Genomic DNA, 56,710 nt, shown 5'->3' on the forward strand with positions numbered 1-56,710 from the left:
CCCGCGCATTCGCCCTTTCCCCCGCCGCCAGCGCCTTCGCCGCCGAAGTGCGCGCGGGTTTGACGCGCTCGCCGCAAAAGGAACTGCCGTCGAAGTATCTGTATGACGAAGTCGGCTCGGCCCTCTTCGAGGTCATTACCGTCCTGCCAGAATACGGCGTCACGCGCAGCGAGGAGCGCCTGCTCACGCGCTACGCGTCCGAGATCGTCGAGGCGCTGCCCTCCGACGTGAAGGTCGCCGAACTCGGCAGCGGCAGCGGCCGCAAGACGCGCCGCATTCTCGAAGCGCTGTGCCGCAAGCGTCCCACGTCGTACTGCCCGATCGAGATTTCCCGCACCGCGCTGCAGTTGTGCCGGCGCGAGCTGGCCGATATCGAGCGCATTTCGATCGTCGGCTACGAGCGCGACTATCTCGCGGGGCTTTCCGAAGTGAGCCGCCAGCGCAAAGAGGGTGAACAACTGCTCGTGCTCTTTCTCGGCAGCACGATTGGCAACTTCGCGCGCCTTGCCGCCACGCGCTTCCTGCGTGACATCCGCGCGATGCTGCGTCCCGGCGACACGCTGCTGCTCGGCACCGACCTCGTGAAACCTGTCGATACGCTGATCGCCGCCTATGACGACGCCATCGGCGCCACGGCCGCGTTCAACCTGAACCTGCTTTCGCGCATCAACCGCGAGCTGGACGGCGACTTCGACCTGCACGACTTCGAGCACGTCGCGCGCTTCAATCCCGATGTGCGCAGCATCGAGATGCATCTGCGGGCGAGGCGCGACGTGCACGCCGAGGTGCACTCGGCGAATCTCACTGTGGAGATCGGTGCGGGCGAGACGATCTGGACCGAGAGCAGCCACAAGTACCACGCCGACGAAATCCCGGCGATCGCCGCCGACGCGGGCTTCGAGTGCACGCGTCAGTGGGTCGAGAAGGATTGGGGATTCGCGGAGAGCCTGCTTGCCGTGAAGTAAGCGGTGTCTGAAACGAAAAAGCGGTGCGCCTGAAAGTGGCGCACCGCTTTTTTTAATCGGGCGTTGTCAGTGCTGCTCGAAGCGCTCGTAACGTTTTTCGCTCAAGCGCTCCTCGCTTTCCACCGAACTGACACGCGCGGCCGGCGGCCCATGACGCAGCCACGAAAGCATGCGGTCCACCTGATTCGCCGTGCCCTGGATCACGGCTTCGACCGAGCCGTCCTCCATGTTCGCGACGTAGCCGCGAATGCGCAGCGCGTGCGCCTGACGCACCGTCGCATGACGAAAACCCACGCCCTGCACCGTCCCGCGCACGCGCACGTAGTACGTTTCGAGGCGCGTATCCAGATCCGGTTCGCTCATTGTTCGCTTCTCCATGCATGCTTTACGGTCGGCATTGTAGACGCCAACGCGCACACGCGCCGGGCCAGCGCCACGTACAATCCGTGCCACGCCGCGCACGCGGCGCCGATACCGACGCTGTTACCCGAACATGGAAGCGACCCTGTAATGACCGACATCTCCCGAGCCAACCGCGATCTCGTCCTGATCACCGGAGCGTCCGGCTTCGTCGGCTCGGCCGTCGCCCGCATCGCGCAGGAAAAGGGTTATGCCGTGCGTCTGCTGGTGCGCGCGACGAGCCCGCGCAAGAACCTCGAAGCGCTCGACGCCGAAATCGTCACCGGTGACATGCGCGACGCCGCGTCCATGCGAAAGGCACTCGACGGTGTGCGCTATCTCTTCCACGTGGCCGCCGACTACCGCCTGTGGGCGCCCGATCCGCACGAAATCGAGCGCGCCAATCTCGAAGGCGCCCAGGCCACCATGCGCGCGGCGCTCGACGCGGGCGTGGAGCGCATCGTCTACACAAGCAGCGTGGCCACGCTCAAGGTCACGAGTTCGGGCAACTCCGCCGACGAAACCTCGCCGCTCACTCCCGAGCAGGCGATTGGCGTGTACAAGCGCAGCAAGGTGCTTTCCGAGCGCGCCGTGGAGCGCATGATCGAGCGCGATGGCCTGCCTGCCGTGATCGTCAATCCGTCCACGCCGATCGGCCCGCGCGACGTGAAGCCCACGCCCACGGGCCGCATCATCGTCGAAGCGGCCACGGGCAAGATTCCCGCCTTCGTCGACACGGGCCTGAACCTCGCGCACGTGGACGACGTGGCGAACGGCCACTTTCTCGCGCTGGAGCGCGGGCGCATTGGCGAGCGCTATATCCTCGGCGGCGAAAATCTGCCGCTGCAACAGATGCTCGCCGACATCGCCGGGATGGTGGGCCGCAAGGCGCCCACGATCGCGCTGCCGCGCTGGCCGCTTTATCCGCTCGCGATGGGCGCGGAAGCCGTGGCGCGCTTTACGAAGCGCGAGCCGTTCGTGACCGTCGACGCGCTGAAGATGTCGAAAAACAAGATGTATTTCACGTCGGCGAAGGCGGAGCGCGAGCTCGGTTATCGCGCGCGGCCGTATCAAGAGGGCTTGAAGGATGCGCTCGCGTGGTTCCGCGAGGCGGGGTATCTGAACGTCAAATGAGCGCCAAACAAGCGCCCAAAAAGCGCGAACCAGGCGGCGCTGAGGAAACTGTTACAACTTTTCTTGCGACATGCGTACAACGCCTGAAGGGCAATGCGCGCGAGCTACGGTTAAAATCGCGGGTCTTACCTGAGAAGCTCGCATGAATCTTCAAGACCAGATTGGCGTGCTCGAAGTGGGCGTCGATCAGCTCCTTCAGGCCGCCGCCGCCGCGCAAGCACCGCGCGCCGATGAACGCGCCGCCGCAGTTCCCCAGCAGGACACTCCCGTTGCACAGCGCGATGCGGAGCGTGCCATCGCTGAGCCGCCGCAAACCGTTGCCGTCGATACGGCCGCGGACACTGCCGATGCCGTCGCGGCCGCAGAACCCGTTGAAGCCGTTGAAGCCGCAAACGCATCCGTGACCGAAACCGCCGAAGCCATCGAACCTGCTGCCGAGGCGGCGAACGCTGCGCATGCGCAGCCCGAATTGCACGTGGCGCGCCCGTCGCAAAACGAAATCACGCTGACGATCGGCGGCCAGACGGTGACGCTCAATGCGCTGCAAGTCGGCCAGATGATCGAGGAGCTCTCGAACGCGCGCGCCTCGATGCAGCCCGAACCGCCGCCCGGCATTCCGCAAGGCTGGCGTTTCGCATCGACGAAGAATCCGATGATGGCCGTGCAGAAACAATCCAACGGCGACCGCCTGCTGGTGCTGCGACATACGGGCCACGGCTGGGTGCCGTTCACGTTCACGCCCGACATCGTCGCGCAGATGTACATGATGCTCACGCAGCGATAACGCGCTCGGACACCGTCAAAACGAAAAAGCCGTCGAAACCGACGGCTTTTTTCATTGGCTGCTCCCGACAACGAGCGCCTCAACGTCCCTGCACCGGCGCCTGCACACGCGCCTTCCACTGCCCGCCCTTGCCGCGCCAGAAGCGCCAGGCCGAAGCGAACGTCGCGCCCACGTAGAACAGCGCCACGAGCGGCAGGAACGGCGCCCACAGGGGCGAGCGCCGGTAGTAGGCCAGCATCGGCGAGTACGCGCAGCACATCAGCGCCCAGGCGATCCACGCGGGCCAGCCCTTCGGCCCGAGCACGAGCGCGACCACGGGCGGCGCGAGATAGATGATCGCCATGCCGAGTAGCGTGCCCGCGAGCTGCCACGCCGAGTAATGCAGCTGCGTGAACGCCGTGCGGGCGATCATGTTCCAGATGTCCTTCCACGAATCGTACGGACGCAGCGACACGCTCTTCGCGGCAACGTCGAGCCGGATCGGATGATGTCCCTCGCCGCGATGCTTGATGCGCGCCGCGAGGCTGCAGTCGTCGATCAGCTCGGCGCGGATCGATTCGATACCGCCCGCCTCTTCGAGCGCCTGGCGGCGCACCAGCATGCAGCCGCCAGCGGCAGCGGCCGTACGGTTCTTCGGATTGTTGACCCACGAGAACGGGTAGAGCTTCGCGAAGAAGAATACGAACGCCGGAATCAACGCCTTTTCCCAGAAGGAATCGCAGCGCAGCCGCACCATCAGCGAGACGAGGTCGCGGCCTTCGGCCTGCGCGCGCACCACGAGCTGCGCGAGCGCGTCGGGCGGATGGCCGATGTCGGCGTCGGTGAGCAGCAGGTAGTCGGCGGGCAGTTTGAGTGTGCGTACCGCCTCGATGCCTTGCGACTGCGCCCACACCTTGCCTGACCAACCCGCTGGCAGCGGCTTCGCCGTAATCACGCTGAGCTTTTCCGGGCATTGCAGCGCGAGCGCGGCCGCGCGGGCGGCTTCGGCGGTGCCGTCGGTGCTGTGGTCGTCGATCACGATCACGTGAAACTCGCCGCCGTAGTCCTGCTGGAGCAGCGAGCTGACAGCCTCGCCGATCGCATCGGCCTCGTTGCGCGCCGGCACCACGGCGCACGCCGCGGGCCAGCCGGCCGCGGGCTCGACAAGCGGCAGCGGCGCGGCCGGGCGCGCGCGCCAGAAACCGCCGCGCCCGAACAGCAGCACGAGCCAGATCAGCAGCGAGAGACAGGAGACGGCAAACAGAATGGTCGTAGTCATGCGTTGTTACTCTCGATCGAAGGTGCGCGCACGCCCACGCGGCGCGACAGCCACATGGCCGCCGTGCGCAGGAGCACCACGGCCCAGTCGGGGGCGCGCAGCGCTGGCCGCGCGCGGAACACATCGTAGCCGCCGCGCTCGATGACTTCGAGCATGCGCAGTGCGCCATGGACGACGCTGCACAGTTCGAGGCCGAAGCGCCCTGGCACGCGCAGCGCCAGCGGCGCGCCGCTCACCATCAGCGCCCGCGCGCGCGCCACCTCGTGCGCCATCAGCGCGCGCCAGGCGTCGTCCACGCGACCGGCGGCAATCTGCGCCTCGGTTACGCCAAAGCGCTCGCGGTCGGCGAGCGGCAGGTAAATGCGGCCGCGCGCCCAGTCGGCGCTCACGTCCTGCAAGAAGGTAACGAGCTGCAAGGCGGTGCAGATCGCATCGGAATCGGCGAGATTCTCAGGCGTCGCTTCGTGGATCAGGTGGAGCATCAAGTGGCCAACCGGGTTCGCCGAGCGCCGGCAGAAGTCCAGCAGCTCGAAACGGTCGGCATAGCGCGTCGTGTCGATATCCTGATCGAACGCCGCGACGAGATCGTAAAACGGCGCGAGTGGCAGGCGGCACTCGCGCACGACGTCGGCGAGCTTCGCGAACAGCATGGGGTGCACGCGCGCCGGGCGGCCTTCGGCCACGGCGTTCAGGCCTTCGCGAAAATCGGCGAGGCGCGTGTGGCGCTCCTCGGGGCTCCAGTCACCTTCGTCCGCGATGTCGTCGAGCGTGCGCGCGACGTGGTAGATCACGCCGACAGGCACGCGCAGCGCCTTCGGCAGCAATACGCGCGCTACCGGAAAATCGTCGTAGTGGTCGGGTTCCATCAAGGCGTCCAGAATGGGGTCGTATCCTCGGGCGCCATCCAGGCGACCCGCAGGACGCGATATTTTAAGGGTTCCCGGGGTATGTTGCACCGCGCAACGCCAGGTCGCCGGCTCCGGGTGCCGTCCCGGGCGGCCTGCGCGACGTGCTTTGCGCAGGCCGCATCGCATGCCGCGGAAGCAGCACACAGCAGGCTTTTCGGGAAAAATGGAACGCTGCGCGGCCGTCGCCGTCGCGCGCACGCCTCACCCGCGAGTGCTCCACACAGCAAACGAAAGGCGTAGGGGGTAAAATGCGCGTCTAGTTTTTACTCCGTCACCCTTTGGCGGATTTTTTGCATCCTTAATAAATAGACAGCCGCCGGCGATCAGGTCATTTTTACCGACTCGCTCGCCTCATGCGGCAGTCGGAGTTCGCCACCAATATGCGAGTGATCCTTGCCCAACCCCGCGGCTTTTGCGCGGGGGTTGTCCGCGCTATCGAAATCGTCGATCGCGCATTGCAGAAGCACGGCGCGCCGGTCTACGTGCGCCATGAAATCGTCCACAACCGTCATGTGGTCGAAAACCTGCGCAACAAGGGCGCGCGTTTCGTGGAAGAACTCGACGAAGTGCCGGAAGGCGCCGTGGCGATTTTCAGTGCCCACGGCGTGGCCAAGACCGTGGAGCGCGCCGCCGAGGAACGCGACCTCGACGTGCTCGACGCCACCTGCCCGCTCGTCACGAAGGTTCACGTGCAGGGCCGTCAGTACGTCGCGGCGGGCCGCACGCTGATCCTGATCGGCCATGCCGGTCACCCTGAAGTGGAAGGCACGATCGGCCAGATTCCCGGCACCGTGCTGCTCGTGCAGAGCGAAGCCGATGTTTCGAAGCTCGATCTGCCGCTCGATGCACCGCTCGCGTACGTGACGCAAACCACCCTTTCGGTGGACGACACGCGCGGCATCATCGACGCGCTGCTCGCGCGGTTCTCCGACATCGTCGGGCCGGACACGCGTGACATCTGCTACGCAACGCAGAACCGCCAGGCCGCGGTGCGCGAACTGTCTGACCAGGTGGAGGTTCTGCTCGTCGTGGGCGCAACGAACAGCTCGAACTCGAATCGTCTGCGCGAAATCGGCAGCGAAACCGGTGTGCCGAGCTACCTCGTCGCCGACGGCTCGGAAGTGAAGGCCGAGTGGTTCGCCAATGTGCAAACGGTCGGTATCACGGCCGGCGCATCGGCGCCTGAAGAAATGGTTGAGAACGTGATTGACGCGCTGCGCGCGTTGGGGCCTGTCGAGGTGTCGACGATGGCGGGCCGTGAAGAAAAAGTCGAATTCAAGCTGCCGTCGAAGCTCTTGCAACCGCTCGTCGCGCGCGAAGTTTAAGGAGGACACGCTTTGTCTATTCCGCTGCTACAAAAAGTCCGCGTTGGCTCGTACATCTTCCGCCAGCATTTCAGCGGCAACAAGCGCTACCCGCTCGCGCTCATGCTCGAGCCGCTGTTCCGCTGCAATCTCGCCTGCAATGGCTGCGGCAAGATCGACTATCCGGATCCCATCCTGAACCAGCGTCTGTCGCTGCAGGAATGCCTCGAAGCCGTCGATGAGTGCGGCGCGCCGGTCGTTTCCATCGCAGGCGGCGAGCCGCTGCTGCACAAGGAAATGCCGCAGATCGTCAAGGGCATCATGGCGCGCAAGAAGTTCGTGTATCTCTGCACGAACGCGTTGCTCATGGAAAAGAAGATGGACGACTACGAGCCGAACCCGTATTTCGTCTGGTCGGTGCACCTCGACGGCGACCGCGAAGCGCACGACCACTCGGTCTCGCAGGAAGGCGTGTACGACAAGGCCGTCGCGGCCATCAAGGAAGCCAAGCGCCGCGGCTTCCGTGTGAACATCAACTGCACGCTGTTCAACGACGCCGTGCCCGATCGCGTGGCGAAGTTCTTCGACACGGTCGGCGAGATCGGCGTCGACGGTATCACGGTGTCGCCGGGCTATGCCTATGAGCGCGCGCCGGACCAGCAGCACTTCCTGAACCGCGACAAGACGAAGAACCTGTTCCGCGAAATCTTCAAGCGCGGCAACAACGGCAAGAATTGGTCGTTCAGCCAGTCGAGCCTGTTCCTCGACTTCCTCGCGGGCAACCAGACCTACCAGTGCACGCCGTGGGGCAACCCGGCGCGTACGGTGTTCGGCTGGCAAAAGCCCTGCTATCTGGTCGGCGAAGGTTACGTGAAGACCTTCAAGGAACTGATGGAAACGACGGACTGGGACAAGTACGGCACCGGCAAGTATGAGAAGTGCGCGGACTGCATGGTCCACTGCGGCTTCGAGGCGACGGCCGTGATGGACACGGTTGCGCATCCGCTGAAGGCCGCGCGCGTTGCCCTTACGGGCGCACGCACCAAGGGCGCGTTCGCGAAGGACATCCCGCTCGAAGGCGCGCGTCCGGCTGAGTACGTGTTCTCGCGTCACGTCGAGATCAAGCTCGAAGAAATCAAGAGCGCGGCCAAGACGAAGAAGCCGGTGACGGTCGCGGCTAGCTAAGTCGCCTTCCGCCACTGGCGGATGAAACGCCAGAAGGGCGCAACGGTCATGCCGTTGCGCCCTTTGTCTTTTTGCGGCGCAGCCTGGTGCGCCGCGCGCGCTTCAATGCCCTGCCGACTGCCGCGCCATCGCGACGATGTCGCTTTCCTTGATGGTGCGAATCACCTTTTCTTCCGCGCGCAGATCGAGCGAGCGGCTCAGCACGTAGTAGCTCGCGCCCGCCACGATCAGTCCAACCAGCCACGCGAGATCGATGCCATCCATCAGGTGTGCGAAGTAGCCGACAAAGATCTCCTTGCCCGATTCGTTGTCGACGATGGCGAAGAACGGCACCATCGCGGCGAAGCCGATCAGATACGCGGCAATCCCGCGCGCCTGCCACGCGCCGTAGATGCCATGGGGCGTGAAGAAGTGCGAGATCGCGTAACGCCCCTTGCGCACGAAGAAATAATCGACGAGATTCACCGCGGTCCACGGCACGAGGAAGTACAGCATCAGCACGAGGAACGTGTTGAGCAGCGCCACGCCGTTACCCTTGATCGACAGCGTGCACGCCATGACCATCGCGCAGATCGTCATCACCGCGCCAATGCGCGCACGGCGCGTGGGCTTGATCTTGCGGAACGAATCGACGCCCGTGAGCAGCGTGAGCATCGCGCTGTAGGTATTGAGCGCGATGATCGGCAGAAAGCCCGCCACGGATACGACGACGAGCAGGCTGCCGCAGCCCGGAAACAGCGACGAGCCCACCTGATTGAGCGCGACGAGCGCATCCGATGCCTTCAGCTGCTGAGCGAGCCACGCGCCGAGACCGATCATCCACGCCCCCGAAAGCGAGGCGCCGAGGAAGATGGCCGGAATCAGCTTCGCGCGGCTCGTGTGCTTCGGCAAATAGCGCGAGTAGTCCGAAACATAGGGCGCATACGAGATGTTGTAGCTCGCGCCGATGGCAAACTGCGTGAGGAATGCGACCCAGTTGAAGCCGAGGTGCGCCCCCGCGCCTGACGCCACGGCAGGAACGGCCGGAACAGCAACGCCCTTGCTTGCGCCGAACGCAAGCGCAATCGTGACCAACGCGTAGAGCGGCAGCGTCGCGATCAGCGCCCACTTGAACGCCTTGTGCATGAGGTCGTGGCCGTAGATCGCGAGCACGCCGCCCGCGAGCGACGCCACGATCGCCACCACCGAGGGATTCACACCGAACACGTTCTTCAAGCCGTCCATGATCAACGAGATGTTCACGACGTTGAAGCCCACGAACACGAAGAGCGTAGCGAGCAGCGCGAGTGCGACGCCGCGATAGCCGAACTGCGCACGCGACTGGATCATCTGCGGCAAGCCCATCTCCGGGCCCTGCGAGCCGTGGAACGCCATGAAGATCGTGCCGAACATGATGCCGAGCGCGCCGCCCAGCGTGGTCCAGCCGGCGGAGAGGCCCATGCTCGGGCCGACGAAGCCGATCGAGATGGTGAAGAAGTGGAAGTTGCCGAGGAACCAGAACGGGCCTTGGCTGCTGAGCTTCGCGTGACGCTCGCGCTCGGGGATGTAGTCGATCGAGCGGCTCTCGATTTCGAGACCGGCCGTCTCGACCGCGAGGCCGGCGTTTTCGTGGGCATTCATGCTGCTTGTCTCCAGATTTTCGTAGTGTGTTCGCGCGGCGGCGCAGGTGCACGGCCGCTCAGTCGCGGCGCTTCACGCCCGGCAGCACGCAGAGCATTTCGAACGCGAGATTGGCGCCGAGCAGCGCCGTGGTGCCGAACGGGTCGTACGGCGGCGCCACTTCCACGAGGTCCGCGCCGACGATATCGAGCCCCCACGAGCCGCGAATGATCTCGAGCGCCTGCGGCACGGTCAGCCCGGCGATCTCCGGCGTGCCGGTGCCCGGCGCATAGGCGGGATCGATGCCGTCGATGTCGAAGCTCAGGTAGACCGGTCCGCCCTGCACGCGCGCGCGCACTTCTTCCATCAGCGGCGCGAGCGAACGGTTCCAGCATTCTTCGGCCTGCACGACCTTGAAGCCTTGCTGGCGGCACCAGTCGAAGTCCTCGGCCTCGTAGCCGGTGCCGCGCAAACCGATCTGCACGACGCGATCGCAATCGAGCAGCCCTTCCTCCACAGCGCGGCGAAACGGCGTGCCGTGCGCGATCTTCTCGCCGAACATCGTGTCGTTCACGTCGGCGTGCGCGTCCACGTGGATGAGGCCCACGCGGCCATGCTTGCGATGGATCGCGCGCAGGATCGGCAGCGTGATCGTGTGATCGCCGCCCAGCGAGATCGGGCGGCAGTCGTGTTCGAGAATTGCGTCGTAGGCGGCTTCGATGCGCGTGATCGAATCGGCGAGATTGTAGGGATTCGTCGCGACGTCGCCGATATCGGCCACGCGCAGCGAATCGAACGGCGCCGCGCGCGTCGCCATGTTGTACGGGCGCAGCAGCACGGATTCCGCGCGCACCTGGCGCGGGCCGAAGCGCGCGCCGGTACGGTTCGAGGTACCGAGGTCGAACGGCACGCCCACGAAGCAGGCATCGAGGCTCGACGCATCCTCGACTTGCGGCAGACGCATCATCGTCGCGATCCCGCCGCAGCGGGGCATGGCATTGCCGCTGAGCGGCTGGAAGTATTGGTCAGACATTACGGATCTCCACTTTCATTTACCGTGACGTATCATTCGAAACGGCCATAGCCGCAGTTGTAAGCGCGTATCAGCGAAAGATGAATAACGATTCTGTCGTTGTTCACATAGATTCGAGTCTATGTATCGATGTTTTCCCCGGAGAATCCATGCTCGGCAGCCTGACCGATCTCGATTTGCGCCTGCTGCGCGTCTTCGTTGCCGTGGCGGACGCCGGCGGCGTGAGCATCGCGCAGACCACGCTGAACGTGAGCCAGCCCACGATCAGCGCCCAACTCTCGACGCTCGAAACGAGGCTCGGCTACCGGCTTTGCGAGCGCGGGCGCAGCGGCTTCAAGCTGACGGAAAAAGGGGAGCGGCTCTACGATCTGGCGACCACGCTGCTCGCCGCCGCCGAAGAGTTCACGCTCAAAGCGCGCCACCTGGACCGCAAGCTCGTGGGGACATTGAGCATCGGCCTGATCGGCCATACGCCGACCAGCCAGAACGCGCGCATCAGCGAGGCGATCGCAACGTTTCGGCAACGCGACGAAGCGGTGCGTTTCTCGATTTCGGTGAAGTCGCCCGGCGAACTGGAGGAGCAGTTGCTCAACGGCGAGACCCAGATTGCGGTGGGCTATTTCTGGCATCGCGTGCCGACGCTCGAATACACGCCGCTGTTCATCGAGCGGCAGATCGCGTATTGCGGACGCGGGCATCCGCTGTTCGAACGCGCCGGGCAGATCGACCCGCTGGAAGCCGCGGAATACGAATGGGTATGGCGCACGTATCCCACGCCGGAGGCCCAGCACTCGACGACCCAAAGCAAGGTCACCGCGCAGGCCGACAACATGGAGGCCGTTTCGTTACTGATTCTTTCCGGCCACCATCTCGGCTACCTGCCTCAACAGTTTGCGGCGCCGCATGTGCGGCGTGGCTTGCTCGCCGCGCTCAATCCGAAGCAGCTCGGCTACGAGGTCACGTTTCATGTGGTCACGCAAAAGCGCAATCGGCATAGCCCGATCGTTCGAGCGTTCCTGGAGGACCTGAAGAACGCGCATCTGCACGAGGCAGAAGACGATGCGCAATGAAAGCGCGGCGCGACAGACTCGATACCTGTCGCGCTCTTCATGCGTCACTTCGCGCTGAATGGCGATACCGTTGCATTCGCCGTGGTCGCGGCCGCCGCAGCCGGCGTCCAGCGATACACCACAGCGCTCGCGGCGTTGTAGTTGTCCTTCGTCACGACATACTCGCCAGTCGAGCGCAGATACGCGCGAAGGCCGTACATCGAGTCCACGTCGTTGCCCACGTACACCGCGTTCGGATTGCTGTTGATGAGCGTCGTGTCGATTGCGCCCGTGGTGAGATTGAAGGCATCGATGTTCGGCACGGTGTGCACGTAGCCCACGAACAGGTAGTTTCCGGCGGCCGCAATCGATTTCGGATTCGCACTCGTGAGCGTGATCACCGGGTTCGGCGCGCTCGTATTGCCCGCGAGCCAGCCGTGATACACCTCCACGCGCGTGCCGACCGCGGTCCAGTCGGTAATGCTGGCGTCCTCTCCCGTGAGGATCATCGTGTCGCTTTCCGGCAGATAGACGATGCGCGTGAGCCTCGAGATCGTGGCGGGAATCGGCGTGGTGAGCGCCGCGCCCCAGAGCGGCTTGCCGGTCGTGTCGAAGCCGGTCAGCGGGTAGTGGGAAATGACGTTGGTCTTGTCGAGTCCAACCCACAGGTCGCCCTTGCTGTCGAGGCAAAATCCGTTACGCACCGGCGCTGTCGTATTGAACGCCGACCCAGGCAGCGTGTAGTCGGGAATAGCGATATAGCCGCTTGCCGCGTTGAAGTGGAAGAAATAGAACGTATCGGGGTTCTGACCGGCGGCCACGAGAATGCGGTGGCCACTCACGCTCGCCACCTGCGCGAAATGCTCGCCGCGCGCGATGTCCGCGAGATTGATGCGCGGATCGGAGGGATACGTAATTGGGTCGATGGTGTTGGCAACGAAGGTGCCGCCAGCCGTGCCCGAATAGACATTCATACCGCCGTAGAACAGCGCGCCGTCGGTGCCCGGGTCCGGCGCCGCATTGCCTTCGAAATTGAGCGACTGGAGCTTCCAGCGCAGCGTGCCGGTGCCATCGTATGCCTGCAGATCGGTGCCGCCGTTGCGGCCGAGGTCCCACGAACCGCCCCACGGATTGTTCAGCACGTACAGCGTGCCCGCGGAATCCTTGCCGATGCCCACCACGCGCGTGAAGCGCTTGTCGCCCACCTGCCCCTTGGTGCCCGTGGTCGTTTCGAGATAGCCGCCCTGAATACCGAACGTGCCGGTTTGGGAAGGCGTGCCCGCGACGCTGTAGTTCTTGATGTTCATGTCGGGACCCGAGTCGCCGATCATCAACTGTGAGGTCTGCGAATCGAAGTACAGCGACGAGGGGCGCGCCGTAGACGCGAGTTGGATGGTGTTCAGGAGCTGACCGCCGGCGCTGAATTCGAGCACGGCGCCCGCGCTTTTCTGCGCGACCCAGAGGTTGCCGCTCGCGTCGAGCGTCAGCGCGCCCGGCCCCGCCATGCCGATATCGCGTTGCCAGACGCCATCCGTGGTGTACACGCGCACGCGGTTGCCGGGGAAGTCACTGGCGTAGAGCAGCGAGCCGGAGGTCGCGAGTCCGGTGATCACATCGGCGAGCTTTTCGGTCGTATCGGCGCTCACGGCAATGAGCAGGTCGCGCCCGCCGCTCGTGCGGTTGTACCGCCCGACGTTGCCGCTGCCATACGTGGCGTTGTACTGCATCGCGACGAACAGCGAAGTCGCATTGCCCGTGATCGCCCCGCCCTGGAAGTCGCCGTGCCCGCCGATCGAGCCGAGGCTCTGGCCGTTCTGGTAGATCGCCACGCCGCCTTCGTTTTCGTCCCACATCGACGACGTGTAGATCACGCCTTCGGGCGCGACCCACATCGAGCGGGCCACGTTGCCCACGTGCGTCGCGTTGGCGCCGTAGGTGTTCGCAATCCAGTCGGTGGTGTATTGCGCTTCGCAAACGGGCGTAACCGTTGCGGTAAGGGCAGCCGCAAACAACGCTGCGCCAATTCGATGCAAGATCATGAAAGATTCTTTGATTCGTACACCTTACGGTGCAGGTGTTGAAGGTGCAGTGATGCCGACGCGGCAAACGCGCAGCCCGATTCCCGACGATTCGAATCCGTGCGCGCCGCCGCACGCGGCGTCATGCGTCGAATTGGTGTGGAGCTTCGTAAAAGTTAACGGCAGCCGCGCTGCGAGAATTGAGCGCTTTTTGATCGAACCCCGAGCCGCGCTGATTACAGGCGTAAAAAAAGGCGCGACGGCCTTCGCCATCGCGCCTTTTGCTGAGCGTATCCGCTCAGGCGGGAGTCAGCAGCACTTCCCTGCGCCTGCTCCATAGCGGGCGTTTTGCCGCTCGCGGAAAAACTCCTCGTACGTCATCACCGGGCGGTCGGGGTGCGTCGCGCGCATATGCGCGACGTAGCCCTCGTAGTCCGGCAAACCGACCATCAAACGCATGGCCTGGCCGAGATAGCGCCCGGCCGTTTGCACGTTGTCGCGAAGTCCCGAGAACATGGTGCGCTCCGTTCAATGCACGCGATTCGTCACGACGGCCGCGCCGCCAGCCGGCATCGCCTGATACGGCGTTTCCTGCACGGTCGGGCGGTCGATGCGGCGTGCGCGCGCAATCGCGATCAGGCCATACACGACGATGCTCACCACCACGAAGATGAACAGGCCCGAAAGCGCGGCATCCACGTAGTCGTTGAAGACCATGCGCTGCATCTGCTCGATCGACTTGGCGGGCGCGACGACCTTGCCTTCCGCAATCGCCGCCGAAAGCTTCTGCGCGTGCGCGACGAAGCTCACCTTCGGGTTGTTGTCGAAAATCTTCTGCCAGCCTGCCGTGAGCGTACAGATGAGCAGCCACAGCGTGGGCACCGCGGTCACCCATGCGAACTTCTCGCGCTTCATCTTGAAGAGCACGACGGTGGCGAGCATCAGCGCGATACCGGCGAGCATCTGGTTCGAGATGCCGAAGAGCGGCCACAGCGTGTTGATGCCGCCGAGCGGATCGACCACGCCTTGATAGAGGAAGTAGCCCCACGCGGCCACGCATAGCGCCGTGGCGATCAGGTTGGCCGGCAGCGATTCCGTGCGCTTGAGCGACGGATGGAACGTGCCGAGCAAATCTTGCAGCATGAAGCGGCCCGCACGCGTGCCCGCGTCCACAGCGGTCAGGATGAAGAGCGCTTCGAACAGGATGGCGAAGTGATACCAGAATGCCATCATCGCTTCGCCGCCCACCACCTGGTGCAGGATCTGCGCCATGCCGACGGCCAGCGTCGGTGCGCCGCCCGCGCGCGCGACGATGGTCGTCTCACCCACGGCCTGCGCGGTGTGCGTGAGCATTTCCGGCGTGAGCACGAAGCCCCAATGGCCCACGGTTTGCGCGACGGCGTCCGGCGTCGTGCCGAGCACGGCGAGCGGGGCGTTCATCGCGAAGTACACGCCCGGCTCGATCACCGATGCAGCCACGAGCGCCATGATCGCCACGAACGATTCCATCAGCATCGCGCCATAACCGATGAAGCGCGCGTTGGTTTCGTTATCGAGCAGCTTGGGCGTCGTGCCCGAGGAGATCAGCGCATGGAAGCCCGAGACCGAACCGCACGCGATCGTGATGAAGAGGAACGGGAACAGGTTGCCCGACCAGACCGGGCCCGTGCCGTCGATGAACTTCGTGAAGGCCGGCATCTTCAGTTCCGGCGCGACGATCAGAATGCCGATCGCGAGCGCGAGAATCGTGCCGATCTTGAGGAACGTCGAGAGATAGTCGCGCGGCGCGAGCAGCAGCCACACCGGCAGCACCGAAGCGACGAAGCCGTAGCCGATCAGGATCCACGTGAGTTGCGTGCCCGTGAACGTGAACCAGGCGGCGAGGGTGGGTGAATCATGCACGTGCTGGCCGAAGGCGATGGACGCCATCAGCAGCACGAAGCCAATGATCGAGATCTCGCCGATCTTGCCCGGGCGGATGTAGCGCACATAGAGGCCCATGAAGATCGCAATGGGAATCGTCGCGGCCACCGTGAACGTGCCCCACGGCGAGTTCGTGAGCGCCTTCACCACGATCAGCGCGAGCACCGCGAGAATGATGATCATGATGAGGAAGGTGCCGAAGAGGGCGATTACGCCGGGCACTGGGCCCAGTTCCATCTTCACGAGGTCGCCGAGCGAGCGGCCGTCGCGGCGCGTGGAGAGGAACAGCACCACGAAGTCCTGCACGGCGCCCGCGAACACCACGCCCGCGAGAATCCAGAGCATGCCGGGCATGTAGCCCATCTGCGCGGCCAGCACCGGGCCCACGAGCGGGCCCGCGCCCGCGATCGCCGCGAAGTGGTGGCCGAACAGCACGAACTTGTTGGTGGGCACGTAGTCGAGCCCGTCGTTGTGGCGCACGGCCGGCGTCATACGCAGGCCGTCCAGTTGCAGGACGGTGCTCGCGATGAAGCGGCTATAGAAGCGATACGCGATCAGATAAACGCACACGGCGCAGATCACGATCCACAGCGCGCTGATTCGCTCGCCATGCGCGAGCGCGATGGTGCCGAACGCGAACGCGCCAAGCAGCGCGACCAACGTCCAGACGACAAAACTGGATGTCCGACTCATGCGGTGTCTCCATTGTGGTTTTTTTGTGCCCGGAATCGAGTTCGGGCCCTGACGCGCCGATTGATACCGACGCATGCATGACGCATTGCGCCATGTCGTGGGCGGTAGTATTCGCTTTCGCACCGTCAGCCACAACCGGACAACTACGTAAGTGCGCTACGTAGAACTACGTAGGGAAACCAACAGTTCGTTGCGTGCTCAACGACAGTCGTACCCGCTGCGTAAATTACCGGCTCCGTCGCGCGCCCGGTTATCCTTGCAGACTCAGCTTCCGAACACCGTCATGCCCGCCCCATTTTTCTTCGCCGACCGCCGCCTGAAGACGAAAATCTTCCTGCTCGCGGTCGTGCCATTCCTTGCCGCCATTGCCGGCATTGGGATCGGCGTGCGCCAGCAGGCCACGCAACTCGCGCAAACGCAGCACGCGACCATGCAGAGCGCCTATCTGTCGAGCAAGGAGATCGAGCTGCGCCACTACGTGGAGCTGGCCACGAGTGCCATCGCGCCGCTCTATGCGCCGGAGGAAAACGCCAGCGCCGCGTTGCCAGCGCCCGAGAACGAAGCCGACCGCCAGCTAGCCGCGCTGGCCGTGCTGCAGAAGATGGACTTCGGCCCCGACGGCTATTTCTTTGTCTACGACATGCACGGGCGCTCGCTCATGCATCCGCGCGAGCCTGCGCTAGTCGGCCAGGATCTCTGGAACCTGCGCGACCCGCAAGGCGCGCTCACGATCCAGCAACTGATTGCCGCGGCCCAGCGCGGCGGCGGCTACGTGCGCTATATGTGGCATCGTCCGTCCACCGGCAAGCTCGCGCCGAAGCTCGGCTATGTCGTGCCGCTGCCGCGCTGGGGCTGGATGATCGGCACCGGCATCTACCTCGACGACGTCGATTCGACGCTCGCGCATATCGACGAGCGCGCCTCCGCGAATATCGAGCACACCATCCAGTGGCTCGGCGTGATCGCACTCGCGGGCGTGCTCGTGATCGCGCTCGGCGCGCTCGTGCTCAACGTGAGCGAGCACCGCAGCACCGACGCCAAACTCAAGCGCCTCGCGCAGCAGGTGGTCGAATCGCAGGAGCAGGAGCGCGCGCGGCTCTCGCGCGAACTGCACGACGGCATCAGCCAGATGCTCGTTTCGGTGAAGCTGTTGCTGGAGTCGGCGCTCGCGCGCTTCGAGCGCGGCGAAACGCGCGTGCCCGCCGCTGAAGCGTCGCTCGCCACCGGCCTCTCGCGCCTTTCCGACACGCTGCGCGAAGTGCGCAGCATCTCGCACGCACTGCGCCCCTCGATGCTCGACGACCTGGGCCTCGCCGCCGCGCTGGAGCAACTCACGCGCGAACTGGCCGAGCAAACCGGCATCGAGATTGCCTTCACGCAAACCGCGCCGAAGGCGGCGAGCAGGAAGGCGCAAGCGGCCACGCTGCCCGACGCCGTCAACACGGTGCTCTTTCGCATTGCGCAGGAAGCGCTCACCAACATCGTGCGGCACGCGCAGGCGGCGCGCGCTGCGCTCACGCTCGAGGTCGCCGCGAACGGCGTGACGCTCGGCATTGCCGACAACGGCCGCGGCTTCGACGTGGCGCACGCGCTGGCCGACCCGCGTGCGGGTCTGGGCCTGCGCAACATGCGCGAGCGACTGGAGTCGCTGGGCGGCCGGCTCGATATCACCTCGCAGCCAGGTCATACGCTCGTAACGGCGTGGGTGCCTGTGCCTCCCAATGCGCCACACACTACGCCGCCCAACGCTGCGCCAAAGACCAACACCGTATCCGGAACGCCGACTTGACGATGACGAATGCAAACGTGAACGAACTGACCAGCCCAGGCGCCAGACCCGCGCGCCTCGTCCTCGTCGACGACCATCCGCTCGTTCGCGACGGCTTGCGCGCGCGGCTCGAAGCCGTGCCGGGTTTCGAGGTGGCAGGCGAAGCCGGCAACGCCGACGAGGCCATCGCGCTCGCGGCGTCGCTCGAACCCGATCTCGTGCTGATGGACGTGGGCATGGCCGGCGTGAACGGCATCGCGCTCGCGGGCATCTTCCACGAGCGCTTTCCGGGCATCCGCGTGCTGATGCTGTCGATGCACGACAACGTCGAATACGTGACCGAGGCGGTGCGCGCGGGCGCGAGCGGTTACGTGCTCAAGGATTCGCCGGCGACCGAGATCATCCGCGCGATCGAGGCCGTGCTAGCCGGGCGCACGTATTTCAGCGCGGGGCTGAGTGCGCGCATGATCCAGGCGTCGGCGCGCAGCACGCCTGTGGAACGGCTCACGCCACGCGAGCGGGACATTCTCGACGCGCTCGCACAAGGGCTATCGAGCAAGCAGATCGCACAGCGCGAGGGGCTCTCGGTGCGCACGGTGGAAACGCACCGGCTCAATCTCAAGCGCAAGCTGGAGATCGAAGGCCAGGCTGAGTTGATCAAGTTCGCGGTGGAGCACCGCAGGAAGTGAAACGGGCGCTCCGGATTACCCGGAGCGCCCGCGCAGGCACAATGCGTGTGCAACCACCGATCGACGATCAGCTGCGTGCGTTGTGGTCGACGAGGAACTTGATGAGCCCGTCGATGCCGCCCTTGGCGATCTGGTCGGCGAATTGCGTCTGGTAGACCTGGATCAGCCAGGCGCCCATCATGTTGATGTCGTAAATCTTCCAGCCGTTAGGCGTTTGCGTGAGGCGATAGTCGATGGCGTCGTCGCCGCCGTTGCTGATCACATGTGACTGCACCACGGTGTCTTTCGCGCCCGCCCCTGTGTTCGAGGGTGCGAACTTGAAGGTCACCTGCGTATCGCGAAGTTGCGAGAGCGACGATGCGTACGTCTTCACGAGCAGGAGTTGAAATTGCTCATACAGCTTCTGCTGCTGTTCGGGCGTTGCCGTCGCCCAGGGTTTGCCAACGGCGATTCGCGTGGTGCGTTTGAAGTCGGTGGCGGGAACGAAATGGGTCTCGACCACCTGGGTGATCTTGTTCATGTCGCCGCCGCGTGCCTGCGGGTCGGCCTGCATCGCCTTCACGGTGCCTTCCACGGCGGCCTTGACGGTGGCATCTGGCGCGGTCTGCGCGAACGCGGCGCCCGAAACGCCCGTGAAACAGGCGGCGACGAAAAATGCGGTCAGGTAACGTTTCATACGCTCTTCTGGAACAGTGAAATTCAAGCGCCGGTACAGTGCGGTTCAGTGCGTGCGGTTTGGTGCGCTCGCGCAGCGTTCGCGCCCCCGGCCGAGCCAGTATAACGGCTTTGACGCATACGCTGCCGAGGCGCGGCCTTAAGCTCGATGTGCATGACCCGCGCCGGGAAGGGCGGGGCCGGTATACTTGTGCGTTTCGCGTCAAAGAACCTAATTGACAGGGCCCCCTCGCCTGTATGCTGAAGCCATTTATCATTAGCCTCGTCGCCTGGTCGGTGCGCCGCGCGGCGTGGGTGATCACACTTGCGATCGTGCTTGCCGTGCTTTCCGGCGTGTACGTTGCGAAGCATTTCAAGATCAATACCGACGTCAGCGGTCTCGTCGAGAACACGGCCGAGTGGGCCGCGTTGAGCGAGGCCAAGGACAAAGCGTTCCCGCAGCGCGCGAGTTCGCTGCTCGTGGTGGTCGAAGCCGACGCGCCCGAACTCGCCGACGCCGCCGCCGACAAGCTCGCCCAGGCGCTCAAAGCCGACTCGCGCGAATTCAGCGCCGTCTCGCAGCCCGCGGGCGGCCCGTTCTTCCAGCACAACGGCCTGCTCTTTCCGTCCACGGCCACCGTGCTCTCGACCACGGGCCAGCTCGTGCAGGCGCGCCCGCTCGTGAACCAGCTCGCGAAAGACCCGAGCCTCGCGGGTCTGGCCGGCACACTCACGACCACGCTGCAGTTGCCGCTTACGATCGGGCAGATCAAATTGCCGCAGATGGCGAACCTGCTTGGCAGCGCCGCCAACGTCGTCGACGAGGTGCTGGCTGGCAAGCCCGCTGCATTCTCGTGGCGCGCGCTCGTCGACAAGGACTCGGCTACGAAGCCCGCTTTCGCGTTCATCACCGTTCAGCCAGTGCTGAACTTCGGCGCGCTCAAGGCGGGTGCGAACGCGTCGGAGGCGATACGCGCGACCGCCGCCTCGCTTCATCTCGACACCGAATTCGGCGCGCGCGTGCGCCTCACGGGCGAACAGCCGCTCGCCGACGACGAGTTCGCCTCGGTGCAGGATGGCGCCGCGCTCAACGGCGTGATCACGATCATCGTCGTGCTCGTCATCCTGTGGCTCGCACTGCGCTCGGGCAAGCTGATCGGCGCGACGCTCATCACGCTCGTGATCGGCCTCGTCATCACGGCCGCGCTCGGCCTCATGATGATCGGCTCGTTCAACATGCTCTCGGTCGCGTTCATGGTGCTGTTCGTGGGGCTAGGCGTCGATTTCGGCGTCCAGTTCGGCGTGAAGTATCGCGAAGAGCGCTTTCAGGACGAGCGGCTCGACGCCGCGCTCCTCAAGACCGCGCGCACCATCGGCGTGCCGCTCACGCTCGCGGCGATCGCCGTGGCCGAAAGTTTCTTTTCCTTCCTGCCAACGGCCTACAAGGGCCTCTCGGAACTCGGGCAGATCGCGGGCGTGGGCATGTTCGTAGCGTATGTCTGCAACATGACCGTGCTGCCCGCGCTCATCCGCGTGTTCAACCCCAGGGGCGAGCGTGTGTCGCCCGGCTTCGCGTTCCTCGCGCCCGTCGACAAATGGCTCGCCGAGCATCGCAAGCCCGTGCTGATCACCACGCTCATCATCGTGGTGGGCGCGACGCCCTTGCTGCTGCATCTGCGCTTCGACTTCAATCCGCTGCATTTGAAGGATCCGCATACTGAATCGATGGCGACGCTGCTCGCGCTCAAGAACTCGCCCGTCATCTCGATCAACGACGTAAGCGTGCTCGCGCCGTCGCTCGAAGAAGCCGACAAGATCGCGGCACGGCTCTCGAAGCTGCCGGAAGTGGCGCGTGCAACCACGCTCAGCTCGCTCATTCCCGACGATCAGCAGCAAAAGCTCATGCTGATCTCGAGCGCCGCACAGCAGCTTCTGCCCGCGCTCACGCAGCAGCCGTCCGCGCCCGTGACCGACGAGGTGCGCGTGCAGACGCTCAAGCGCGCGGCCAACCAGCTCTCGCTCGCCGCGAGCGACCATCCGGGGCCCGGCGCGGCCGAGGCGAAGCATTTGTCCGACTCGCTCAACAAGCTCGCAAGCGCGAGCCCGGACACGCGTGACCGCGCGGAAAAAGCGTTCGGCCTCACGCTCAAGCTCGCCTTCGCGCAGCTCGCGCGTCTGTTGCAGCCCTCGGAAATCACGCGTGAAAACCTGCCGCCCGAGATGGCGCGCGACTGGGTGGCGCCGACCGGCCAGGCGATCGTGGACATCGCACCGCGCGTGCCGCCGGGCGTCGATTCCAACGACGACGTGATGCTCGCGCGCTTCGCGCACGCGGTGAAGGCGGCGGAGCCGAACGCGATCGGCGGGCCGATTTCGATCCTGCATTCGGCGAACGTGATCATCCTCGCGTTCTTCCAGGCAGCGGGTTGGTCGGTGCTCCTCATCACGGCGCTGCTCTGGATCACGCTGCGCAATTTCGGCGACGTGCTGCGCACGATCATTCCTCTGCTGGTATCGGCGCTCGTCACGCTCGAACTGTGCGTCATATTTGGAATTCAGCTAAATTTCGCGAACATCATCGCGCTTCCCCTGATGCTCGGCGTCGGTGTCGCGTTCAAAATCTATTTCGTAATGGCCTGGCGCGCGGGGCAGACTGGCCTCCTGCATTCGAGCCTCACACACGCGGTGCTTTTTTCCGCCGCGACCACGGCCACGGCGTTCGGGAGCCTGTGGCTATCGCATCATCCGGGCACGTCGAGCATGGGCAAACTGCTCGCGCTGTCGTTGTTTTGTACGCTGATTGGCGCCGTGGTATTTCAGCCGGTGCTGATGGGCAAGCCGCGCGCAAAGCGCGCGAGATCGGAAATTCAGGGGATCGACCAATGAAGAAGAATCAAGCCGCGCTCACCATGGCGGCGGCGGGCCTGGCGCTCCTCGTGACGTCGGGTTGCGCTACGGGCCCCGACCGCAAGCCGGGCGATCCGTTCGAGCCCGCGAATCGCGCGATTTTCACGTTCAACGACAAACTCGACACCTACGTCGCACAGCCCGTCGCCAAGGGCTACCAGAAAGTGACGCCGCAGCCGCTGCGCCAGGCGATCACGAACTTCTTCTCGAACATCGGAGACGTCGACAACCTCGCAAACAACTTGCTGCAGCTGAAGATCACCGACGCCGTCGAGGATCTCATGCGTATCGCGATGAACACGACCTTCGGTCTGGGCGGGCTGATCGACTTCGCGACGGCGGCGGGTCTGCCCAAACACCATCAGGACTTCGGCCTCACGATGGGCCACTACGGCTTGCCGGCCGGCCCGTACCTCGTGCTGCCGCTGTTCGGGCCGAGCTCGGTGCGCGACGGCATCGGCATGGCCGTGGACGTGAAGTTCAACGTCATCAACTACTTCGAGCCGGCGGTGCGCAACCCGATGTATCTCGCGCAGTTCATCAGCGCGCGCGCGGACCTGCTCGGCGCGACCGACCTGCTCAAGCAGGCGGCGCTCGACCCGTATTCGTTTGTACGCGACGCGTACCGCCAGCAGCGCGAATCGCTGATTCGCGGCGGGCGTAGTGGCAACAATGCACCGCTGCCCAATTACGGCGAGCCGGGCGACGAGGGTGGCGACGGCGGCGGGGCCAAGCCGAACGAGAACGGGGCGCCGAATTACGAGGATCCGGGCGAGTCGGGTGGCGCTGGCAGCTCGGGCGGCGCGGCCGCGCCTGGCGCTTCGAACAATGGTCTGCCGAATTACGACGATCCGGGTGAGGGAAGCGCGGCGGCGACGGGTGCGGCCGCGGCTGGCGCGGGTCCGGGCGCCGCGGCAGCGGCGGGTACGGCTGGCGTAGCGGCTACGGCGTCGGCACCTGTTGCGGCTTCGGCTGCTGTGCCGGCTTCTGGTGTGACGGCTGCGCCGGCGAAGCCGGCGTCGGCGCCTTGAAGGGTCGCCGTCAGGCGCTTTCGGACGCTAGACCAGAACGACGGTATCGCTGTATCGCGCAACCTGCCGGTCGTGCGATATCAGCCTGAGGGGTTCAGTCAAGGCTTGCGCCACGAGCAGCCGGTCAAACGGGTCCTGGTGGTGTAACGGCAGCGATTCGACCGCCACAGCATGCTCGGCCTCGATTGGCAGAATGCGATAGCCTGCTTGCCTGAAGTAGTGCAGCGCCGCTTCTCCGGACAGTGGCATGTCACCGCGCTGCAGGGAATACTTGATGCCGATTTCCCAGATGCTTGCGGTACTCACGTAGATCGTGCTCGTCGGCGCCAGAATCAGTTCGCGCGCCGCGGCCGGCAGCTTTGGGCTATCTGCGATGGCCCAAAGCGCTATATGCGTGTCGAGCAGGACGTTCACGCACCGCCTCCGTTAAACAGCGCGGCGACCTCTTCGTTGTGCGCATCGATATCATCGGGCACCTCGAACGCGCCCTTTGCGACCCCGATGCGCCGCTCGACTGGCGTTTCCGGAGCGAGCGGCACCAGCCGCGCGACCGGCCGCCCGCCGCGGGCAATAATGATTTCTTTTTCCCGTCCAAGTTCGACATCCTCGACGAGTCGTGAGAGCGACGACTTGGCTTCCAGCATGTTCACGTAAGGCATGGTGCCTCCAGTTGATTCAACTTAGTCTAGTCTGGCTAAGAACTCGAATCAAGCAAATTTGAAGCCGCAGAAGCGCAAAAAAACCCGGCAACCTTCCCAGGTTGCCGGGTTTTTCATTCGCGCCGTGCGTACTGCTCAATGCACCGAAGCGTCCTCGCTCTCGGCCTGGCGCTCTGCCTCGTTCGCCGCTGCCAGCGCCGTGGCGTCCGCCGACGTCTGCACGGTCTGGCGATAGCGCTCGTAGGCTTCGTCGGCGTAGCGGATGCGTTCGCGGCCGTGCGGGGCCGGCGCGCCGTCCACGCCGAGGTTCACGAACACCATCTTTTCGATCGTCAGGATGCTCTTGCGCGTGATCTTGTTGCGCACTTCGGCACGCAGCGTGATCGACGTGCGGCCGAAATCCGTGGCCGTTATGCCGAGCTCGATGATGTCGCCCTGGCGCGCCGAGCTCACGAAGTTGATCTCCGACATGAACTTGGTCACCACGCGCTGGTTGTCGAGCTGGCAGATCGCATAGATTGCGGCTTCTTCGTCGATCCAGCGCAGCAAGCTGCCGCCGAAGAGCGTGCCGTTCGGATTCAGGTCTTCAGGCTTGACCCACTTGCGAGTATGAAAATTCATGGCTGGTAGCTCCCCGATATGTGATTTGTCCCCAGCTCGCAGAGACGAACCTAGGGTTAACACTGAGATGTTACCAGAGATAGGGGTTTACCCTATGTATTTCAATAGCCCGCCAGGGTCATCCGGGGAAAAAGGCGCCGGTGGCTGTCAGCACCTGCCGCGCGGCGCTCAGCGACTGGCGTGCCGCTTTCGCATCCGCCGCCACGCGCAGCAGGCCGCCCAGTTGCGTCGGGTCGCGCGCCAGTTCGCGCAGGACAGGGAGTACCGCCGTCGTGCCGTCGTCGCGCAAGCCGGCCATTGCCGCCTTCGGCAGGCTGCGCCAGGCCGGATCGACGATCGCGCGGCATACCGCGAACGGCGCGCCATGCGCGGCCGCGGCCGCGGCGGCCAGATGCGATTCCATGTCGACGGCAAGCGCTCCGCACGCGCCGAACAGCGCCGCCTTGTCTGCCGCACCGGTGAGCGGCGCGGCAACGGCCGCCTCCACGCCGCGCCGCGTTTTCGCAGCGAGCGGCGAGGCCATCAGCGCGTCGGCCATGCGCGCGCTCCACGCGGGGTCGGTCGCGACGCGCCCGAACGGCCCTTCGATCGCTTGCGCGATCACCAGGGTGCCCGGCTCGAGATCGGGCGCAAGACCGCCCGCCGTGCCGAAGCTGACGATACCCGCCGCGCCGTCCTTGAGGGCCGCCGCGAGCGCGCTCTGCAGCAGATCGGCGCGCGCGGCGTAGACGGCGCGCACACCGTCCAGCCCTTTGCCCGCGGCGATGCCCGCCTCGAAGGCCATGCCCGTCACCGCGATCACGGGCAGGGCGCGCACCTTGACACCAGCCGCCACGCTCACAGGCCGACCGTGACGCGCGTCACGCCCGCGCGCTTGAGGCTGCGGTAGCGCGCAAGCGCCCACAGCGGGAAGAACTTGCGATAGCCGTGGTAGCGCAGATAGAACACGCGCGGGAAGCCAGTCGCCGTGAAGCGGGTTTCGTCCCAGAGGCCGTGGTCCTGCTGCGTCTTCTGCAGATACTCGATGCCGCGCGCAACCGCCGGATGATCGACCGCGCCCGCGGCCATCAAGCCGAGCAGCGCCCACGCCGTTTGCGAAGCGGTGCTGGTGGCGCGCTCGTAGCCGCGGTATTCGAGCTTGTAGCTCGTGCCGTCTTCGCCCCAGCCGCCGTCATCGTTCTGGATCTGCACGAGCCATTGCACCGCGCGCTTCATGCGCGGGTCGTCGTGCGCGAGGCCGGCCGCGTTGAGCGCACACAGCGCCGTCCACGTGCCGTAGATGTAGTTCATGCCCCAGCGGCCGTACCAGCTGCCGTCGGCTTCCTGCTCTTCGAGCAGGTAGTTGTACGCGCGGCGCGCGTGCTCGCTGGCCGCCGGCATTTCGCCGAGTTGCGCGAGCATCGAGAGGCAGCGGCCCGAGACGTCGGCGGTCGGAGGATCGAGCAGTGCGCCGTGGTCCGAGAACGGGATGTTGTTCAGGTAGTACTGCGTGTTTTCCGGCTCGAACGCACCCCAGCCGCCGTTGCTGCTCTGCATGCCGACCACCCATTCACGCGCGCGCTCGATCGGGGCGTCGTAGGCGTTTGTGTTGTCGAGCTTGTCCACGCGGTCCATCGCGGCCACGACCACGGCCGTGTCGTCGACGTCGGGGTAATGCGGGTTCGCGTACTGGAACGCCCAGCCGCCGGGACGCACCGCCGGCCGGCGCGAGATCCAGTCGCCGCGCACGTCGAGAATCTGCAGCGGACGCAGCCATTCGAGGCCGCGGCGCGCGGCTTCCTCGGCGCGGGCGTCGCCGGTTTCCAGCAACGCGTGCGCCGCGAGCGACGTGTCCCACACCGGCGAAAGGCACGGCTGGACGTACGCTTCCTCGGTGTGAACCGTCACCAGCTTTTCGAGCGACTGGCGGGCGATGGCGCGATGCGGATGATCGGCGGGATAGCCCAGCACGTCGTACATCATCACGGCGTTGGCCATGGCCGGGAAGATCGCGCCCAGGCCGTCTTCGCCGTTCAGGCGCTCGTCCACGAACGCCACGGCGGCGTCGATCGCACGCTGGCGCAGGTAGTTCGGGAAAAGCGGATCGGTCACGCGCAGCACGCCGTCTACGGCGCGGAAGAAGCCGAACCAGCCCTTGCTCTGGTGCGGCGAGCGGGTGTTCAGGCCCACGCTCACCGGCGCGCCGTGGAACAGCTCGTCGATGCGCACGCCGCGCGGATTGCGCGCCACCGGACGCTTCGCGCCCAGCACGAGCAGCGGCACGATGACCGTGCGCGCCCAGTACGACACCTTCGAAAGATGGAACGGGAACCACTGCGGCAGCAGCGTGATCTCGACGGGCATCATCGGGACTGCGTACCACGTCACCACGCCGAAGAGCGCGAGCAGGATGCGCGTGAACACGTTGACCTGCTCCGCGCCGCCCGCCGCGAGAATCGCCTCGCGCGCGCGCACCATGTGCTCGGCGTCCTCGGCATCGCCGATCATCTTGAGTGCGAAGTAAGCCTTCACGCTAGCGCTCACGTCCATCGCGCCGTCGGTGAAGAGCGGCCAGCCGCCGTCCGGCAACTGGATGCGGCGCAGGTAGCGCGCGATCTTCTGTTCGAGCTCGAGGTTGGCTTCCTCGCCAAGGTAATGCACGAGCAGCACGTATTCGGCCGGAATCGTAGCGTCCGCTTCGAGTTCGTAGACCCAATGGCCATCGGCGCGCTGGTCGGCGAGGATCGTGTCGGTCGCGCGCGTGACGGCAGCGTCGAGCGTTGCGAGCGGGGTGGCGACCGGTGCGGCCGTCTCGCCTGCAAACGCGGGAGCGGGCGTCGCCTCGACCGGCGCGTCGGCAACGTCAGCGCCGCTTGGGCGGCTGACGATGTCTTCGGTCGGCATGGCTTGGGATAAATCGTTCATCTACGTTCCAAATTTTCGGTCAGGAGCAGCTCGGCGGCCTTGCGGCCCGAGCGGATCGCTCCTTCGATCGTCGCGGGCAGACCGGTAGCCGTCCAGTCGCCTGCAAGCATCAGATTGTTCCAGCGCGTGCGCGTCGCGGGGCGGCGCCATTCCTCGTCGGGCACCGCGGCGAAGGTCGCGCGCGCATCGGCGCACACGCGCCACGCGGGCAGCGGCTCGAGCGGCAGCGAGGCCGCCTCGGCCACGTCGGCCCACACGCGGCGCGCGATCTCCTCGGGATCGAGGTCGAGCACGGCGTGCGCGTCGTGGATCGTCGCCGAGAGCCGCCCTTCGGCCGTGCACAGCCAGTGGGCCGTGCCGTTGACGAGCGCCATCGGCGTGACGAGGCCTGGCGGCGGCGCCACCGCATAGTGCACCGTGACGATCGCATTGTGGCGCTGCGGCGCCTGCAGCGAGGGCACGAGCGCCGCTGCGGCCGCGCCGGGCACGGCCAGCACGACCGCTTCGTCAGGAGCGAGCGTGATCCGCCCGTCTGGAAAATCGAGTGCGGCGACGCGGCCCGCCGCGTCGTCGTACACGATCTCCCGCAGTGGTGCGTCGAGGCGAATCGCCGCGCCGCCGTGTTGAAGCATGCGCAAGGCCGGATCGACGAACGCGCTGGAAAGCCCTCCGCGCGCTGCGAGCGGCCGGAATGACTCGCCGCCCGCCGCAAGCGACTCGCGCAACATCGCACCGGCTAGTTCCGCGCTGCCCACGCGCGGCTCGACATTGAGCGCCGTGAGAAAGAACGGGTGCAGCAGCCGGTCCCAGAGCACGCCTTCGCAGCGCATGGTCTGCGCCATCGTGCGGCCCGGCTTGGCGAACAGCAGCGGCAACAGCCCCAGATAGTCGGCGGCGCGCGTACCCGGCACGCGCGAGCGCGCATCGCCGATCCAGAACGGCATGCGCGAGCGCGAGAAGCGCACCGTCCAGCGCGAGCACGCGGCGATATCCATGAACGCGAAGCCCGGCTCCGTGGGGCCGGAGAGCGCGTCGCCGGCGCCGATCGTGCGCACATATTCGAGCGTGCGCGCATGCCCCGCCAGCACCAGATGATTGCCCGTGTCGAGCGTCGCCGAAAGCGTGCGGTCGTAGTACGAGCGGCAGCGCCCGCCTGCCTGGCTGGCGGCCTCGTAGAGCGCCACCTGCACGCCGCGCCGCTGAAGCCGCACGGCCGTCGCGAGGCCCGCGAGCCCAGCGCCGATGACGTGGACTAGCCGAGGCATCAGAACAGCGCGTAACGCGCGACGATCCACATCAGCCGTGCGCGCGGCTTGCTGACTTTCGTGCGCGGCAGGTCGAAGCCGCGATCCACGGTGCGCTCGAGCAGCACGCGGTAGACGCCCGACATGATGCGCGGCGCCTTCACTTGCGCACGGGGCGCGGCATCCATGATCGCGTCGGCTTGCGCGAAGTGCGCGCGGGCGCGCTGTACGAGCGTCTCGCATACGCGCGGCAGCGACGGGTCGGCGGCGATCGTGTGCGGATTGCCAGCGGCGATCCCTTCGCGCGCGAGCAGTTCGCGCGGCAGATAGCAGCGGTTGATGTCCGCGTCTTCGTCGATGTCGCGCAGGATGTTCGTAAGCTGCAGCGCGCGGCCCAGATGGTGCGACAGCAAGCGGCCAGGCTCTTCCTGCATCCCGAAAATTCTCACCGACAGCCGGCCCGCGGCGCTCGCCACGCGGTCGCAGTACAGGTCGAGCGTGTCGTCGTCGGGCGCGCAGATGTCCTCGGCGGCGTCCATCGCCATGCCGTCGATCATCGCGTGGAAGTCTTCGCGCTGGAGGCCGAACGTATGGATGTGGCGCGTGAGCGCCGCAAGCGATGCGCGCGGCGTACCGGCATAGCACGCGTCGATGTCGGCGCGCCATTGGTCGAGCCCCGCCGCGCGCTCGGCGCGCGGCAGGTCGCTGTCCGCGATGTCGTCGACAGCGCGGCAGAAGGCGTAGACCTGATACATGGCGTCGCGCTGCGCAGGAGGCAGGATCCGCATCGCCAGATAAAACGAGCTGCCCGACGAAGCGGCGGCAGCGTCGGTTTGTTGTGTATCGTCCACGACGAGATTGGAAACAGCCAAGACGATCTCCGCTGGGGGGCGCCCTCAACGGGCGTTCGACTCTATTCGGGCCCGCATTGCCGCGGGTCGCCCGCGCGCGCGGTCACGCGCGAGGCACCCGACCCTAAAATGGCTCGCCAGGTGGCGCGCAAGGCCGGAAACGGGCAAAAGTATATCAACCTTTGGGTCGCACCGCAGTTGAGTCAAGGGCGCGTAGCCCCGGAGCATGGGGCGATGAGGGGATTGAGGCGGGGCCGTCCGCGCCCCGGGAAGCATCAGGCAAACTTCAGGCGAGCGCGACCGAGCGGTTGCGCCCCTGGCGCTTCGCGGTGTAGAGAGCGGCGTCCGCCTCGTTGATCATGCCTTCGTAGTCGGGCGCACCTGTGCGCGCGGTGGCGGCGCCGACGCTAGCCGTCACGGGCACGATCACACCCTGCACCTCGATCGGCTCGTCACCGATCGTGCGGCGGATCTTCTCCGCCACGTAGAGCGCGTCGTCGAGCGGCGTGCACGGCAGGAGCAGCGCGAATTCCTCGCCGCCGAAGCGTCCGAACACATCTTGCTTGCGCACCACGCCTGATACGCGCTGCGCCATCGAGCGCAGCACCGTGTCGCCGGCCACGTGGCCGAATTCGTCGTTGATGCGCTTGAAGTGGTCGAGGTCGAACAGCAGCATCGAAAGCTCGCCGCCGTAGCGCTGCCAGCGCAGGAATTCGTCGGCAAGGCGCGTTTCGAAAAAGCGCCGGTTCGCGATGCCGGTGAGGCCGTCGCGGTCGGCGTATTCGCGCAGCTTGGCCACGGCTTCCTCGCGCTCACGCTGCATGACGCTCACGTGCGTGACATCCGAGATGGTCACGCACACGGCGATCACGTCGCGCCCACGCATGAGCGGCATGAAGGTGCAGTCCTGCTGCATGTAGTCCACGCCGCCCGTGATCGGCCGGTCATGGTCGAACTGGAACAGATACGGGCGCTGTTCCCACGAGCTGAACGCAAAGCTGCCCAGCTGGAACACGCTCTCCACCTTGCGCGTGAGCCACGCGCGCGGCAGGTCGGGGAAGCGCTCGAAGATGGAGCGGCCGATCACGTCCTCGGCCGTCACGCCGCTGTGGTCCTGCATGAAGCGGTTCCAGCTCAGCACGTTCATCTCGCGATCGACGACGAAAATGCCGAACCCGACCCGTTCGACGACGAGATCCGCTAGCGATGGCAACCCGGCTGGCTCGTTCATAGGCTGTGCAACAACGCGTCGATGGCCCGGCTCACGACATGGATCGACTCCTCGGCCATCAGCATGACGAGGTGGGCGCGAAAGCGCTGATCTTCCAGCGCGAAATTGACTTCGACGAGGAGGGCTACGTCCCAGGCGAGCAGGCCGGGCTGAAACACCTCGTCGAGCATGATCGCCTCGCCGAGCAGGCCCGGCTGCGAAAACACCGGCATGCGGCCGAGCTGGTCGAGCATCGACGAGACGCACGCGCCTGTGAGCGCGTTGGCGACGTCGAACATCAGCTCTTCTTCAGTGAGGGCGTCGTCGCCGATCGTGGCGTAGGGGCCGCCGACCAGGCTGCCGAGTTCGGCGATCTCGCCGCTGCGGCAAATCACCAGCGCCTCGCCCTTGATCTCCGAGCGAAAGCCCTGGCGCACGGCCGCGACCGGGCCGTCGATACCGGTCATCTCGCGCAGCGCCGCCGCGGCTTCGGACACGGCGACCACGCGAACGCGCGGCACCGAAAGCTCGATGAAGGCGTTGAGCAGCCCCGACAGTCGCGTCGCTGCCTGCCCCATGCCGAGATTGGCGATCTCCTGGAGCGCGTCGCGCTGGAGTTCCGTGAACACTCGATCAGGCATACAACCCGTACTCCTTCAGGATGGGCAGCAGCGCCTCCTGGGTGACCGGCTTTGCGACGAACGCCGCCGCGCCGAGCGCGTGCACGCGCTCGCGGGCACGAGGCTGGACGTCCGCAGAAACAACGATCACGAACGTGTTCAGGTCTTCATGCTGCAACGCTTCGAGGACCTGGAAGCCCGTCAAGTCGGGCATCGTGAGGTCGAGGAACATGACAGCCGCACGACCGGCGCGGTAATGAGCCAGCGCTTCATGTCCGTTCGACGCGTACGAAATCGCCACGTCCCAGTCCTCGGGCAGCGCCTTCGTGAGCACCTTGCGGGCTAACAGCGAGTCATCGGCGATCACGATGGGCAAGGACATGGATATGCTGGATGAGTGTGCGTTGGACGGAGTGCGTTTCGACGGATTAACGGCGGCGTGGGCAATTACTTTAGGGAAACTTCAAAGAAAATTGCGAACCGGCCGAATAATGCATAACGCATGAACGGACCCGCGCGCTGGCGTGCCAACGCAAGGCGCATGGCCGCGCCATCGCCCTGCTGTCACCCGATCGATACCGGCAACCCGTGCGCCGGTCGTGAAGGCCCTCGTCTGCATATCTGCAGCCACCCCGTCGCATGGCCATGCGCCTTTTCGGCGGGCATGGCTTGCATGCGTATGCGTTATTTATCTTGTTCGCGATTCTCGAATCAAATTGAATCAAATGCAACTCGCCGTTAATCAATCAACGAATGAAATTGACTCATCCAGCTTAATTTTTGGAAATAAATGATCCACCCATTAAATAAAGAGCGTCGATTATCCCTTTGTGGTACGTTTGCGCTTCGCCGATTTTCGCGAATTCGGCATGAAGGAAGAGGAAAACCCCTGGGCGGCGAACTTGCCACACGATGTTTGCGGCGCTGCGGGTATGCGCTGGCCGTCGGGGCGTCATCGCGGTCGTTTATCATGTCGCAAGCCCCACCGCCTTTTCCCTGCTTTTCCGTACGATGATTGCTGACCGGCCCGAGCGGCCAGACGAACGCACACCCCTGCCGCCCCCTGCCGACGACGCGCCGTTTCCGGCCGCGCCGGGCCACGACTTTACGGTGCGCCGGCGCACGCTGCTCGCGCTGCTCGTCGCGGCGATCGTGCTGCCGTGCCTCTACGTCGCCGCCATGGCGTACAACGACCTGCGCGCGCGCGAAGCCGACGCCACCGACACCACGCTGCGCACCGTGCGCGTGGCCGAAGAGCACGCGCTCAAGGTGTTCGACATGAACGAGGCGCTCGACGCGCGCGTGGTCGACCTCGTGCGTGGCCTGAACGACGACGGCATCCGCGCCAGCGAACCGCAAATCCACGAAAAACTCGACGCAATTGGCGGCGGCTATCCGCAGGTGGCCGCGGTGTCGGTTTTCGGCAGCGACGGCGACCTGCTCGCGAGCAGCCGCTACTCGCCGCCGCCGCCCGTGTCGATCGCCGCGCGCGACGACTTCGCCGGCATCCGCGACGGCCGTGTGATCGACCACGTCTCGCGCGTGATGCAGGGCCAGGTGAGCGGCGAGACCGTATTCAACATGGGCGTGGCGCGCCTGAACGACGCCGGCGAGTTTGCGGGTCTCGTCTCGGTCGCCTTGCGCCCCGGCTATTTCAGCTCGTTCTACCGCGACCTGCTCGGCCCCGGCTCGCCAATGGCGCTCGGCCTCGTGCGCAGCGACGGCACGATCCTCGCCTTCGATCCGCCGCCGCGCGCCGACGCCTCGGTGATCACGCCGCGCTCACCGCTCGGCGCCGCGCTCGCGCGCGGCACCGAGTCCGGCGTCGTGCACATGCATTCCGCGCTACTCGACAGCAATGTGATCCTCGCGTTCCGGCGCGTGGGCGCGTACCCCGTCTACGTGACCTGCGCGTATCGCACGCCCGAGATCTGGGCGGCCTGGTACCGGCACCTGAGCGTGCTCATCATCTCGATGTTCACGCCGTCGATCGCGCTGTGGTGCGTGATCTGGCTTTCGCTGCGGCGCCTCGCCGCCGAAGAGGAGGCGTGGGAGCGCTGGCAGGCCGAGGCCTCGATGCGACGCTCGATCGAATCCGCCTACCGGCAATCGCGCAAGATGGAAGCGCTCGGCAACCTCGTGGGCAGTGTCGCGCACGACTTCAACAACCTGCTGATGATCATCTCGGCCAACGTGCAGATCGCGCGGCGGCGCGGCGCGGCGGCCTTCGAGCGCGAACTCTCGGCGGTCGAGCGCGCGCTCAAGAGCGGCCAGTCGCTCACGCGTCAGCTGCTGGGTGTGGCGCGCAAACAGCCGCTGCGCAACGAGACGATTCACGTCGGACGATGGCTGCCGGCGGCGCGCGAACTGCTGCGCGCGTCGCTGGGCGCGAAGGTGTCGCTCGTCGTCGAAGTCGACGACGACGTGTGGCCCGTGCTCGTCGATGTGGCTGAGTTCGAACTTGCGCTGATCAATCTCGCCGTGAACGCACGCGACGCCATGCCCAACGGCGGCCGTTTCACGGTGCGCGCGCGCAATATCAGCTTCCGGCCCGACGAAGGCTTCCCGCTCGACGGAGACTTCGTGCACATCACGCTCGAGGACACCGGCACCGGCATGCCGCCCGACGTGCTCGCGCGCGCGTTCGAGCCGCTCTACACGACCAAGTCGAAGGGCACGGGCACCGGTCTCGGGCTGCCGCAGGTGTTTGCGTTCTGCGAGCGCACGGGCGGCCTCGCCGCGATTGACAGCGCGATCGGCGCGGGTACGACGGTGCATCTGTATCTGCCGCGCTCCCTCGTCGAGCCGCCGGCGCCACGGCCGAGCGAGCCGCGCGAGGAAAGCGCCGAGGTGCAGCACGGGCTGAGCGTGCTGCTGGTGGAGGACAACGACGAAGTGGCCGCCGGCACCGAGGCGCTCCTGCAGATGATGGGCCACCGCGTAACCTGTGCGAGCGATGCGGCGAGCGCGCTGCAACGGGTCGAAGCGCCGCTTGCCGAGGGCGAGCACACGCCGCGCTTCGATCTCGTGCTATCCGACATCCATATGCCGGGGACGATGAACGGCATCGATCTGGCCGAGGCGCTGCAGGGACTCGAGCCGGAACTGCCGGTGATCCTCGTGACGGGCTACGCGGAGGAGCTCGAGCGCACGCGCAATGCCGATGTGCGCGTGCTGTCGAAGCCGTTCGACATCGCGCTGCTGGAGAAAATGCTCGAGGCCATTCGCGAGGACCGCCACGCGCGGACGAAACACGAGCACGACGCGACGCTCCAGAGCCCGCGGGCATGACGGAACGCGAATGACACGCCTCGCGGCACGAGGCTTGCGGCAGGCAGCGCGACCCGCTGAATCAGGCGGTTAGACGTGATGTGGCGTCACGCGCGGCATGCGCCAACCGAAGCACAATCGGCGCATGATGTAAGCGAGCGTCGCCATCTGGCGAAGGAGGCTGCCATGAAACAGACCGTGACCGGCGTTTTCCAAACCTACGACGAGGCACGCCACGCGCAGGACGCGTTGCTGCAACGCGGCTTCGCGGCGGACGACATCGACCTGCCGGCGCGCGCAGAAGGCGTGCTGGCCGGCATCGAGCGGCTCGTAGGCAGTTTTTTCTCATCGACGGGCGACGCGCGCCGAACCGCCGAGGCCCAGACCGGCATGACGCCGCCGCCGGGCGAAGCCGTGCGTATCGGCGTGCATGTGAGCGACGAGGCGCACGCGAACCTCGCATACGAGACGCTGCGCGAGGAGCACGCGACGGAAGTGGCGCTACGCGGCACACCGTGGGCGTGGCCGGCGACGGATCACCCGGTTGCGCGCGAGCACTCGGCGCTCGACGAACTGGGTCTCTCCGAGTTCGCCGATGCCATGCGCCGCCGTGCCGCGCAGAGCGAAGCCGCGCGCGAACACGCTGCCGTCGAACCCACGCTTGACCCCACCGTCGAATCGATGCGGCCGACGAGCGAGGCCGAGGCGACCGTGCTCACTTCCGCAAGCGCGCCCGGCGCGGGAGCGGTGATGGGCGCGCATCACGTGGACGTGCCTGCCGCGCCCGAAACAACGCGGCCCGCAGCAGGCGCCGCGCCGCAGATTCCGGACGAATTCCTCGAGTACGAGGAAGACTCGCCCGAGCACCACAAGGACATGCCGGGGCAACGGCGCACCTTGCACTGAGCCCCGCTCGCGCGATGTGGCGTTGGTCGCGATCAGGCGTCAGCGGCCGAGCTGGCGCTTGATCCAGGCTACGTACTTATCGACGAAGCCTTGCAGGAACTTGCGGGTGTCCTCGCTGACGATCTCGCCTTTCTCGTTGATGCGGCTCGTGTCGTGCTTGATGAACATCTCGGGCTGCCCGAGCACTGCGACGTCGAGATAGGCGAGCACGTTGCGTAGATGCTGCTGCGAGAGGGCCGTGCCGGTCGCCCCCGGAGACGTGCCGAGCACGGCGCCAGGCTTACCGCTCCACGAATTCGTGCCCCACGGCCGCGAACCCCAGTCGAGCGCGTTTTTAAGGCCACCCGGAATCGAGCGGTTGTATTCGGGCGTGACGAAGAGCAGCCCGTCGGCCGCTTCGATCTGCTGCTTGAAGCGGCGGGCCACCTCCGGATAATCGGCGTCGTAGTCCTGGCTGTAGAGCGGCAGCACGCCGATGTCGAGATACTCGAAAGTGAAATCGGCGGGAGCCAGCGATGTCACTGCGTGCGCGAGTTGCCGATTGAATGAATCCTTGCGCAGACTGCCGACCACAACCGCGATCTTGTAGGCCATTTCGGTTTCCTCGGAGGTGCGCGCGAAGCGCATGGATGGAAACATCATCATAGACGCGTGCGCATTCCGGCGATGCGCACGCGCGCGGGCCAGCCCGGTATCAGCGGGCGCTGTGGATAACAGGGGGTAACGCGAATTTATCCACAGATTTTGGGCATAAGCTTGTGGACAACTTACGTGGAGTGCTGATGAATACGGGCTTCGCGTGGGATTCGTCTGCAGGTTAGCAAAGATGCAATTTCCGTGCGCGCATGGCGATGACTGCAACTCGTCCACGCGTGAGGGCTTTCGCGCCGGCGATTCACTCGCTTTTAGCGCGTGCGCAATCCAGCACATCTATCCCTACGATTTCAACCAAGCAGGGCCGCGACGTTTTCAGTCGGGCGGCCGATCACGGCGCGGCCATCGCGTACGACGATGGGCCGCTGCAGCAGAATCGGATGCCGCGCAATTGCTTCGTACAGCTGATCATCTGTGATACCGGGTGCGTCGAGGCCGAGCGCCGTGTACTCGGTTTCACCGGTGCGGATCATGTCGAGTAGCGGGCCGCCCAGCATCACATGCAGCGCCTTCAGTTGGTCGACGGTGAGCGGTTGCTTCAGGTACTCAATCACCTCGACTGGCTCGTTCGCGTTCGTGGCGGAGACCAGGTCGCAAGCCGCACGGGACTTGGAGCAGCGGGGGTTGTGGTAGATCGTGATCATGACGTCAGGCGTACGAGAAGGGGAGTGGTGGGTGACCGTCGGTGAGACCGGGGAATCGCTGCAATTTTACCGGTGGGAGAGGCTGATGCGTACGCATGTCGCTGCAACCGACGGGCACGGGTCTTTTGTCACCGGCTGCTGCCATGTTGTCGTGCTTCGGATTCGCAGGGAGGTTCAATCGGTCACGCGCTTGTTTGAGACGCGCTGATGCGATGGGCGGGATGCTGTCTTTATGCGCATAAAGCTGTGAGGTGGGCGCGTTATGCGATCGAGGTACGCCTTCAATCGAGCGCGTCGTCTCGGCAAATTTTCGTGCCGCGCGCGAACGCTCTGCGGCATCCGCACAGACCCGCGTCCGACCTTTATGCGCATAAACCTTGTCCGAATGGCTAATTCGGCCGCGAATAACGCCAAAAATCATTGAACTGAAAAACATTCCAGGTAAAATCCCAAGCTAATAGCAAAAAGGAGAATACCAATTGGCAGCAGAGATAATCGCAGTCACGCAACAAAAGGGCGGGGTCGGCAAGAGCACGATCGCGATGCATCTCGGCGCGGCCTTTCACGAGAAGGGGAAGCGGGTGCTCGTCGTGGATGCCGACGGCCAAAACACGCTAGTCCATTGGGCCAGTGCATCAGCCGACGGTGACACCGGCATCCCTTTCCCGGTGGTCAATCTCTCCGAAGCCGGTGGCCAGATCCACCGGGAGATCAAGAAGTTCATCAACGACTACGACGTGATCGTGGTGGACTGCCCGCCGTCGATTACGGAGAAGGTCTCTGGCGTCGTGTTGCTCGCCGCCACCGTCGCCGTCATTCCGACTTCGTCCTCTCCGGCGGATTATTGGTCGAGCGTTGGTCTCGTAAAGCTCATTCAGCAGGCCCAGGTCATGAACGAAGATCTGCGCGCGGTATTCCTGCTGAACAAGACCGAAGAGAAGCGCATGCTCACGCGCGAGCTGAAGCGCGCCCTGGAAGAACTTGGTTTCCCTCTGCTTAGAACGCAGATTCCCACACGTGAGGCGTACAAGCAGGCGATGGCATTGGGCCAGACCGTTCTGCAAATGAACGACCGCGGCGCTCGCCTCGCCGCAGTGGAAGTGCGCGCATGTGCCGACGAGATCGCGGCGATGCTCCCCTGACTTTATGCGCATAAAGGACCCTGAATGAAACCCTCCCAATTCGCCAAAGGCTTTCAGGCTCGGCCTGATACGACGAGCAGCGAAAAGCGCACTGCACTCGACCGCCTCAACGCCATCGACGGGCTCGTCGAGGACAAGCCGAAGACGAAAGAAGTGGCTGGACGTTCGAGTCAGCCAACCCTTGTGACTGGCTTTGAATCCGCGCTCGAGCCTGTTCCCAGCGACGCGCCCGGCCTGGAAAACGAGTCGATCGAATACCGCGCCTGGCGCGTCGCACACGGCTATCGTCCGGGGCAGATCATCGAGTTGCCGCTGAAGGACATCAAGCCGAGCCCCTTCAATCCGCGTCATTTTTATTTGAAGGCGTCGATCGCAGAACTCGCTGTCAATCTCGCGAAGCAAGGGCAGCAGCAGGCGATCCATGTGATTCCCGACTACGCGTCGCCGGGCAGCTACTACGTAAGCGACGGCGGCCGCCGCGTGCGGGCGCTCAAAGAAGCGAACAAGGAAGTCGTCAAGGCGATCGTCGTCGACCTGCCGATCGGCATTCAGAGCTACAAACTCGGTTACGACCTGAACGTCCAGCGCGACTCCCAAACCGTCTTCGACAACGCGGTGGTGTGGAAGCGATTCATCGACGAAAAGCATTTTCAGAGTCAGCGCGAACTTGCCGATCACCTCGGTCTCGATGAATCGACGGTCGCGGTTGCGCTCTCGATCGGCAAGTTGCCGGAATCGGTCATGCAGGAAATGGTGGCACGCCCGGACCGCTTCGGCTCGAACATGGCCTATCAGGTTGGGCGCTATCACGGAGCGCGCGGCACCGATGCGACGCTTCGGCTCATCAACCGCATCGTGGCCGACGACCTCAGCACGCGTCAGGTGGCGGATATCGTGAAAGGCCGGGCGAGCGCGCAGGAAAGCCCGAAACCGGCTGGGCGGCAACGCTACGCCCAACGGCTGGAGATCAAACTGGATGGTGTGGCCGTCGGCGACCTGAAGTCATATGGCGACGACCGGCTCGAACTGCGGCTGAAGGGACTCACCAAAGATCGACGCGATGCGATTCTTCAGCAGATCGAGCAGATCTTGAAGACGAAGTAATGTTGGAAATTTTGTCGACGGCCGCCATGCATCATCGGGCGGACCGTCGACGACAGGACGGGATCGTTCCACGTCTGACAGATCGGCCGAACGGCCACTACCACCGCCCGCCTTGCGCGGGCCGGCTACATAGGAAGGTCAGGCTGCGCGCGTCTGGCTCAGCGTGAACGCGAGCAGATCGCCATCGGTCGGCTCGCCCCAGGTCTTGCGCGCGAGCCAATCGAAAAACGCCGTGTCGGCCAGCTTCGATTCCAGCCCGCGACGACGCCAGTCATCGCGCAAATGCGAGCCCAGTCCCGGCAGTTCATCCGTCTCGAACGACTGACGCGCAAGCTCGCGCTCCATGTCGCCCTGCTCCTCGTAGAGCGAGCGCGCTTCCTTGCGCCGATACGCCGCGTACTCATCGAGCAGCCGGGCCTTCGGGTCGTCGGCTGTCACTGCTGCGGCGGCGCTGCGGCCAACGGCTGGTGTGGCGCCGGCCGCAGTCTCGACCGGCGGCGCATAGCCCTTCTTCAACGCGTCCTTGAACAGCGCCGCGGCGCTGCGCACCGGCGGCAAGCTCGTGCTGCGCATGCGCTGCTCGGTCAATTGCAACGCGGCGCGAATGCGGTTTTCCTCGCTATCGGCGTAAAGCGACTGGGCTTCCTTGAGCGGAATGCCGATCTTGACCATGCGGTCGACGAGCGTGCTGTCGAACACATTCGGATGCTCGTCGAGCGCGAGCATCGGCTGCTTGCGCTCGGTCACGCGAAACTGGATTTCGGCGACACGACGCCCTTCGCGATGCTCGATCAACTCGACGAAGATGTTCGTCACCGCGTTGACTTCGGCAATTGCGGGCCGCAGATAATCGCGCTTGAAATACTTGTATTCGCGTTTGGCTTCGTCGCCGGCTTCGGTGTCCGGGGTCCCGGAAAGGATCGGGCGCCACCACTCCCAGGTCTCGCGCATCGTCAGATGGCTGGGGTTGGTCAGATAGCGCACGCAGATCTCGTAAAGCGCAAGTCCCGCGCTGCTGCGCAACTGGCTCTGGAACTGGAGGCTCAGGCGGGCGTACTGGACCGGATCCAGCAGCTTCTTCTTGATCTTCGGCGCGAACGAGAACTCCACCCAGACGCGACGGGTTTGCGGATCCTCGAGAATTTCCGCGTCCGCAATCAGCGTGGAGATTCCCCACTTGCGGCCGGGCTTCTGGCTCGACGTGCCCTGGCTCCATTCGACCTGCACCGACACCATGCGGCGCAGGTGCTCTTTCACGAGCGCGGTATCGTTCGAATCGAACGCCGAGTTGGCGACGATGTCGGAAAGCAGCGCACGGTAGGTGTCGCCCGACTCGTCCGCCTGCTGGGCGACAGCCAGCAAAACGTTGAACAGCTTGCGGGTCAGCAGGGTGATCTTGCCGCTCTTCGGCTGGATCGCGATCGCCTCGACGGCCTTGCGCAATTCCGCCGAGCTGGGGCTTACCACATCGGTCTTTTTCACGCGCTTCGTGGCCATGCGTCGGGTCGAGGAGAGAATTTCGCGAAAGGATACCGTCTGTGGTGATAGGCGTCTATAGGGCCTCCCTCACCATTGCCGGTGATGCGCACATCGCGCGCGCCGCTCACCGCGACACCCTCCCGTATCGCCTCACCTTTGGCCAGATGTCCTTCCAGCGGGGTGCTTTGCCTCATGCGCGATCCGGCCCGATCCCGTATTTCTGTCGGTGCGGCAAGGGGCGCCATCTACTCCCGTATTACCTCACCTTAAATATTTTCGCGCGCACGGTGAGAAAACTGGGTCCGTGGCAACGAAATCGAGGTTCCCGACCGGTCACGGCCTAAAAAGTCCGCTGCGATGCGATCGCACTGCAGCAAAACACGGCACATCGCTCGCCCAGGCTCACCGGAGAGTCCAAATTGTGGAGGCAAAGGCTGCGTAAACCGGCCATCGACGGTTCGAATCGTCGGGCGGCTAGCCATACGTGCCCCAAGGGTCCCGAATACTCTCACCTATCGTTGCGCCGGCTAAACCAACCAATCTGCTCCGGAAGGCCACCACTACGGCGGCCATGCTGCGACGGCTCCCGAAAACACTCACCATTTGCGTCCAGAGCCTGTTGCTCTGCACGGTCGCGGCGTCTCCCGGAAAACCTCACCGCTCATGGCATCGGGAAGAAAAAATCAATGGATTCCGCGACTTATCCACATCCGCAGCCAGCACGGGAATGCGCTGTCGACTCCCGTATCACCTCACCTCAGAGAGAGGGAGAACATCCGAACAAATGCGAGGCTGCCGAAAAACCGCTCCTGAATAATCTCACCTGAGCGGTAACCCAACGAAAACAAGCCCCATCTGCAACCACGCAATTTCGGCGTTCGCAGCGCAGTGAACACCAACTTCCTCCCGAATTTGCTCACCTTTGGCACGAAATCTGCTGAAAAATTGTCCTGAAAACCCTCACCTTCACCATGCGGGCGTCGACGGATGCCTCGCATTTCGCGGCACTGCGGAAATCTCCTGAAAATCCTCACCTTTCGCTGCGCAGAGGTCTCGGCGACGAGTCGCACGGAGTCGGCAGATCGGTTCGATCGGCAGGCAAGCCCCTGAAAAGGCTCACCTTTGGGCCCTCGAGCCGCCCAAATCACCCGAATTTGCCCGTTGGCTCCCGAAAAACTTCACCTTCGATCCGCATTTTTTCCCGATCTTTCTCACTTCACGCGTTTCAAGCCGTGGATTTAGCCGAAAAATGGTGCGAATCCCCCCTCCCGAACCCGCTCACCGTTGCATTTCCCGTAACATCACAGCCAGGCCCAGCCACTCGCGACCTGCCCGGCCATGGCCTCCTGTATCGTCTCACCGTTGCCGGGAAGTCAAGAATCCCACCGCTCCTGAACCCGCTCACGTCCTTTCCCGCACTGGCTCACCGGCATTCCCGAAGCCCGTCACCCAACTGTCCCGCAGGCGCTCACCCAGGGTCCCGTAAAGTTTCACCTGACCGCCCGGAAAGCCCCGCCAGATAAGGGTTTGCCGTGGCGTTAACGTTTTTAACCGGTATCAAGGGTGTTTACTTTTATATCTCTCAAGCAAGAATCTCCCCGCGAGTAACCGGAGATATCCACATTCCAGTCGAACCGACGGAGCAACGGATTGAGCCCGCTCGCGTGAAACAACGGATCGCAGTAAAATCGGATCGAAAATTCGCGCGTTTACAAGGGCTTATGAAACAAAGTTCGATTTGTTTCACGGGGAAACGCACTCGATCTCGCCTTGCATCGATAGAAAGCGCCCACTCAACGCCATTTCTCTACCTCCGGCGATCTTGCCACTCGAAAACGTAGCAAATAGAACGTAATTTGTTATTATTCGTCCACTCCCCTGCCGAGAAGACGAATATGCGAGACCAGGACCGCCAGGCAATCCGCGAAGAAATCGAGCATTTGCGCAACAACGGTGCACGCAGGCAAGAACTGTCATTGCATGCCTGTAAACGCTTGTTCTTCGATTTCGAGATCAAGCCTTCGATGGCCGCTGTCCGCGAACTGACCCAGACCGGCAGTGCGAGCGACATCCCAAAGGACATCGAGCTTTTTTGGCAACGCATTCGCGCGACGTCAAAAGTGCGTGTGGGCGCCGGAGCGATTCCGCCCGCGCTGGAAGAGCGCGCCGGCGAACTGCTTGGCGCGCTTTTCGAGGAAGCGCTGGCGCTCGCGGGCGATGCCCTGCAGTCTGAACGCACGGAATTCGAAGCTGGCCGCCTCGATGCCGAACAGGCGACCCGCGAGGCCGAAGCCCGTCGCTCGGCCGCCGCTGAGATGTTGCAACGCAGCGAAGCTCGGGTGGAAGCGGCCTATGAGCGGGTGCGCGAACTCGAGAGCCAGCTCGCCGCGGCATCTGCGCAGGGCGTCGCGGCGCATGGCAACCGCGAAGTGCTGCTGGAGCGGCTCGAAACGGAAAACGACGCGCTGCGCAAACGGGTCGAGGCGGAGCAGACGACCAACGCGGGTTTGCGAGATCGCATCGACGGCTTGCACGAGGAAATGCGCAAGAGCACCGAGCACTATGCGCAGCAGATCAAGGACGCGCTCGCCGAGGCCGAACGACGCGTCAAGCCCATGCTGGTCGAACTGGACTCGTTGCGCACGATGTCGTCGACCTGGCAGGCGGCGCAGCGCGATGCCAGCAAGAAGGAATTCGATTTCATCCAGCAACTGGCAACGGCGAAGGCTCGCGCCGACCGGCTCGACGCCGTGCTGCGCGAACGCTCCGATGAAGTGGACGTGCTCACCCGGCAAGTCACGGCATTACGCGGCCAGCAAGGACTCGACACATCGGTCGCGTCCGTGCTCTGTTCACTTGCCGCTGCGGGCCGGCTGGGCGACACCGAACTGGCGAGCCTCGGCACCGCGGTCGATGGTCACGTCGCCTTGCCGACGCGTTGCCCTAACTGTCACGAAGGAGAACCGGAGTTGTCCGAAGTGGACGATGGTTTCGAATTCACTTGCCCGGAGTGCGAGCACACGTCGGGCACGGGGCTGTCGAAGCTCGCGGCGTACGCGCGCTTCATGGCAGGCAAGCACTCGCACGAACAGGCTTCGTGAGCGCTTATCGGATCAGACGGTCAGTCAGCGCCGCCCGGATACGTGAGCTTTTACGGGAGATGCGCATGCGACCGCCGAGAGGCAGATCACCCGCGGGCGCGAAGTTTCACGCCTTCTCGTTTTGCTCGGATGCGTGTTGTGCCGTCTCGCGTTCCGCCCACGTTTTCCATGCGCGATGGAGTCGCCCCGCAGAGATCGGCTGCAGGAAACCGAGCCACTGCCCTACCTGATCGGTATCCACGCCGCGCTCGAACAGATCCGCAGCGAACGTGTTGCGCAGGGTTTGCGGACTTGCGCGTTCGGCGCGGGTTTCGGCTACGCCGGCGGCCTCCATCAATGCGTCGATGGCGCGCAACACGGTGGCCTTGTGCATGGAGCGTCCCGAAGGCGAGCCAGGAAAAACCAGTTGCCCTGGTAGTCCAGCCAGTCTGCGCGCTTCGAGCCAGGCGCCGAGCACGTCGACGGCAAAAGGCGTCAGTCGCGTGACGCGTGTAAATGCCGGGTTGGCCGCTTCGATCGTGACCCACTCCGAGCCGATCGCCACGCAATCGAGCGTGAGCGCGATGGCGTCTCCCGTTTTCAGACCGCCGCCCAGAAAAATGGCGACGAGCGCGCGGTCGCGGCGTTCGCGCCATCGTTTCGCGGCAGAGGGTTCGACGAGCGGCGAGAACAACTGCCCGATGATCGCGGCGCGCTCATCGGGTGTGAGGAAGCCGGTCGGTTCGTTCTCGCGTGCGTTGCGCCATGCGGCTTCGCCGTCCTGGGCAATGAAGCGCGCCGGGTTGGTGGAGGCGAGTTCGATTTCGCGCACGTGATCGAGCACGCGCTCGATGAGCCGCAGGTAGCGAAGCCGCTGCGGTTTTTTGACGTCGAGGCTTGCGACGAATTCGGCGATCGTGCCGGTATCCACGGTCATGATCGTCTTGCGCTTGAGCGCGAGCCATTCGAGAAAGCGTCCCCATTGCACGCGATAGACCTCGGCGGAGGAGCGGCGCAAGTCCTGCGAAGCGAGCCATGCGTCGAATGCGGCGATGGGGTCGCGTTGCCAGTCTTGGCGTTGCTGGTCGAAGAGGTCGCGTGAGGAAGTGGAGGATGCCATCTCTATCATTCCGTTAGTTGCGTTACGTGAACATTATAGCGATAGCGGGATCATTGCCGCCGTAATCGTTCCGTGTGACGCGTCTGCGCCATGCGGCTAGCCACCCCAGGCCCTCGCACGCCGCACGGCCTCGTTGCGTTTTGCCTGGCGGCGCGCCTCGTCCGCGCATTGCGCGGCGCGTTCATAGGCCGAGACGGCGAACGCGAATACGGCCGGCAGCGCGTTGGAATGCCCGAAGTCGACGGTTTCGTCGGTTTCCGGCCAGGCGAGGTCGCCCGGCCGCTGAAAGAGGCCGAGCATGAGCGCGTCGTGGCGGCTGGCGAAGCCGAGATCCGCTAGCGCTTCCGCCTCGATGGCATGCAGCAGTCGCCAGGTGAGCGGCACCTGCCGCGCGATATAGCGCTGCGCGATGTTACGCACGATGAGTTCGAGGTCGCGTGCCGCGGCCTGAAAGCGCAAGGCCGCCAGATCGTGCTCGCGCGGCAGTTCGGTTGGGAGGGACATCGACGGCTCCAGTCGGACTTTCACTGTATAAATATACAGTAGTCGGAGCGATCGCGCAGCCTCGTCCGTTCGGCCAGGGCTTGCGGTGAGGCGTCTGATTAGCCGTGAATCACCACCAGCAGCGCGCGCGCTTCGCCTTTGCCTGCGTTGCGGATCGCGTGCGGTTGATCGGCGATATAGCGCGCCGTGTCCGCGGCTTTCAGGCGCCGCGTCGTGCCGGCCGCCTCGACTTCGATGCTCCCCTGCAACACCGTGAGATGCTCGCGCGTGCCCGGTTCGTGGGCGGCCGAAATCAGCGCCCCGCCGGGCTTGAGCGTCAGCTCATACCACTCGAAGTTGCCGGCCAGCTCGATCGGCCCCCACACGCGCAACTGATAACCCGCTTCGTGGCCGTGCAGCGTCGGAATGTCGTGCGGCCCAGCCACGGCGATCGCGTCGGGCGGCTTCGGGGCGGCGAACAGCGAATCGAGTTTGACCCCCAGCGCGTTCGTGAGCCGCCAGGCCACGGCAATGGTCGGATTTGCCTTGTCGCGCTCGATTTCCGATAGCATGGATTTCGAGACGCCCGCGGCGCGCGAGAGGTCGTCGAGCGTCATCTTGCGCTCGGTGCGCAGCCGCTGGATCTGTTCGCCCACGCGCGGCGGCGCGGTGGCGGGCACGGCGGATGCAGGCAGTCCGCCAGTTGCGGCCGATGCGGGTGTGTCAGGAACGGCGCTCGCCGGTGCGGTGCGCGGTTTGCGGGTGCTTGCCATTCACGGCCTCATCGATTAGAGTGCGTTCGACATATCGAACTTAGGTTCGAAATAACGGAAATTTTCGCCAGTGGCTGTCGGCGACTATAGCAAAACCGCTAGCAAAACCGCTAGCAAACCGCGTCATGCCGCGGCTATGTGAGGAGCACGATTCATGCGTACCCCGTATCTCGACCACTTGCGCGCGACGCTCGACCAGATCCGCGCGGATGGCTTCTACAAGAACGAGCGCGTGATCGCCACGCCGCAGTCGGCCGATATCCGGCTTGCAGACGGCAGCGACGTGCTCAACTTCTGTGCGAACAACTACCTGGGCCTCGCGAACGACGCGCGCCTCATCGCCGCCGCCAAAGACGGTCTCGATCGAGACGGCTTCGGCATGGCGTCGGTGCGTTTCATCTGCGGCACGCAAACCGTGCACAAGCAACTCGAAAGCGCGCTCGCCACGTTCCTGCAAACCGAAGATTGCATTCTCTATTCGAGCTGTTTCGATGCAAACGGCGGCCTCTTCGAAACGCTCCTCGGCGAAGACGACGCCATCATCAGCGACGAACTCAATCACGCTAGCATCATCGACGGCGTGCGCCTCTCGAAGGCGCGCCGCTACCGCTACAAGAACAACGATCTTTCGGACCTCGAAGCAAAGCTCAAGGAAGCTGACGAAGCCGGCGCACGCTACAAGCTCATCGCCACAGACGGCGTGTTCTCGATGGATGGCATCATCGCCGACCTCAAGGGCATCTGCGATCTCGCGGACCGCTATGACGCGCTCGTGATGGTCGACGACTCGCACGCGGTGGGCTTCATCGGCGAGCATGGGCGCGGTACGCCCGAGCACTGCGGCGTCCTGCAGCGCGTCGACATCATTACCGGCACGCTCGGCAAGGCGCTGGGCGGCGCGTCGGGCGGTTATATCGCGGCGAAACAGGAAGTGATCGACTTGCTGCGCCAGCGCTCGCGTCCCTATCTCTTCTCGAACACGCTCACGCCGAGCATCGCGGCCGCTTCGCTTGCAGTGCTAGAACTGATTGCGAGCGACGAAGGCGCGCAGCTGCGCCGCCGCGTGCGCGAGAACGGCGCACAGTTCCGCCGCGAAATGAGCGCGCTCGGCTTCACGCTCGTACCCGGCGAGCATCCGATCATTCCGGTCATGCTCGGCGACGCGCAGGTCGCCTCGACAATGGCCGACGCGCTCCTGCACGAGGGCGTGTACGTGATCGGCTTTTCGTATCCCGTCGTGCCCAAGGGCCGCGCGCGCATTCGCACGCAGATGAGCGCCGCGCACACGTCCGCGCAGATCGGGCGCGCCGTAGAGGCGTTTGCGCGCGTCGGCAAGCGGCTCGGTGTGATTTAACAAGGATTGCGAATCAAATGAAAGCTCTTGCCAAACTCGAACGCGCGCCAGGACTCACGCTCACGCGCGTGAAGAAGCCCGAAGTCGGCCATAACGACGTGATGATCAAGATCCGCAAGACGGCGATTTGCGGCACCGACATCCACATCTGGAAATGGGACGACTGGGCGCAGAAGACCATTCCGGTGCCGATGCACGTGGGCCACGAATACGTAGGCGAGATCGTTGAAATGGGCCAGGAGGTGCGCGGCTTCCAGATTGGCGATCGCGTGTCGGGCGAAGGGCATATCACCTGCGGCTTTTGCCGCAATTGCCGCGCGGGGCGGCGTCATCTGTGCCGCAACACCACGGGCGTGGGCGTGAACCGCGAAGGCGCATTCGCCGAATATCTCGTGATTCCGGCCTTCAACGCGTTCAAAATCCCGCCCGAGATCTCCGACGATCTCGCCGCGATCTTCGATCCGTTCGGCAACGCCACGCACACGGCGCTGTCGTTCAACCTCGTGGGCGAGGACGTGCTCATCACGGGCGCCGGGCCGATCGGCATCATGGCGGTGGCGATCGCAAAGCACGTGGGCGCGCGCAACGTCGTCATCACGGATGTCAATGACTATCGCCTCGAGCTCGCGCGCAAGATGGGCGCGACGCGCGCCGTGAACGTTGCGCGCGAGTCGCTGCGCGACGTGATGACCGAACTGCACATGACCGAAGGCTTCGACGTGGGCCTCGAAATGTCGGGCGTGCCGAGCGCGTTCACGGCGCTGCTCGAGTCGATGAACCACGGTGGCAAGGTCGCGCTGCTCGGCATTCCGCCCGCGCAAACCGCCATCGACTGGAACCAGGTGATCTTCAAAGGTCTGGAAATCAAGGGCATTTACGGCCGCGAGATGTTCGAGACCTGGTACAAGATGGTCGCGATGCTGCAAAGCGGGCTCGATCTTTCGCCCATCATCACGCACCGATTTAACGTGGACGACTACGAGCAGGGTTTCGCGGCCATGCTCTCAGGCGAGAGCGGCAAGGTGATTCTGGACTGGACCGCCGCCTGAACTCGCAGCGGTTTTACTGCGCTGCGCCCGCCGTGGGCTGCTCGAATTCGGCTTCGATGCGCACGTCGATCTCGTCGCCCACGGCCGGATACCAACTCGTCAAGCCGAACGCCGAGCGGTTGAAATGTCCCGATGCGGCAAAGCCGAGCGTGGGCTGCTTCGTGAGCGGATTCGGCGCGTAGCCGTTCAAGGTCACATCGAGCGTGACGGGCTGCGTCACGCCCCGTATCGTGAGGTTGCCCGTGAGCGTGCCGCGCCCCTCTCCCGTGCGCTCGAAGTGCGTACTTGTGAAGCGGATCTGCGGGTAACGCTGCACGTCGAGCATCTGCGTGCCTTTTACCATGGCATCGAGCGCGCTGACGTTGGTGTCGAGACTTGTGGCGTCGATGGTCGCATCGACCGAGGCCGTGTCGAGGCCGCCTGCCTGCCAGTCGAGCGTTGCCTGCGCGCGGTCGAAGCGCATGACGAAGCGCGAGTAGCGGAAGTGATCGACATCGAACACGACACTCCAGTGATGCGCGTCGAGCACATAGTGGCCGGGCGGCACGTCGGCTTCCGTGCGGCTCACGCTGTGCGTAACCACGCGCAGCGGTGTGCACGCCGCGAGACTCGCTGCGCACAGCGCCATGCAGAATGCGCGGCGCGAGCCGCGAATGAGAGGCGCAAGCGGTCGGTCTTTCATCACATCTCCCTTGAACGCGTCGATTCCCTTAAGTACGTTTGGCGGCGCGCGTTTCTTCCACCCGGTTCGCGAAGCATAACGCGACGGGGCCGGATCGCAGGCAACCTCATCGTTCACGCGCACATTGCGCGCCGCGCGAAACTCGGGTTTCATACGCCCATTGGAGTCCGAGCGAGCGGAGAGCCGACCATGCCAGCCACGAACCATGCCGTGCGTTTCCACGCCACGCTCGTGCGCGACGTCGATGCAATGACGGCCGCCACCGCGCGCTCGTTCGGGCGTCACACGCACGACCAGTACGGCATTGGCGTGATCGACCGTGGCGGCCATGTCTCGCTGAGCGACGCGGGCCAGGTCGAGGCCGTGCCGGGCGACCTCATCCTCGTCAATCCAGGCGAGGTGCACGACGGCCGCCCGCTCGACGCCGCCGGGCGGACGTGGCGCATGCTGTACTTCGAACCGCGCTGGGTCGACACGCTGCAAGCCGACATCACGCAAGGCGACGACGCCACATTCGCGCTTCACGCGCCGGTGATCAGCGAGCCGCGTCTGCGTGCGCTGTTCGACGCGGCTTTCACCTATGTCACTGACCATAGCGGCGACCTCTCCCATATGGCCTTCGACGCCGCTGCGCTCGAAGTCATGACGCGGCTCGTCGAGGCGATCGGCCACCGGCGCGCGCTCGCGCGGTGTTCACCAGCGTCGCTTGCGCGCGTGCGCGACATGATCGACACCGATCCGGCCCAGCCGTTCTCGCTCGCCGAACTCGCGCAGGCGGCGGGCCTGAGCCGCTTTCAGCTCCATCGCGGCTTCCTGCGTGCGTTCGGCGTGGCGCCGCATGGCTACATCCTGCATCGCCGTGTGGCGCTCGCGCGGCGTTTGCTCAAGGCGGGCAATGCGCCGGCGCAGACCGCGCTGGCCGCCGGATTCTGCGACCAGAGCCACCTGAACCGCGCGTTCGCGCGGCAGTTCGGCGTATCGCCGGGGCGTTACCGGCTCGCGCGCGCGGCATGAGTCGCACGCGCCTCAGATGTCTTGGGCGCTGACGCACAACGATCCAAGACGGCGCGCCGTGGTGAGCCTATACAGGTGTATCACCACGAGGAGCGCTCCATGTCGATACGATTGCCGTCGCGCGAGAGCACGCGGCGCTTGACCCTCTCCCCCCGATCCGTCGCGCATTGGCAATTGACCGCGGCCATGCTTACCGTGGGCAGCACGGTGATTGCCAGCAAGTCCATCGGCGCCGGGCTCGATCCGCTGCCCGCCACCGCGCTGCGTTTTGGCATTGCGTTGCCGGTCTTTCTGCTGCTCATGCGCCTCACACGCACGGCGTTTCCGCGTCCTGGCCTGCGCGACGCGTTGTTGCTCGTCGCGCAGGCCGCGATTGGCAGCGTCGGCTATACGGTCTTGCTGATCGCGGGCACGCAGCGGACCTCAGCGAGCGATGCCGGCATCATCCTCGGCACGCTTCCCGCTGTCTGCGCGTTGACGGCTGCGCTAGTGCTGCGCGAGCGGCTGCGTGTCAGCACGCTCGTTTCGGTGACGATCGCGAGCCTCGGCGTGGCGATCGTCACGCTCGCGCCCGCGGAGCATCGAGATGGCGCGCGCTCGCTCACGGGCGATGCGATGATACTCGGCGCGGTCGTGTGCGAGAGCCTGTTCGTCCTGCTAAACAAACGGCTTTCGCGGCCATGGCCGCCTCTTGCGCAGGCGAGCGCGATGACGGGCATCGGCTTCGTCGTATCGAGCTTGTGCGCGTTGCCCGGCTGGCTCGGCGCGGCCCACGCCGTGACGCTGAACGCCGTGCTCGGCGTGGCGTACTACGCGCTCGTACCGACAGTGGGCGGATTCTGGCTCTGGTACGCGGGCGCGGCACGCGTGCCGGGTGGCGAGGCCGCGGTTTTTACAGCGGTGGCGCCGGTGACGAGCGTGGCGCTTGCCACGGTGCTGCTCGGCGAGCCGCTTACTCTCACGCGCGTGCTGGGCCTCACCCTGGTCGTGGGCGCCGTGTTCGCGGTTTCGGGACGCGCGCTTTGGGATCGTGTGAGCGCACCGCGCGGCGGCAAAGTGTCTTGACTTGGGAGAATGATCGTTCTACATTGCGGACTGGGAGAACGATCATTCTCCCTTTGATATCCGCAATACCGCCGAAAGAGACTAGCCATGACCTCGCCCGCTTTAACTGACATCGAAGCGAACGCCCAAGCGCCGCAGGCCGACGCGCGCGCGCGTCTGCTCGACGCCGCCGAGGCGCTGATCTACGCCGGTGGCATTCACGCAACGGGCGTCGATGCGATCGTTCGCGCGGCGGGCGCGGCGCGCAAGAGCTTCTACACGTATTTCGAATCGAAGGACGCGTTAGTCGCGGCTGCGCTTTCGCGGCGCGACGAGCGCTGGATGCGCTGGTTCGTCGCCGGCACGCTCGCGCGCGGACGCACGCCGCAGGCACGCCTTTTGGGCATGTTCGACGTATTGCGCGAGTGGTTTGCATCCGAGGGCTTTCACGGTTGCGCGTTTCTCAACGCCGCTGGTGAAATCGCGTCGCCCGACGACCCTGTGCGCGTGGTCGCGCGCGAACACAAGGAACGTCTGCTCGCATTCGTGCGTGAGCAGAGCGACGCTTGGGCTGCGAGCGTCGGCGTAGATCGCCGTGTCGCCGGCCGCCTCGCGCGCCAATGGCTGATCCTGATCGACGGCGCAATCGGCGTGGCGCTCGTCAGTGGCGACGCCGATGCGGCGCTCGACGCGCGCGCGGCAGGCCGATCGTTGCTCGAAGCATTCGCGCCAAAAAGCGCTTGCGGCGACCGAAACAAGCCGTGAAGCCGATCCCCATTGAGCGCACCGTCCCGGCGCGCCAACCAACACAAGGAGCAAGACCATGAGTGATTCGCCCGAAGTGCGCCCGCCGCTGCCGCCGTTCACGCGCGAGAGCGCCATGCAGAAAGTGCGCGCCGCCGAAGACGGCTGGAATACGCGCGATCCGCAACGCGTGTCGCTTGCGTACACGCCGCAAAGCGTGTGGCGCAATCGTGCCGAGTTCGTGACGGGCCGCGCGGCGATCGTCGAACTTCTCACGCGCAAGTGGGCGCGCGAACTCGACTATCGCCTGATCAAGGAGTTGTGGGCGTACACGGACAATCGCATCGCGGTGCGCTTCGCCTACGAGTGGCGCGACGATTCGGGCAGCTGGTTCCGCTCGTACGGCAACGAAAACTGGGAATTCGACGCGAACGGCCTGATGGCGCATCGTCACGCCTCGATCAACGACCTGCCGATCCGCGAGGCAGATCGTCTTTACCACTGGCCGCTCGGGCGCCGCCCCGACGACCATCCGGGACTCTCCGACCTCGGTCTCTGACGCTTCGCTTTCATCGGGACGACTCGCTACGCTGGCATCATGCCTGCGGCGAACGAGTCGCCCGATCCGAGCCTGGACTCCATTGCGCACGCATCGGGTTGCGGTACAGTTCGTCATTCACCGCGAACCAGCAATCAGAAGACAGGCGATCCCCATAGCGGATCGGCGCAATAAAGGACGGAGAGCCCATGCGGTTTTGGCAGAAGCAAGGTGGCGCAGCAACCAGAACGACAAGGACCGCGACAACGAAAGCGACAACGAAAGCGAAGCAAACGAAACGCGGCGCGGCTGCCGCCCTGCTGCTCTTGCCGCTGTTGCTGTTCGGCGCGGCGCGCCCGGCGCACGCGGCGAACTGGTGCAGTTCAGGCCTGTGGGTAGACGCGATGGTGGGCTCGTACCACATCCATCCCGACAAGGACTTCGAACAATTCAACCCGGGCCTCGGCATCGAATGCTGGCCAGGCGACACGTGGGCGCTCACGGCAGGCGGCTTTCGCAACTCGCTGCGCCGGCCTTCTTATTATGGCGGCGCGGTGTGGGCGCCCGAGTTCCTTCACTGGGGCTTCGTGCGGCTCGCGGCAATGGGCGGCATCATCTCCGGCTACAACTATGGCAACTGGGGCCTGGGTCACGACCATACGATCGGGCCCGTGGTGGCGCCTATCGTGATGGTGGCTTACAAGCGCGTGGGCGTGAACTTCATTGTCATTCCGCCGATACCGTCCGACGATTTGCCATTTACCATCGGGTTTCAGTTGCGGTTCAAGTTCTAGCCCTCGACGTCCTCCCGCAAACTCTCACCTTTGCTGTTAACCTGACGCCTTTGCCATATTGGCGTCAGTGACGTGCCACGGCCTGACCCTAAGATACGAGCCTTCGCTTTACAGCGCGCGAGACGCGACGCGCTATCCACGTCAGAGGAAAAGAATGAAGAAGTTCACACGCATGCTGATCGCCGCAGGCGCACTGGCCATGAGCGCGGGCGCTATGGCTGCCGCCGCTCCAGAGCCCACATGGCTGCCTGCAACGGCCGCCGCGAGTCTGCAGAATGCGAGTGCGATCGTCGAAGGTGCGAATGGGTCGAACGTGAAGTCGACGCTTTATGTCTTCATGGACCCAAACTGTATTTATTGTCACCTGGTGTGGAAAGCGCTCCAACCGTATGAAGCGGCAGGCTTGCAGGTGCATTGGATTCCTATGGGCTTTCTGAAGCCCGATTCGGCGGGCAAAGCGGCCGCGTTGCTGGAAGCGAAAGACGGCGCAGCACTGCTCAAGGAACTCGAAACTCATTACTCGGAGAAGGACGAATCGGGTGGCATCGCACCGCTCGCGCACATTCCCGCCGCCGACAAGAACAAGCTCGACAACAACATCAAGCTCTTTCAGGACCTCGGTTTCGATGGTACGCCTACGCTTATTTACCAAGGGTCTGGCGGCCGCTGGGCCAATGTCAGCGGCTTGCCGAAGCTGAACGACTTGCCTGGCATGCTGAATCTGCCGGCGCAACCGATCACCGATGCCGAACTGCAGAAGTATCGTTGAGCGCGCGCGGCGGTGAGTCATTCGCCGCATCGTGAGTTCACCGATACAACGATAGGTGAGGAGTTCCAGGAGTCGAACGTCGTGCGCTCCTCCCGAAAAGCCTCACCTTTCCTCTCACGGCCCAGGTTTCAGAACTTGTAATCGGGATTCTTCGGATCGAAGGCTTCGTCGTCGAAGGACTTCGGCGTGATGTTGTCGATCACGATTTTCTCGAACATCTGGCCGTCGTCCCCGTAGGCTTCGACAGTGCGGAAGTACGGATGCCGCAGGTCGAGCCCGAGCGTCTGCTTCTTCGCGTAGAACTGCGGCTTGCCGCTCGGCGAAACGTAGGTGAGTGCCACCACGCGCACGCCGTCTATTGTTTTCACCTCGACTTGCGGCTTGTACGACGCGCCCACTTCCACGTACTTCTTCGCGTCGGTCATGAACTGGCTCACGATGAATTCGGTGCCGAGGTCCGTGATCTTGTGATTCGACTGCGCGCGCGCGAGCGTACCGTCGAGCGCGGTCCACATCGGCATCACGCCGAGCAGGCCGCCGAGGTGACCGTACATTTCGTCGCTGCGCTTCGAAGCGTCGTAGATCACCTCCTCGCCCGAATGATCGCCGTCGGGTAGCCATTTCGCGTAGATGCGCAGCGGCTCGTGCTCCAGCTTCACGAGCATGTGCGCGGGCTTCGCGGGCCACTTGCCGTTAAGGCGCTCCCAACGTGACAGCACGAATTCGTATGAGGGATAGCCCGACGGGCCGAGCTTGATGAGCGTGGGCACGACGAGCGGGTCGAGCGCTTCGAAGAGCGCGGTGAGCTGCGCGTCGTCCATCTTCGTGAGCGCGTCGCTCTTCTGCGCGCGCTGCAGCCAGCGCACCTGCTGATCGACGCTGAGTTTCGCGACTTCGGCGGCAGCCGTCGCACTTTGCGATGCGGCGAGTGCATCGGCGCCGTTGCCTTGCGCGAACGCCGTGGTGCTGGCGAGCACAAGCGCGGCGCACGCCAGCAGCGTGCGTGTTGTCCTCCACTTCATGTTTGTCTCCTGAGTCTTGTCGTCGAATGCCTGGTGAGGGTGTCTAGGTCGCGGGCGGATTGCCAAGCACGCCCGGCGCCGGCGCACCGGTGTCCGTGCCCGGCTGATCCACCGCGATCTCGTACGCGTGGCTCGCGTGCACCGTCCCCGCAAGCGCGGAAAGCAGCCAGTCGTAGGTCGTGGACGGCGCGGTCACGGGCAGCATGTGGCCGCCGTTCACCACCTTGAGTGTCACCTGGCGCGTGAGGCGGCTCAGCGCTTCGCCATGGCGCGTCCAGTTGAGCACGACGTCATCGCGCCCGAACAGAACGTCGACGGGAACGCTAAGTTGTGCATAGCATTTCTCCATCTGCGCGAGATCGTCGGCGTCTTCAATCGCGATGAGATCGGCAGAAGCGTTGTAGAAGCCGCTGGGCCGCAAGCTCAGCAGCCCGCCGCCGCGCGTGCGGAAATCGCGCGGCACGGCCTCGGGCGCGAACACCTGCTTGAGGACGGCCGAACTGGTCGCGAGCCCGATGGGCGTAGCGAGCGTGCGCGCCACGAAGCGATGCACGGCGTTCGAGCGCAGCACGAGCGCGCGGAAGGCCTTGGGCACTTCGGTCTGAACGTGCGTGAGCGGCGCGATGAGCGCGAGCCGCGAAACGGTGTGCGGATGATCGAGTGCGACGGCCAGCGCGATCGCGCCGCCGAGCGAATGCCCGACGAGCACCGGCGCTTTGAGATCCAGCGCTTCGATGAAGCGTGCGACCGTGCGCGCTTGCGCGCGAACGTTCGCCGATGCGTGCGGCCCCCGCGTCGAGTAGCCGGAGCCAGGGCGGTCGATGAGTATCACGCGATGCTCGCGCGCAAGCGCCTGCATGGGCAGCCACGCGAAGTTGCGCATTTGTCCGCTCAGACCGTGAATGAACACAACGGGTGGCCCGCTGCCGAAATCGACGTAATGAATGCGGTCGCCGTCGATGTCGATCAGTCGGCCGTCCATCGGCACGGCGGCTTCGATACGGCGTGTGGCGCGCCGCGTGAAGGCGGCGAGTGCCGCGCTTCCTGCGACGAGCGTGGCGCAAGCGGCAACGACCACGGCAGGCGGGACAAGTGGGTTCACTGGCGCTCCTCTGTGTGCGGGATGGGTTTTAAGCCTTGTGCGGACGGCGAAGCGCATGTGACGAAACGCGTGAAGCGCGCCGCGATCTGCCGTGCCTCGCTCACCACGGCCCAATGCGGCGCGGCGATGATCTCGCGCACGTGTTCGCCGAGCCAGTGCTCGATGTCCTCGGACATGGCCGGGGTCACATAGCGGTCGAAGCGCGGCACTATGAACTGCACCGGAATGCGTGTGCTTCGCTCGCGCGGCTGGCGCGCACGCGCCAGGAAATTCGCGCGGTAAAGCTGCAGCCCGTTGAGCGCGTTGCGCAACTGCTGGGGATCGGGTTCGACGCTCACTCGTTCGGTTTTACGCAGCCACCACGGCCACACCGCGGCACCGCCAAGCCGCCAGACCAACTCCGGCAAGAGCGGCAAATGAAAGAACGCGATGTACCATGACTTCAGCAATTGCGCGGGATTGCGCGGCTTCAGAAAGACATGATCGAGGCAGGGGCCGGATATCGAGGTGTACGAAGCGATACGTGAGGCGTT

53 protein-coding genes (1 of these 53 cut by a window edge) are annotated in these 56,710 nt (G+C 64.7%); 24 read left to right on the forward strand and 29 right to left on the reverse strand.

Features of this window, described 5'->3' with window-relative positions; translation table 11 throughout:
* The first annotated feature begins 47 nt into the window (after positions 1-47).
* On the forward strand, positions 48-965 hold the full coding sequence (egtD, locus tag VSR72_RS36970) for an L-histidine N(alpha)-methyltransferase (protein WP_342957234.1): 918 nt from the start codon (positions 48-50) through the stop codon (positions 963-965).
* A 66-nt stretch (positions 966-1,031) separates the two neighbouring features.
* Here the strand turns inward: egtD and VSR72_RS36975 are convergent, their stop codons facing one another.
* Positions 1,032-1,328, reverse strand: coding sequence for an acylphosphatase (locus VSR72_RS36975; protein ID WP_254333165.1), 297 nt, complete (start codon positions 1,326-1,328; stop codon positions 1,032-1,034).
* A 147-nt stretch (positions 1,329-1,475) separates the two neighbouring features.
* Between VSR72_RS36975 and hpnA the strand changes: the two genes are divergently transcribed.
* Positions 1,476-2,498, forward strand: a complete 1,023-nt coding sequence (gene hpnA, locus VSR72_RS36980) for a hopanoid-associated sugar epimerase (protein WP_342957174.1) — start codon at positions 1,476-1,478, stop codon at positions 2,496-2,498.
* 142 nt (positions 2,499-2,640) lie between these two features.
* Entirely contained in the window at positions 2,641-3,282 is a 642-nt protein-coding gene (locus VSR72_RS36985; protein WP_342957175.1) for a hypothetical protein, read from the forward strand.
* Positions 3,283-3,361: 79 nt separating this feature from the next.
* Here VSR72_RS36985 and VSR72_RS36990 read toward each other — a convergent pair whose 3' ends face one another.
* Together VSR72_RS36990 and hpnC are read right to left on the reverse strand one after the other, a co-directional pair.
* Positions 3,362-4,540, reverse strand: coding sequence for a glycosyltransferase (locus VSR72_RS36990; protein ID WP_342957176.1), 1,179 nt, complete (start codon positions 4,538-4,540; stop codon positions 3,362-3,364).
* Entirely contained in the window at positions 4,537-5,406 is an 870-nt protein-coding gene (hpnC, locus tag VSR72_RS36995) for a squalene synthase HpnC (RefSeq protein WP_342957177.1), read from the reverse strand. The genes VSR72_RS36990 and hpnC overlap by 4 nt, the downstream gene beginning before the upstream one ends.
* 422 nt (positions 5,407-5,828) lie before the next feature.
* Between hpnC and ispH the strand changes: the two genes are divergently transcribed.
* Both ispH and hpnH read left to right on the forward strand, forming a co-directional pair.
* Positions 5,829-6,773, forward strand: a complete 945-nt coding sequence (gene ispH, locus VSR72_RS37000; RefSeq protein ID WP_254353571.1) for a 4-hydroxy-3-methylbut-2-enyl diphosphate reductase — start codon at positions 5,829-5,831, stop codon at positions 6,771-6,773.
* A gap of 12 nt (positions 6,774-6,785) precedes the next feature.
* A complete protein-coding gene (gene hpnH, locus VSR72_RS37005) occupies positions 6,786-7,937 on the forward strand; it encodes an adenosyl-hopene transferase HpnH (protein ID WP_342957178.1) in 1,152 nt (383 codons plus the stop codon).
* Between the two features lie 102 nt (positions 7,938-8,039).
* Here the strand turns inward: hpnH and VSR72_RS37010 are convergent, their stop codons facing one another.
* Both VSR72_RS37010 and speB read right to left on the reverse strand, forming a co-directional pair.
* A complete protein-coding gene (locus tag VSR72_RS37010; protein WP_342957179.1) occupies positions 8,040-9,557 on the reverse strand; it encodes a cytosine permease in 1,518 nt (505 codons plus the stop codon).
* A 58-nt stretch (positions 9,558-9,615) separates the two neighbouring features.
* Entirely contained in the window at positions 9,616-10,569 is a 954-nt protein-coding gene (gene speB / locus VSR72_RS37015) for an agmatinase (protein ID WP_342957180.1), read from the reverse strand.
* Between the two features lie 149 nt (positions 10,570-10,718).
* Between speB and VSR72_RS37020 the strand changes: the two genes are divergently transcribed.
* Complete coding sequence (locus VSR72_RS37020) at positions 10,719-11,639, forward strand: LysR family transcriptional regulator (protein WP_342957181.1); 921 nt, start codon at positions 10,719-10,721, stop codon at positions 11,637-11,639.
* 44 nt (positions 11,640-11,683) lie between these two features.
* Here VSR72_RS37020 and VSR72_RS37025 read toward each other — a convergent pair whose 3' ends face one another.
* Positions 11,684-13,657 carry an SMP-30/gluconolactonase/LRE family protein gene (locus VSR72_RS37025; protein ID WP_342957182.1) on the reverse strand — a complete coding sequence of 658 codons (1,974 nt, stop codon included), beginning with the start codon at positions 13,655-13,657 and terminating at the stop codon, positions 11,684-11,686.
* Here VSR72_RS37025 and VSR72_RS37030 point away from each other — a divergent pair.
* Positions 13,656-13,976 (forward strand): hypothetical protein, encoded by a 321-nt coding sequence (locus VSR72_RS37030; RefSeq protein ID WP_342957183.1) that lies wholly within the window; start codon positions 13,656-13,658, stop codon positions 13,974-13,976. The genes VSR72_RS37025 and VSR72_RS37030 overlap by 2 nt on opposite strands.
* Here VSR72_RS37030 and VSR72_RS37035 read toward each other — a convergent pair.
* Complete coding sequence (locus VSR72_RS37035; RefSeq protein WP_233884010.1) at positions 13,946-14,152, reverse strand: YbdD/YjiX family protein; 207 nt, start codon at positions 14,150-14,152, stop codon at positions 13,946-13,948. The two genes, VSR72_RS37030 and VSR72_RS37035, sit on opposite strands and share 31 nt — an antisense overlap.
* 12 nt (positions 14,153-14,164) lie before the next feature.
* On the reverse strand, positions 14,165-16,252 hold the full coding sequence (locus VSR72_RS37040; RefSeq protein WP_342957184.1) for a carbon starvation CstA family protein: 2,088 nt from the start codon (positions 16,250-16,252) through the stop codon (positions 14,165-14,167).
* 283 nt (positions 16,253-16,535) lie between these two features.
* On the opposite strand from VSR72_RS37040, the gene VSR72_RS37045 reads away from it, so the two are divergent.
* Complete coding sequence (locus VSR72_RS37045; protein ID WP_342957185.1) at positions 16,536-18,041, forward strand: cache domain-containing protein; 1,506 nt, start codon at positions 16,536-16,538, stop codon at positions 18,039-18,041.
* A gap of 26 nt (positions 18,042-18,067) precedes the next feature.
* Positions 18,068-18,709, forward strand: a complete 642-nt coding sequence (locus VSR72_RS37050) for a response regulator transcription factor (RefSeq protein ID WP_342957235.1) — start codon at positions 18,068-18,070, stop codon at positions 18,707-18,709.
* 67 nt (positions 18,710-18,776) lie between these two features.
* Here the strand turns inward: VSR72_RS37050 and VSR72_RS37055 are convergent, their stop codons facing one another.
* Entirely contained in the window at positions 18,777-19,385 is a 609-nt protein-coding gene (locus VSR72_RS37055) for an ABC transporter substrate-binding protein (protein ID WP_342957186.1), read from the reverse strand.
* Between the two features lie 236 nt (positions 19,386-19,621).
* Between VSR72_RS37055 and VSR72_RS37060 the strand changes: the two genes are divergently transcribed.
* Together VSR72_RS37060 and VSR72_RS37065 are read left to right on the forward strand one after the other, a co-directional pair.
* Positions 19,622-22,249, forward strand: a complete 2,628-nt coding sequence (locus VSR72_RS37060; RefSeq protein ID WP_342957187.1) for an MMPL family transporter — start codon at positions 19,622-19,624, stop codon at positions 22,247-22,249.
* On the forward strand, positions 22,246-23,301 hold the full coding sequence (locus VSR72_RS37065) for a VacJ family lipoprotein (RefSeq protein WP_342957188.1): 1,056 nt from the start codon (positions 22,246-22,248) through the stop codon (positions 23,299-23,301). The genes VSR72_RS37060 and VSR72_RS37065 overlap by 4 nt, the downstream gene beginning before the upstream one ends.
* 27 nt (positions 23,302-23,328) lie before the next feature.
* Here VSR72_RS37065 and VSR72_RS37070 read toward each other — a convergent pair whose 3' ends face one another.
* The 10 genes from VSR72_RS37070 to VSR72_RS37115 form a co-directional block, all read right to left on the reverse strand.
* Entirely contained in the window at positions 23,329-23,715 is a 387-nt protein-coding gene (locus tag VSR72_RS37070; protein WP_342957189.1) for a type II toxin-antitoxin system VapC family toxin, read from the reverse strand.
* Positions 23,712-23,960 carry a prevent-host-death protein gene (locus VSR72_RS37075; RefSeq protein ID WP_342957190.1) on the reverse strand — a complete coding sequence of 83 codons (249 nt, stop codon included), beginning with the start codon at positions 23,958-23,960 and terminating at the stop codon, positions 23,712-23,714. Before VSR72_RS37075 ends, VSR72_RS37070 begins: the two co-directional genes overlap by 4 nt.
* A gap of 135 nt (positions 23,961-24,095) precedes the next feature.
* Positions 24,096-24,581, reverse strand: coding sequence for a hotdog domain-containing protein (locus VSR72_RS37080; protein ID WP_342957191.1), 486 nt, complete (start codon positions 24,579-24,581; stop codon positions 24,096-24,098).
* A 118-nt stretch (positions 24,582-24,699) separates the two neighbouring features.
* Positions 24,700-25,365, reverse strand: coding sequence for a phosphorylase (locus tag VSR72_RS37085; RefSeq protein ID WP_342957236.1), 666 nt, complete (start codon positions 25,363-25,365; stop codon positions 24,700-24,702).
* Between the two features lie 53 nt (positions 25,366-25,418).
* Positions 25,419-27,485 carry a squalene--hopene cyclase gene (shc, locus tag VSR72_RS37090; RefSeq protein ID WP_342957192.1) on the reverse strand — a complete coding sequence of 689 codons (2,067 nt, stop codon included), beginning with the start codon at positions 27,483-27,485 and terminating at the stop codon, positions 25,419-25,421.
* A complete protein-coding gene (gene hpnE / locus VSR72_RS37095; RefSeq protein WP_342957193.1) occupies positions 27,482-28,750 on the reverse strand; it encodes a hydroxysqualene dehydroxylase HpnE in 1,269 nt (422 codons plus the stop codon). The genes shc and hpnE overlap by 4 nt, the downstream gene beginning before the upstream one ends.
* A complete protein-coding gene (gene hpnD, locus VSR72_RS37100; RefSeq protein ID WP_342957194.1) occupies positions 28,750-29,601 on the reverse strand; it encodes a presqualene diphosphate synthase HpnD in 852 nt (283 codons plus the stop codon). Before hpnD ends, hpnE begins: the two co-directional genes overlap by 1 nt.
* A gap of 265 nt (positions 29,602-29,866) precedes the next feature.
* Positions 29,867-30,811 carry a diguanylate cyclase gene (locus VSR72_RS37105; protein WP_342957195.1) on the reverse strand — a complete coding sequence of 315 codons (945 nt, stop codon included), beginning with the start codon at positions 30,809-30,811 and terminating at the stop codon, positions 29,867-29,869.
* Entirely contained in the window at positions 30,808-31,431 is a 624-nt protein-coding gene (locus tag VSR72_RS37110; protein ID WP_110383369.1) for a chemotaxis protein CheC, read from the reverse strand. Before VSR72_RS37110 ends, VSR72_RS37105 begins: the two co-directional genes overlap by 4 nt.
* Positions 31,424-31,792, reverse strand: coding sequence for a response regulator (locus VSR72_RS37115; protein WP_321925897.1), 369 nt, complete (start codon positions 31,790-31,792; stop codon positions 31,424-31,426). Before VSR72_RS37115 ends, VSR72_RS37110 begins: the two co-directional genes overlap by 8 nt.
* Before the next feature lie 629 nt (positions 31,793-32,421).
* On the opposite strand from VSR72_RS37115, the gene VSR72_RS37120 reads away from it, so the two are divergent.
* Together VSR72_RS37120 and VSR72_RS37125 are read left to right on the forward strand one after the other, a co-directional pair.
* Positions 32,422-34,701 carry an ATP-binding protein gene (locus tag VSR72_RS37120; protein WP_342957196.1) on the forward strand — a complete coding sequence of 760 codons (2,280 nt, stop codon included), beginning with the start codon at positions 32,422-32,424 and terminating at the stop codon, positions 34,699-34,701.
* A gap of 165 nt (positions 34,702-34,866) precedes the next feature.
* Positions 34,867-35,586 (forward strand): hypothetical protein, encoded by a 720-nt coding sequence (locus VSR72_RS37125; RefSeq protein ID WP_342957197.1) that lies wholly within the window; start codon positions 34,867-34,869, stop codon positions 35,584-35,586.
* Positions 35,587-35,625: 39 nt separating this feature from the next.
* On the opposite strand, the gene VSR72_RS37130 is transcribed toward VSR72_RS37125, so the two are convergent.
* Together VSR72_RS37130 and arsC are read right to left on the reverse strand one after the other, a co-directional pair.
* On the reverse strand, positions 35,626-36,180 hold the full coding sequence (locus VSR72_RS37130) for an NAD(P)H-dependent oxidoreductase (protein WP_342957198.1): 555 nt from the start codon (positions 36,178-36,180) through the stop codon (positions 35,626-35,628).
* Between the two features lie 350 nt (positions 36,181-36,530).
* A complete protein-coding gene (gene arsC, locus VSR72_RS37135) occupies positions 36,531-36,884 on the reverse strand; it encodes an arsenate reductase (glutaredoxin) (protein ID WP_342957199.1) in 354 nt (117 codons plus the stop codon).
* 479 nt (positions 36,885-37,363) lie between these two features.
* Here arsC and parA point away from each other — a divergent pair, with 479 nt between their 5' ends.
* A complete protein-coding gene (parA, locus tag VSR72_RS37140; protein ID WP_233883963.1) occupies positions 37,364-38,026 on the forward strand; it encodes a ParA family partition ATPase in 663 nt (220 codons plus the stop codon).
* Positions 38,027-38,050: 24 nt separating this feature from the next.
* A complete protein-coding gene (locus VSR72_RS37145; RefSeq protein ID WP_342957200.1) occupies positions 38,051-39,130 on the forward strand; it encodes a ParB/RepB/Spo0J family partition protein in 1,080 nt (359 codons plus the stop codon).
* Between the two features lie 138 nt (positions 39,131-39,268).
* Here the strand turns inward: VSR72_RS37145 and VSR72_RS37150 are convergent, their stop codons facing one another.
* Positions 39,269-40,627, reverse strand: a complete 1,359-nt coding sequence (locus VSR72_RS37150) for a replication initiation protein (RefSeq protein ID WP_342919137.1) — start codon at positions 40,625-40,627, stop codon at positions 39,269-39,271.
* Positions 40,628-42,504: 1,877 nt separating this feature from the next.
* On the opposite strand from VSR72_RS37150, the gene VSR72_RS37155 reads away from it, so the two are divergent.
* Entirely contained in the window at positions 42,505-43,710 is a 1,206-nt protein-coding gene (locus VSR72_RS37155; protein ID WP_342957201.1) for a DNA-binding protein, read from the forward strand.
* A gap of 106 nt (positions 43,711-43,816) precedes the next feature.
* Here VSR72_RS37155 and VSR72_RS37160 read toward each other — a convergent pair whose 3' ends face one another.
* The 3 genes from VSR72_RS37160 to VSR72_RS37170 form a co-directional block, all read right to left on the reverse strand.
* Positions 43,817-44,809, reverse strand: a complete 993-nt coding sequence (locus VSR72_RS37160; protein ID WP_342957202.1) for a tyrosine-type recombinase/integrase — start codon at positions 44,807-44,809, stop codon at positions 43,817-43,819.
* Positions 44,810-44,905: 96 nt separating this feature from the next.
* Positions 44,906-45,313: a DUF2471 family protein gene (locus VSR72_RS37165; RefSeq protein ID WP_342957203.1), complete on the reverse strand. Its 408-nt coding sequence runs from the start codon at positions 45,311-45,313 to the stop codon at positions 44,906-44,908.
* A gap of 98 nt (positions 45,314-45,411) precedes the next feature.
* Entirely contained in the window at positions 45,412-46,065 is a 654-nt protein-coding gene (locus VSR72_RS37170) for an XRE family transcriptional regulator (RefSeq protein ID WP_342957204.1), read from the reverse strand.
* Between the two features lie 154 nt (positions 46,066-46,219).
* Between VSR72_RS37170 and VSR72_RS37175 the strand changes: the two genes are divergently transcribed.
* Positions 46,220-47,419, forward strand: a complete 1,200-nt coding sequence (locus tag VSR72_RS37175; RefSeq protein WP_342957205.1) for a glycine C-acetyltransferase — start codon at positions 46,220-46,222, stop codon at positions 47,417-47,419.
* A 17-nt stretch (positions 47,420-47,436) separates the two neighbouring features.
* Positions 47,437-48,468 (forward strand): L-threonine 3-dehydrogenase, encoded by a 1,032-nt coding sequence (gene tdh / locus VSR72_RS37180; RefSeq protein WP_342957206.1) that lies wholly within the window; start codon positions 47,437-47,439, stop codon positions 48,466-48,468.
* Positions 48,469-48,481: 13 nt separating this feature from the next.
* Here tdh and VSR72_RS37185 read toward each other — a convergent pair whose 3' ends face one another.
* Positions 48,482-49,096 (reverse strand): YceI family protein, encoded by a 615-nt coding sequence (locus VSR72_RS37185; RefSeq protein ID WP_342957237.1) that lies wholly within the window; start codon positions 49,094-49,096, stop codon positions 48,482-48,484.
* 243 nt (positions 49,097-49,339) lie between these two features.
* Between VSR72_RS37185 and VSR72_RS37190 the strand changes: the two genes are divergently transcribed.
* The 6 genes from VSR72_RS37190 (at position 49,340) to VSR72_RS37215 (ending at position 54,053) form a co-directional block, all read left to right on the forward strand.
* Positions 49,340-50,164, forward strand: coding sequence for an AraC family transcriptional regulator (locus VSR72_RS37190; RefSeq protein ID WP_342957207.1), 825 nt, complete (start codon positions 49,340-49,342; stop codon positions 50,162-50,164).
* Between the two features lie 99 nt (positions 50,165-50,263).
* Positions 50,264-51,229, forward strand: coding sequence for a DMT family transporter (locus VSR72_RS37195; protein WP_342957208.1), 966 nt, complete (start codon positions 50,264-50,266; stop codon positions 51,227-51,229).
* Positions 51,230-51,316: 87 nt separating this feature from the next.
* Positions 51,317-51,973 carry a TetR/AcrR family transcriptional regulator gene (locus VSR72_RS37200; protein WP_342957209.1) on the forward strand — a complete coding sequence of 219 codons (657 nt, stop codon included), beginning with the start codon at positions 51,317-51,319 and terminating at the stop codon, positions 51,971-51,973.
* Positions 51,974-52,031: 58 nt separating this feature from the next.
* Positions 52,032-52,511, forward strand: a complete 480-nt coding sequence (locus VSR72_RS37205; RefSeq protein WP_342957210.1) for a nuclear transport factor 2 family protein — start codon at positions 52,032-52,034, stop codon at positions 52,509-52,511.
* A gap of 188 nt (positions 52,512-52,699) precedes the next feature.
* Positions 52,700-53,284, forward strand: a complete 585-nt coding sequence (locus tag VSR72_RS37210) for a hypothetical protein (protein ID WP_342957211.1) — start codon at positions 52,700-52,702, stop codon at positions 53,282-53,284.
* 154 nt (positions 53,285-53,438) lie between these two features.
* On the forward strand, positions 53,439-54,053 hold the full coding sequence (locus VSR72_RS37215) for a thioredoxin fold domain-containing protein (RefSeq protein ID WP_342957212.1): 615 nt from the start codon (positions 53,439-53,441) through the stop codon (positions 54,051-54,053).
* 128 nt (positions 54,054-54,181) lie between these two features.
* Here VSR72_RS37215 and VSR72_RS37220 read toward each other — a convergent pair whose 3' ends face one another.
* The 3 genes in view from VSR72_RS37220 to VSR72_RS37230 are tightly spaced (at most 43 nt apart) and all read right to left on the reverse strand, a layout consistent with a single transcriptional unit that may run on beyond the window.
* A complete protein-coding gene (locus tag VSR72_RS37220; RefSeq protein ID WP_342957213.1) occupies positions 54,182-55,075 on the reverse strand; it encodes a DUF1571 domain-containing protein in 894 nt (297 codons plus the stop codon).
* Positions 55,076-55,118: 43 nt separating this feature from the next.
* Positions 55,119-56,177 (reverse strand): alpha/beta fold hydrolase, encoded by a 1,059-nt coding sequence (locus tag VSR72_RS37225; protein ID WP_342957214.1) that lies wholly within the window; start codon positions 56,175-56,177, stop codon positions 55,119-55,121.
* A protein-coding gene (locus VSR72_RS37230) for an alpha/beta fold hydrolase (RefSeq protein ID WP_342957215.1) crosses the window boundary here: on the reverse strand, positions 56,174-56,710 show its 3' portion. The gene runs 354 nt beyond the window's last position; only the last 537 of its 891 coding nucleotides appear in the window; the start codon falls outside the window, past its right edge; its stop codon occupies positions 56,174-56,176. The genes VSR72_RS37225 and VSR72_RS37230 overlap by 4 nt, the downstream gene beginning before the upstream one ends.

The sequence above is a fragment of the Paraburkholderia sp. JHI869 genome (assembly GCF_038900775.1).
In the GTDB taxonomy this organism is placed as follows: domain Bacteria; phylum Pseudomonadota; class Gammaproteobacteria; order Burkholderiales; family Burkholderiaceae; genus Paraburkholderia.

Coding starts and splice junctions, on each gene's coding strand:
- VSR72_RS37170 (WP_342957204.1), bottom strand. CDS start 46,065: ATGGCAAGCACCCGCAAACCGCGCACCGCACCGGCGAGCGCCGTTCCT.
- VSR72_RS37085 (WP_342957236.1), bottom strand. CDS start 25,365: ATGGCCTTCGAGGCGGGCATCGCCGCGGGCAAAGGGCTGGACGGTGTG.
- tdh (WP_342957206.1), top strand. CDS start 47,437: ATGAAAGCTCTTGCCAAACTCGAACGCGCGCCAGGACTCACGCTCACG.
- shc (WP_342957192.1), bottom strand. CDS start 27,485: ATGAACGATTTATCCCAAGCCATGCCGACCGAAGACATCGTCAGCCGC.
- VSR72_RS37195 (WP_342957208.1), top strand. CDS start 50,264: ATGTCGATACGATTGCCGTCGCGCGAGAGCACGCGGCGCTTGACCCTC.
- VSR72_RS37190 (WP_342957207.1), top strand. CDS start 49,340: ATGCCAGCCACGAACCATGCCGTGCGTTTCCACGCCACGCTCGTGCGC.
- VSR72_RS36985 (WP_342957175.1), top strand. CDS start 2,641: ATGAATCTTCAAGACCAGATTGGCGTGCTCGAAGTGGGCGTCGATCAG.
- VSR72_RS37165 (WP_342957203.1), bottom strand. CDS start 45,313: ATGTCCCTCCCAACCGAACTGCCGCGCGAGCACGATCTGGCGGCCTTG.
- VSR72_RS37150 (WP_342919137.1), bottom strand. CDS start 40,627: ATGGCCACGAAGCGCGTGAAAAAGACCGATGTGGTAAGCCCCAGCTCG.
- VSR72_RS37020 (WP_342957181.1), top strand. CDS start 10,719: ATGCTCGGCAGCCTGACCGATCTCGATTTGCGCCTGCTGCGCGTCTTC.
- VSR72_RS37025 (WP_342957182.1), bottom strand. CDS start 13,657: ATGATCTTGCATCGAATTGGCGCAGCGTTGTTTGCGGCTGCCCTTACC.
- VSR72_RS37055 (WP_342957186.1), bottom strand. CDS start 19,385: ATGAAACGTTACCTGACCGCATTTTTCGTCGCCGCCTGTTTCACGGGC.
- VSR72_RS37175 (WP_342957205.1), top strand. CDS start 46,220: ATGCGTACCCCGTATCTCGACCACTTGCGCGCGACGCTCGACCAGATC.
- VSR72_RS36990 (WP_342957176.1), bottom strand. CDS start 4,540: ATGACTACGACCATTCTGTTTGCCGTCTCCTGTCTCTCGCTGCTGATC.
- ispH (WP_254353571.1), top strand. CDS start 5,829: ATGCGAGTGATCCTTGCCCAACCCCGCGGCTTTTGCGCGGGGGTTGTC.
- hpnE (WP_342957193.1), bottom strand. CDS start 28,750: ATGCCTCGGCTAGTCCACGTCATCGGCGCTGGGCTCGCGGGCCTCGCG.
- VSR72_RS37010 (WP_342957179.1), bottom strand. CDS start 9,557: ATGAATGCCCACGAAAACGCCGGCCTCGCGGTCGAGACGGCCGGTCTC.
- VSR72_RS37105 (WP_342957195.1), bottom strand. CDS start 30,811: ATGAACGAGCCAGCCGGGTTGCCATCGCTAGCGGATCTCGTCGTCGAA.
- VSR72_RS37035 (WP_233884010.1), bottom strand. CDS start 14,152: ATGTTCTCGGGACTTCGCGACAACGTGCAAACGGCCGGGCGCTATCTC.
- hpnA (WP_342957174.1), top strand. CDS start 1,476: ATGACCGACATCTCCCGAGCCAACCGCGATCTCGTCCTGATCACCGGA.
- VSR72_RS37130 (WP_342957198.1), bottom strand. CDS start 36,180: ATGGCCTACAAGATCGCGGTTGTGGTCGGCAGTCTGCGCAAGGATTCA.
- VSR72_RS37215 (WP_342957212.1), top strand. CDS start 53,439: ATGAAGAAGTTCACACGCATGCTGATCGCCGCAGGCGCACTGGCCATG.
- VSR72_RS37060 (WP_342957187.1), top strand. CDS start 19,622: ATGCTGAAGCCATTTATCATTAGCCTCGTCGCCTGGTCGGTGCGCCGC.
- VSR72_RS37125 (WP_342957197.1), top strand. CDS start 34,867: ATGAAACAGACCGTGACCGGCGTTTTCCAAACCTACGACGAGGCACGC.
- VSR72_RS37205 (WP_342957210.1), top strand. CDS start 52,032: ATGAGTGATTCGCCCGAAGTGCGCCCGCCGCTGCCGCCGTTCACGCGC.
- VSR72_RS37160 (WP_342957202.1), bottom strand. CDS start 44,809: ATGGCATCCTCCACTTCCTCACGCGACCTCTTCGACCAGCAACGCCAA.
- VSR72_RS37145 (WP_342957200.1), top strand. CDS start 38,051: ATGAAACCCTCCCAATTCGCCAAAGGCTTTCAGGCTCGGCCTGATACG.
- VSR72_RS37210 (WP_342957211.1), top strand. CDS start 52,700: ATGCGGTTTTGGCAGAAGCAAGGTGGCGCAGCAACCAGAACGACAAGG.
- hpnC (WP_342957177.1), bottom strand. CDS start 5,406: ATGGAACCCGACCACTACGACGATTTTCCGGTAGCGCGCGTATTGCTG.
- VSR72_RS37120 (WP_342957196.1), top strand. CDS start 32,422: ATGATTGCTGACCGGCCCGAGCGGCCAGACGAACGCACACCCCTGCCG.
- VSR72_RS37040 (WP_342957184.1), bottom strand. CDS start 16,252: ATGAGTCGGACATCCAGTTTTGTCGTCTGGACGTTGGTCGCGCTGCTT.
- VSR72_RS37200 (WP_342957209.1), top strand. CDS start 51,317: ATGACCTCGCCCGCTTTAACTGACATCGAAGCGAACGCCCAAGCGCCG.
- VSR72_RS37075 (WP_342957190.1), bottom strand. CDS start 23,960: ATGCCTTACGTGAACATGCTGGAAGCCAAGTCGTCGCTCTCACGACTC.
- VSR72_RS37045 (WP_342957185.1), top strand. CDS start 16,536: ATGCCCGCCCCATTTTTCTTCGCCGACCGCCGCCTGAAGACGAAAATC.
- VSR72_RS37155 (WP_342957201.1), top strand. CDS start 42,505: ATGCGAGACCAGGACCGCCAGGCAATCCGCGAAGAAATCGAGCATTTG.
- VSR72_RS37115 (WP_321925897.1), bottom strand. CDS start 31,792: ATGTCCTTGCCCATCGTGATCGCCGATGACTCGCTGTTAGCCCGCAAG.
- VSR72_RS36975 (WP_254333165.1), bottom strand. CDS start 1,328: ATGAGCGAACCGGATCTGGATACGCGCCTCGAAACGTACTACGTGCGC.
- VSR72_RS37185 (WP_342957237.1), bottom strand. CDS start 49,096: ATGGCGCTGTGCGCAGCGAGTCTCGCGGCGTGCACACCGCTGCGCGTG.
- arsC (WP_342957199.1), bottom strand. CDS start 36,884: ATGATCACGATCTACCACAACCCCCGCTGCTCCAAGTCCCGTGCGGCT.
- VSR72_RS37080 (WP_342957191.1), bottom strand. CDS start 24,581: ATGAATTTTCATACTCGCAAGTGGGTCAAGCCTGAAGACCTGAATCCG.
- VSR72_RS37030 (WP_342957183.1), top strand. CDS start 13,656: ATGAAAGATTCTTTGATTCGTACACCTTACGGTGCAGGTGTTGAAGGT.
- speB (WP_342957180.1), bottom strand. CDS start 10,569: ATGTCTGACCAATACTTCCAGCCGCTCAGCGGCAATGCCATGCCCCGC.
- VSR72_RS37110 (WP_110383369.1), bottom strand. CDS start 31,431: ATGCCTGATCGAGTGTTCACGGAACTCCAGCGCGACGCGCTCCAGGAG.
- VSR72_RS37065 (WP_342957188.1), top strand. CDS start 22,246: ATGAAGAAGAATCAAGCCGCGCTCACCATGGCGGCGGCGGGCCTGGCG.
- VSR72_RS37220 (WP_342957213.1), bottom strand. CDS start 55,075: ATGAAGTGGAGGACAACACGCACGCTGCTGGCGTGCGCCGCGCTTGTG.